Consider the following 55,718-nt stretch of genomic DNA (forward strand, 5'->3'; position numbering starts at 1 on the left):
GGTATGGAAGAGGCCTACCGCGAGAAGGACGATCTCACGCTATACAATGACGAGGCTGTCTTCGTGGACGAGCGAACCGTCACGGTCGACGGCGAGCGCGTCAGCGGTGACAAGGTCGTCGTCGCCGCCGGGAGTCGTCCACTCGTGCCGCCGATCGACGGCCTCGATTCGGTCGAGTATCTCACCAGTCGTGAAGCGCTGTATCTCGACGAACAACCCGAGAGCCTCGTCATCATCGGTGGCGGATATATCGCTGTCGAGTTGGGCTACTTCTTCGAAACGCTGGGGACAGACGTGCGCATCATCGAATCCGGTGAGACCCTTCTTGGCCGGGAAGATCCCGACGTGAGCGAGACGTTCACCGATATCGCACGCGATCGTCACGGGGTTCACACCGGGTATCGCGCGACTGCCGTCGAATCGGTAAACGGTTCCGTCCGGGTCACCGCTGAGAGCGAAGACGACGACGCGATCACCGTCGAGGGCGAAGAGGTGCTGGTCGCGGCGGGCCGACGACCGAACACGGACACACTCGACGTTGCGGCAGCCGGGATTGAGACGGACGACCGCGGGTTCATTCTGACGGATGAACGATTGCAGACCAGTGCGGAGAACGTCTGGGCCCAGGGCGACATCGCGGGTAACGCGATGTTCAAACACTCAGGCGATTACGAGACGCGCGTCGCGATCGACAATGTCGTCCACGATGCTAACCGGCCGATTGACCTTTCTGCGATGCCCCACGCTGTCTTCACAGAACCACAGGTCGCCGGCGTCGGCAAGACGGAGGCCGAGCTCGCTGCCGCGGGCCAGGAATACGTCGTCGGCCGGCAGTCACTCCCCGACACGCCGATGGGGCGGGCAAAGAAGCTGGAACACGGCTTCGTGAAGGTTCTTGCCACGCCGGACGGCGAGATCCTGGGCTGTCACATGCTTGGTGAAGAGGCCTCGACGATGATCCACGAGGTGCTGGTCGCAATGCGGGCGGGATCTGGACAGGTCAGCGATATTACGGATACTATCCACGCCCACCCGACGCTGAACAAGGCCGTCGAGTACGCGTTCCGAGACGCGCTGAGCGAGTAGTGGCGGCGCGGCGAGATCGTTTTCAGCACTCCACCAGCGAACAGTCGAAGACGAACGACTCCTGAACGTCTTCGACGGTCCCAATCAGGTCCTCGGCGGCCGGTCGATCGTCGATCGAGTCCCCACGATGGGTGAACATCACTTCGGCAGCATCGCCGCGCGTATCGAGGACGACGCTTTGGGGAAGTCGCCCCAGTAAGTCGTGCAGTTGGCCGACCGGCCCATACCGCGTCGGCTGGTCGTACTGGTCGGCGACGCGTTTCTCGCCGTCGGCCAGGAGCGGAAACGGGAACTCCTCGACGACGTTGTCCCGCCAGTCGGCCGCGCGCTCGCGCGGTTCAGGTAATATCGGCAGCACGGCCGTCTTCAGTTCGTTGAACGTGCGAGCGTGCTCGCTGATCTCGCTGACCTGTGCCTTGCACTTCGGGCAGTGGTAATCCCGCAGGAAGAGCAATACGGCGAAGTCGGAGGCGTCGATCACCTCCGCGAGCGAGAGGGGGTCAGGACCGATCCCAACGTTCGGTAATTCGAAGTCCAGGGCGTCAGTGGTGAAGGTTTGTTCTGACATGTTCGTTCTGTCTCCCTCAAGGGCCATGAACGACCGGTAGCGTTTGCGTGAGCGGGTGAGGTACGCGTAACTGGGGTTCCGTCAGGCGTAGCTATTTGTGCCTCATGACCGTTCCCCACAGATATGCCCGAAACGAACGATCAAAACGAGTACGACGTTATCGTGGTCGGTGGCGGTCCTGCTGGCCAATCTGCTGCACTGTACACGACCCGGCTCGGCCATCGAACCGCCATTGTCGATGTCGGCGGCGGCCGGGCAGCTATGATCCAGGAGGTCCACAACCTGATCGGCGTTCCCGAGGACGAAAGTGGGATGGACCTGCTCGGGGTCGGTCGCGAACAACTAGAAGAATATGGGTGTGACTTCTATCGCGACCGCGTCACCTCATGTTCGCGCGACGGTGACGCCATCACTCTCGTGGGAAATGACAACGAGTACACCGCTCAGGCGGTCGTTCTCGCAACGGGATTCAACGACGTCCGCCCCGACCCGCCGCTGCCCCGCACAGGCCGGGGACTGCACTACTGTCTGCACTGCGACGCCCACATGTTCGTCGACGAGCCGGTGTACGTCATGGGCCATGGCGAGAGCGCAGTCCACGTTGCAGGGATCATGCTCAACTTCACCGACGAGGTGGATCTGCTGACCCGGGGGAACGAACCCGAGTGGAGTGACGAAACGGCCGAGACGCTTGAGGCCCATCCGATCAACGTGATTCACGACGACATCGCCGGCGTCCAGAACGGCGAGGACGGCTGGCTGAAGGCGTTAGAATTCGAGGGCGGTGATGTCAGGGAGTACAAGGGCGGGTTTGCCATGTACGGCGCGGAGTACAACAATGGCCTTGCGCGGGAACTCGGTTGTGAAATCAACGCTGACGGGACTGTCGAGGTTGACGATCACGGCCGGACGAGTGTCGAGAAGGTCTACGCGGTCGGCGACCTGACCCCGGGCCACAACCAGCTCCCGATCGCGCTCGGTGCAGGCGCGAAAGCTGGCATCGACATTCACTTCTCGTTGCGTGATTTCCCCCGCGACCCCGACGTGTTGGATTCACAGGGACCAGTTCGCGACGAGGAAGTCCCGGGAATTCCCGACCAACTGCTCGAACAGGCCGTTGATTTCCACACCTACGGGGAGTGACCGCTTGACACTGGACTGAAAATCTCACGTGCGGGTGATCTAACGGCGTTTCCATTGTCCGCGACGTTTTCAAACGACTTGTTTGCTCTGGCCAGCAACCCCACTTCGCAAGCGTTCAGTCAGTCACCGGTTGGGCTTGCGCGTCTGTTTGGGATGTTCAGCGATGAACACGCTCGTGTTCTCGGGCACGTCTTCAGTCACCCACGAGTTCGCACCGATACTCACGTGATCGCCGATTTCGACCGTCCCGAGTACGTTACTTCCGGCGCCGATAACGACGTTGTCGCCGATGTCGGGATGACGCTTGTAGTCTTTGGCGAGCATATGCCCCTCGCCTTCCTCCTCTTCCTCGAAGTGGAGCGTGCCCAGCGTGACGTTCTGATAAATACGGACCCAGTTACCGACGGTCGCGGTCTCGCCGATGACGACGCCAGACCCGTGATCGACGAAAAAGTACTCACCGATCTCGGCCCCGGGGTGGATATCGATACCTGTCTCGGTTCTGGCGTACTCGGCGAGTTCCCGGGCGTAGGCGAAGATATCCGCCTCATAGAGCACATGCGCGACACGATGGGTCAGGGTCGCGTGAAACCCGGGATACGACCGGATGATCTCACAATAGCTTTTCGCTGCCGGGTCACCCTTGTACGCCGCCTCGACGTCCTTTTTGAGGGCACGTCGGATCGCCGGTAACTGGTCGAGCGTCCCGTCGATCACCTCCGTCACGGTCTCTTCGTCCTGATCGGAATAGGCGGTGATGCCTGTCTCCATGCAGCGACCGAGCTCAGTCAGCCGACGGTGCGTTTCATCGGGATCGTCCAACAACTCCGTCGCATTCCAGCATCTGGGAAACAAGAGTTGTTTGAGAAGCGGCGGTTCCTCGCGCAGGAACTCGCGACGAGGATACGTCCGTGAGGAATCCGTTGGAAACGGCGACTCGTCTGTTCGATACGACTCGACAAGTTCTCTATGAGTGTCGCCTGCGTACTCGTAGTTCATTCGTCTTGTCTCGACGTTGTCCCCCACGATTCGTTGCTCTGTCGGATCGTGGACTGCGGTCTCATCGCCGTTCGTCGAGGAACGTTTCACACCGCTGGTTCCCGAGGTCCATCAGTTCGGTGATGAAGGTCGGATCGCGATCGATTTTCGTCGAACAGTGGAATCGCTCACCCATGTCGATACGGTGGATGTCGGTCTTCGAGAACTCCTCGGCAGGAAGTTTTCCGTCTTCGACCCACTCATTGATCTGCTCGATGAACCCCAGTTCCTGGTTCAGCGAGATGTTCCCCGACAGCTCGTTTCGTCGGTCGGCGATCTCCTCCAGACTCGTGGGTTCACCCTCGAACTCCTGGGGATTGATCTGGATAATCCAGAGTTCGTCCGGCTTGCGCTCGGGCGGCTGATGCATCATGTCACCGACGGGCGGATTCTGTGAGAAGAGGCCGTCCCAGTGATAGTGACCGTTGATCTCGACGGCCTCGAAGACGTTGGGGACGGCCGCCGATGCGAGGACGGCATCGACGGTCACATCCTCGTCGACGAACGTTTCGAAGACTCCAGCGTTGACGTTGACCGTCCCGACGACGAGTTCTGGGTTACTCATTCGGCAGTAATCCGGAATCGCTTCGAAGTCAATGTGGGCCTCTAGGACGTCTCGGATGCGTTCCTTGCCGATCTCTTTTCCCGGTACCTGGTACGGAGTTATTTGCGGGAGTGGCATTCCGCTCGACTGTAGTTTATTGACTCCCTTCAGCCAGGAGTTGAGCATCCGATCATCGAAACCGTTGGCCGCGAGGTCGTCCCAGATCGCGTTCACGAGATCGGCCGCCCTGTCCGGCCCCTCGGTTACGAGGCCGTACCACGCGGCGAGGGCGTTGAACGCACCGCCGGAGGTACCGCTGATCCCGACAAGTTCGAACTCGTCATCCCAGTCGCACTCGCGTAGCATTTCTTCGAGGACACCTGCGGTAAATGCCGTGTGGCTCCCGCCGCCTTGACACGCGATAGCCACGTTCGTCGTCTCACTCATAGGTAGTGGTATATCCGCCGTCGAATAAGAGATCGCCGCCGTTGAGGTGGCTGGCATGCGACGAGAAGCCAAAGACGAAGAGATTCGCGACTTCTGCTGGCGTCATCATTTCCTTCGTGCGGGCCTGGCCGAGCATGACGTCCTCGACGACTTCCTGCTCGGAGATACCGCGCTTCTCGGCGGTGTCCCGGATCTGGTTGACCATCAGCGGCGTCAGGACGTACCCGACCGAGACCGAAAAGCCCCGGAGTGAGCCCTCGCCCTCGGCGGCGATGGCCCTGGTCAGCCCGGTGATGCCGTGTTTGGCCGTGATGTAGGCCGGCTTGGCCTGTGTGGCGTAGTGACCGTGTACGGAGGACATGTTCGCGATCGCGCCCACGCCGTCGTCGGTCTCACGGATGTGTGGCATCGCCCGCTTGGCGGTGTAAAACGGTGCTCGCAGCATGATGTCCGTCAGGAGGTCGTACTTGTCCATCGGGAACTCCGCGATCGGGTCGATGTGCTGCATCCCGGCGATGTTGGCAACGTACCGAAGGTCGCCCTGCTCGGCGGCGGCTTCGACCACGGCGTCCACCTCATCGTCGTCGGTCAGATCAGTCTCGACGGGGTGATACGGACCGGGCAGGTCGAATTCGGCGATTAGATCACCCGTTTCGGCGAGGCCATCCTCGTCGACGTCAGCCCCGACGACCGTCAGACCGTTGGCGGCCAGCGCGACAGCCGTCGCCTGTCCGATCCCGCTCGCCGCGCCCGTCACGAGCGCGACGCTTTCAGCGGTAAAGCGGGGATCATCGATGACGAGCAAGTCATCGGCTGTCAGTTCCGGTTCGGTCAATTCGAAATCGTCACTCATACGCACTATCTTCACAGCCCCTACAGATAATGCTAGCTCACGGCGAAGTAAGTGGGATCTCGTGCAGAGCGAGGGATCACGCTAGCAACTCCACGCCGAGCACCAGCGCGCCCACGAGCCCGAAGACGATGCCGAGGCCAACTTCCATCAGGTCGCTGGGGACGTACTTGCCGACGCGGGTGCCGATGGTCCCGCCGACGAGCACACCGGGGATCGACCAGGCGACGACGTACCAGACCGGCGACGCCGAGAGGGCGTGGACGATCGCGCCAGCGCCGGCGGCGATCCCGAGCGTGAAAACACTAGTGGCGACCGCGACGCGCGGCGGGAGGCGACACCGGACGATCAACTGCGTCGTGACGATCTCCGGCAGTCCAGCACTGATCAGTCCCGTAATAAACCCGCCGAGCATCGAGAGACTCAATCCGGGCGGTCGCCAGCACGTCTCGTAGGTGAACGTCTCGCCGTCGGCGGCCTTGATCGTCGTCGTGCCGCGGCCGGTGTTCTTTGCTTCGAGGAACTCGTTTTCGCACTCGCCAGGCTCGCAGTCCTCCGGTGGATCGTAGTAGACGAGAAAGGCACCGAGAAGAACCAGCCCGGCCCCGAACAGAAGTTTGAGCAGCGTCGGATCGACAGCGTGGGCGAGCAGCGCCCCGACGACGGTCGCCGGGACTGCACCAACCAACAGCCACTTTGCGGTGTCATAGTCCACGACGCCCTGCTTGACGTACGATCGGAGGCCGTTGCCCATCCCGAAAACCTCCGTCAGGAGGCCGGCACCGATCGCCTGTGCCGGTGTCAACCCAACGCCAAGCATGAAGAAGGGACTGAAGAACAGCGCGCCTGAGACGCCGGCAGCAAGCGCGATCGTCGAGAAGACGATCGAGGCAGGGAACACCCACCAGTGCGCGAGGAACTGGCCGGTCGGGAACGCCGCGATCGAGGGCAGCTGACCCGAGACGGCGACCATGCTCAGCGAAGCCACAACGCCGAAGGCGACGAACCGGTTGGCCCGCACTGGCACGTCCATCCTTACGCGAAGAACTCGGCGATCCGTTCGTCGCTCGGCGTCCAACCGACGAACTCACTGCCCTCGAAGGGGAGATCGACCGATGCGACGTAGTTACACAGCCCCACGTAGAAATCGACGATCAACCCGATCGCGACGATCTCGCCGGGCTCGTAGACGGTCGCGAGCGCATCGTGAATCTGGTCGGTCACCTCGCCCTCGGCGACTGCACGGGCGTACTGGAGCAGGACGAACTCCTCGTCAGAGAACACCGAGAAATCGTCACCGCCGATGGCCCGCATTTCACTGGTCTCGACGCCTTTCGGCCGGGCGATATCGACGTGCTGATGCCACTCATAGCGTGCGCGATGCGTTCGGGCGACCGTGAGGATGACCAGTTCTTTCGTCCGCGGAGTGAGCTGGTCGTACAACGTGTTCAGGTACTCCAGGGTGGCTTCGAGGACTTCGGGATTGTGGGCCCACACGCGAAAGATGTGGCGATCGCCCAGGTAGTCGTCGGTGAACAGGTGATGGTACTCCTCCGGGATGTCGTCGATGTCGAGTAGGTCTAGTCGGGTCACAGCTGAAACTCACGTAGAGGGGTTAAATCTCCACCTCACGTTACGGTAACCTTCTTCCGTTGACACCAGTCAAGTTCAGGTCGGTTCGACCACAAGATGCCGTATGATCGGACACCGTGGTGACTGCGCGTGAATCGTGCCGCATTCCAGACGGGCAACGGCCATCCAGTAACTGCCGTCACGGCCGCAGAGATGCGCGGCGTCGATCGCATCGCCGTCGAAGATGTCGGTCTCCCACTCTTCTCGATGATGGAGAACGCCGGCCGGAACCTGGCTCGGGTCGTGCGGGAGCGAACCGACGAAGACGAGCCCGTGACGATCCTCGCCGGTGACGGTGGCAACGGCGGCGGTGGACTCGCGTGTGCTCGTCACCTCGCCAACCACGGTCGCGACGTCGCGGTTACCCTTGATCGACCCGCTCAAGAACTTAGTGGCGTGACAGCGACCCAGTACGGCGTTTTGGATGCGATGGACGTCCCTGTCACCATCGCCCCGGACGAACTCCAATCGGACGGGATTATCGTCGATGCGCTGGTGGGGTACGGACTCGACGGCCCGCTTGGCGGCACCGCGGGGGATCTCGTCGGACGGATTTCCGCCGAAAGCACCGTCATCTCGCTCGACGTGCCGACGGGAAGGAACGCGACGACTGGCGAGCAACCAGGAGTCGCCGTTGATACTGACCTCGTGGTCACGCTCGCACTGCCGAAGACGGGGCTGCAGGGACTTGATTGCTCCCTGCTGTTGGCAGACATCGGTATTCCTGCCGTGGTGTACGATCGGCTCGACCTCATATACGACGGCCCGTTTGACAGTGAATACGTCCGAGAGCTGATCGATACGGAATGACTGGTCAACGATATTCCTGAACAGATGGCGGCGTGAGTCCTCTCTTTTTTCTCATTCCGAATCGCAAAGGCGGACATGAACAAATTGCGTATCGACGATGTCGAGAACGCTGTTCAGCCGGCGGCAGTGATGCGTCAGCTTACCGACCCCCTCGGGACGACGGATCTTGCAATCAACTACTACGAACTCGAACCGGGGGACAGCTTCGCGTTCGCGTATCACAATCACGAAGTCCAAGAAGAAGTGTTCTATATTCAGGAAGGGACAGCCACGTTCGAGACTGAAGACGGTCCAATAGTGGTTGAGGAAGGCGAACTCATCCGTTTTGACCGCGGGGAATTCCAGCGCGGCTGGAACCGAGGAGACGATCGCGTCCGTGCGCTCGCGCTTGGTGCGCCATTGGCGTACGGGGAGCAACGCAAACTCCGATACTGTTCGAACTGCGACGAACAGACACACAATCGTCTAGCGAGCGAAAATGGCGATACGACTATCGTCGCCTACTGTACCAATTGTGGTGGTCAGACCGGGGAGTGGTACGAGGGGTCAATGCAAGGAGAGGTTCCATAACCCCGTCAGGAAAGTACATCGCCCATACCGGTCGGATGGCCGGCACTTGCTGTGAGTGTCTCTTTTGAAGTCGTGGATTGTGCTGGATTCGTGCGATGGATACCCTATCTTCATTCAGCGAGCGAATCCCGGCCTTCAGGCCGGGCGTGAATCGCGTACGCCCGGTACCACACTCCCCGGGTCTGCCTGACTGAATACCCACTAGCACAAGAGTTATCCAACTTGGGTGTACCATATTTGGTAAGGCCAAATGGAGTACAACCTGCAATCCGGGTCGCACACGGTCTACGCGCTCCAATATCATTTTGTGACCGTCACGAAGTACCGCGCTGACATTCTCACCGATGAGCGACTGGAGCGCGTGGCTGAAGTCGCCCACGAGATTGCAGAGGACTTCGAGGCCGACATTCAGAGCGTGGACGGTGGTACCGACCACGTTCACATCCTGTTTCGGACCAAACCAACCACCACCCTCACGAAGTTCATCAACTCCCTGAAAGGCGTCACTTCGCGCCGGATTCGGACGGAATACCCCGAGGTGAAAGACCGCCTCGAAGATGCTTTCTGGCAACCGGGGTATTTCCTCGCCACGACCGGGCAGGTCAGCATTGACGTGTTGATGGATTACGTGGAAAAGCAGTAGCATGACCACAACAACTACGAAAACGCTGGAGGCCACGCTCGCCCCACCGACAGCCCACAAAGAGCGCAAACTGTGTGACTTGCTCGACACCTACCGGGCAGGACTCCACGAAGCGTTCGAGGCTGGGTGCGAGACCATGACCGCCACCAGCGAGGTGGTGACGCCCTACGACTTGCCGTATCAGGCGAAAGCGGCGCTGTGCAACTACGTTCCCCAACTACACGGCACCTACGACGCACAGGAGTTGGACGACGACCATCCGGTTCGACTTACCAACCAAGCCGCCGAGTTCGACCACTCGCCCGAACGCGACTATGAGTTTACGTGGTGGGTGCCACAGCCCGGTCGGGGAACGAACTTCTGGGTACCACTCCGTATCAACCCTGCCCAAGAGGAGTTGTGGCACGCCCTCGTTGGCGAGGAGAGTGAGGCGTCGGCGGGACAACTCCGCCTGCAACGCCACCGCACGTCGTGGAGACTCCACGTCACCGTCGAGTATCCGGTCGAAGAACCAGACTACGAATCCGCCGACGACGATGTAACACCAGTCGGCTTCGACATTGGCGAAGCACACCTGTTGGCGGGCTGTGCCTGCGAGCAGGGTACTCCGACCGACCCGCTGCTCATCACCGGTGGGCGCGCTCGTCACCTTCGCAAGGAAATGTTCATGACGCTCAAGCGACTCCAAGAGCGTGATGCCGCCGAGTGGCGGATTGACGAGCGATTCGACCACTACCAGAACGCACTCACTGACATCATCGAGAAGGCGTCTCGGCGGGCCGTCGAGTACGCCTGCCGGTTCGAGAAGCCAGTCCTCGTGCTGGAAGACCTCTCGGACATCCGCGACGAGATCGATTACGGCGAGTGGATGAACCGACGCCTCCACGCATGGGCGTTCGCTCGGCTTCAACAACGCATCGAGGACAAAGCGCGAGAGGCTGGACTTCCGGTCAGATACGTCGAACCATCCTACACGAGCCAGACGTGTCACGAGTGCGGCCACGTCGGATATCGGAACGGCGACGAGTTCCGGTGTACGAACGAGGAGTGCTGGGTATCGGAGTATCACGCAGACATCAACGCCGCGGTCAACATCGCTGACCGCCAGGACCCGTGGGGTGAGAGCCTGCCGCTGAAACCGGCGGGCGATGACATCTCACGGGATGGGAGTGCCTGTGACAGCACCGCGACCCCCACCGAGCAGAGCCACCCACGGCAGATGACGCTCGGAGAGGCCGGGTCGGAACCCTCTGCCGGTAGTTAGCCGGTATTCCCATGCAGGGAAGCCGCGCCCTTTAGGGCGCGGAGGATGTCACGCTGGACCGGTACGAAGGTCGTGGCGAACAGCTGGATACGCGGCGACTCCCACAATGGCGAGTGCAGTCCCGAGATTCAAGAAGACGGTCGGTCGAGTGAACCCGATACCCACCTCAAGTCCGATCCAGATGAACAGCGCAAGAGCCACGAGGAGTGCCCCGCTCCAGGCCCACCCTCTGTTCGCATAGATGCCATAGCAGACGATCGCGGGCACCACTCCGAACGCCAGCAGGAGCGCCAAGCCTGGCAGGAAAAAGTCACCAAGCGGGGTGTTCTGAAGCGGAGCAGTCGAGAGTCCAACGAGTGATCCGGACGGGGCCGCCAGTAACGCGATGCCGCCGATACAGGCGCGAACTGAAAGTTGACCGAGCAGTAGTCCCAGAAGCCAGATCGAACGAGGTCGGTCACGAATCGGCATCGGTCGCGATTACTGGTCATCACACTCGAAAGTTCGGGAGATCGGTTGTGGTGAGTTCGGTATGCATCTGTCCAGTCGCTATATTACAGCGCTCGGCGGGTTACTCGACGGTGATCGTGTTTCTCATCCCTCAGCAAGACGTTATGGGGAGGATCCCGTTGGTATTGCTAACGTGACCTGGGAGACCGGGCACACAGGAGATACACAAATGGTCGAAATCACGCTGCTCGGCGGGCTCGTCGGTGGATTGATCGCGACGGTCGTCATGACCGTCTTCATGATGACGCTTGGGGACGACTCCCCGCCGCCCACGGCGCTATTCTGGTCGAAATACGTGGGCAACGAGGGTCCTGAATCGTACATGATGCAGGGGATGGTCCTGCACATGCTGTACGGCGTCGGGGCCGGTGTCGTCCTGGCTGCGCTGTTGCCGGTCGCTGGGTTCGGGGACGTGGCGCTCGTGACCGCCCTCGGTGCCGGCCTCGGCTATGGCGTCGTGCTGTTCATTGGGGCCGCGGGCTTCTGGATGAACGTCGTCCTCGCGCTGGATCCCGAACCGAAAGATGTCGGCCTTTTCCTCTTTTTCCACCTGGTCTACGGGGCCGTCCTGGGTGGCGTCCTCGGCGCGGGTGTGGTCTGATCAGTTGACTGTCGCGCGTGTACCGCCCAATCCAATCGACAACAACCGACTTCTCACATGGAACACGAAAACTGCCCGGTGCTCGCTGCGGCCGTCGAACACTACGACACCACCGGCGGGCCCGTCACTCCGGCGGCGATAAGGGGCCTCCTCGAACGTGACGAGGCGGCGATCGAGACGAGATTTCGCCAGCTGGTCGACTGCGAGTTGCTTGCACCCGTCGAGAACGGGTATCGACCGACGGTGACTGGGCGGGAGTTCCTCGACTTAGATGTCGAGTGTGGACCGATCATCGTCGATACCGAGGATTCCTGCTGACTGGACGCGCGAAAACCCTTTAGCCAACCCCGCCGACAGTCCACTCACGCAACAACAATCAATGAGCGACGAGCAATCCGCGGACGGTCCCGCATTCCGGTCCGAGAACGGCGGGGGTGGTGACATCTCCGATCGGCCGTATGCAATATATCGCTGCACCGACTGTCGGAACATCGTCCTCTCGATGCAGGACTGTGAGGGCGGCATGACCTGTCACAACGAACCGATGGAGCGCGTCACCGAGGCAACGATGGACATCGAACCGCCGGACATCAGGGAGGTGCTTCTTGACGCCTTCGGCCTCCCGAAGGCGGGTCTGGATATCTGCCTGTGCGTGATTGGTGAGGGACCCCTCTCACCGGCCGAGGTGGCTGCCGAACTCGACTACGACGAGAGCACGATCCGGTCGTATTTGAACGAACTCGTCGATCTTGGACTGCTTGAGAAGTCACAACTCAATCGCGAGGGCGGCGGGTTCGTCTCCGTGTTCCACTCGGTCGATTTAGAGGAAATGCGCAAGGAAACGTTGACAGGATTTTACGCCTGGGCAGGTGAAGCCGCTGCGCTGATCGAGGAAGCGAACCTGACGAAGGCGGAGTATCTGGATGAGGATCACGAGGAGTCACTTGATACGATCTTCTGGGAGGAGTTCGACGGCGCTCGGGCCAACGATCCGTAATCACTTATATAGTTACCGGAGACCTGGCGGTGAGTTACCCGTCGGAGCCATCTTTACGGAGTCCCCCGCCTTCATTCCGGTAATTCATGCGTTGTAACCGTCACAAAACGAGGTGGCTGTGATGCGAACCGGTCGATGGCTGGGGCGGGCGGAATTCCCCGGAGTTGGCTGTTCGGAACCTACTCGAACTTCTCCTCGTAGAGATCAGGATGGTTCTCCTCGGCATGTGCCTTCAATTCATCGAGGGTATCGAACGTCTCACCGCACTTGCAGGCGTGTTCGTCGTCGGACATTGCTGTTAGACGTTCTCACACGAGGTGCAAAAGTGGGACTGAGGTTCGGGTTACCCGATCCGAGTTTCATATCACTCGGCAAGATCAGGGAGCGTGATCGTCAATGAGTGATCCGAAGACCTCTCCCGGATCAACCGACAACGAACCTCACGCGGGCAGCGTCGACGGTCGTCTCCCGGAACTGGCGGTCGAGCACTCTCGACTCCTGTCGGTCATCGGTTCGGAACTCAGTGAGTCCAGCGATGCCATCGAATCCCTGTCACGTGACGCCGCGGCGGCCAACGAGTCCAGCTCCGAAACGGCCGACCTGGCCGAACATGCCCAATCGTCGGCCCACGAGGCACACGCCGAGGTACGCGAGGCCCAACAAGCGGCTGCGACGGCCTGTGCGGAACTCGAGGAACTCCGGGAGACGATGACCGAGATCGACGAGATCGTCGCGCTCATCGACGAGATCGCCGATCAGACGAACATGCTGGCGCTGAACGCCTCGATCGAGGCTGCCCGGGTGGGAGAAGCCGGCGAGGGATTCGCCGTCGTCGCCGACGAGGTCAAGAACCTTGCCGAGGAGGCACAGGAGCACGCGGCGAGCATCGACGACATCGTCACGGACGTCCGTGCGGAGACTGCCGACACCATCGAACACATCGACACCGTCGACGAGAAGACGACGAGCGCAACCGACTCGATCTCCGAGACCGTCGGCGATCTGGACGCGATCGCCAACAGTGCGGTCGAGACCTCCGAGAGCGTCGATTCGATGGCCGAAACCACCCAGACCTACGCCGACGACATCGAGGCTCTCGCGAGCAAGGTCATCGACGCCATCAGCCAGGCGAACGAACTCGCGGACGGACTCGACACTTCCACGGAGTGAGGTTGCAGTCCGCGTGGTGTCTTCACGCGACGCCGAGCCCACCGAGGACGAGCCGCGTGCCGATTACAGTTAGGAGTGTCAGGACCACGACTCGTCGCCCGCGTTCGTTAACGACCGTCCGCAGTCGCTTCCCGACGGCGACGCCAGCGACAGCCGGGAGGACGGCAACGAACGAGGCCACTGCGAGCCCGAGGCTGGGGTAGAGGCCGAGCGCGCCGGCCGCGCCGATCCGAATGCCATTGAGTCCCAGAAAGACCATCGCGACGACGCCGACGAACAGGCCATGGGAGAGATTACAGCTCCGGAGATACGCCACCAACTGGACGCCGACGTTCGTCCCACCGAAGAGCAGCCCCGAAACGGCACCGACACCGAGCATGCCGGCTGTCGATTCGACGAAGCAACCCTCTTTTGCGCGGTCGAGGCCCGGGATCGGGATGATTTCCTGGGTGCTGATAACGAAGCCCAGTGAGACCATGCCGAGGCCGATCTTTAGTGGGCCTTGTGGCACGCGATCGAGGACGACGAGGCCGGCGAGCGTCCCGACCAGTGCTGCGAGCATGAGCGGCCAGAATCGGCGACCGCAGGTTCGGAGATCTTCGACCGAGAGGTCCCCGAGGAGCGAGAGATTCACGCCCAGTATCGGCGCGATCATGAACACAACGGCCGTCGTCGGATCGATGGCCGTCGCCAGCGCCATCGTCCCGACGAGGGCGAACCCGAAGCCGGCCAGGCCGTTGACGGCGCCGGCGACGACGATCACGACCGCCATGACCGCGATCAGTTCGGGCGTGAACGCCGAAAGCACACGCTCGCTACGGGGAGCTTTATCTAAACAGTGTGGTTACTCCCGTGTAATCCGGGCGTGGAGGGCGACCGTCTGCTTATCGAGAGTATCATTCGTTCATTTGTGACAGCGCCTCGCCCGGAATCTCGTCGATCGTCTCGAACCCGACGGAACGAGCAAGGCGACTTCCGTCTAACCGCGTCGTAACCCGATTTCCTGTGCCTCAAGAGGGTTGAAATAGCGGGTCACCCCACGTTGGACGTATGTCCGAGACCGAGCGAGGCGACAGATGGACAGCGGAGTTCGACGATGGCGTCATCGTCTTCGAGTTCCTGCCAGGGATGGAACTGGAGACGTTCGGCGAGGAAGCCTACGAGACATACGAACGGCTACTCACAGAACACGACGCCGACGGGTTAGTGACTGTCGTCGAACTCGACGATCCGTTTACCCCTGAAACGTTCGAAGTCTGGGAGCGGACGGCCCAACGGGCAGTCACTGGAGGGATCAGTCGCTGGGCAACTGTCGCAGACGGGATCAAAGCGCTGTCACTCCGGGGTAAGATGGACACGAGTGGCCTGGAGATCACCGTCACTGATGACCGGGCAGAAGCTATCGAATGGGCACACGAGGGTTAATAGAACGCGTCAGGACCGTGGTCGTCTTGCCAGGCGAACGCGAACAGTCGTCTCGTCGGGAGTCGTTGTAGTCGCCGCCCGTCAGCCGATCGGCCGGTTGCGGGATCCCACGTCGTGCCGTCGCCGGCGAGGTGATCGTCCTCCCATTCGAAGGCATGGCCCGGATCGAGGAACCCGTGGATTCCAGTCGTTTCGTCCGCGAAGACGACGATGTCCCGCCCACCGACAGTCGTCCGGACGACGCCGTCGGCCTCCTGGACGCGCGGGAGAGGAAACCCGCGTGCGTCGCTCCCAATTTCGACACCGAGGACGATCGTTTTCGGCGCGATGTCGTTGGTCCGATCCCACTTGCGAGACCCGTCGCCACGGTGTGCGTCCAGGCCGAACCCGTCCATCTCGAAGTACGACTCGTAGGGAGACTGATCGTACTCGATCGACGCGGGCGAATCGTCCTCACTTGCGGCTTCGCTTCGCCCACCAGGTTTCTGGAGAACGATGCCGTCTGGATAGGACACCTGGAATTGTTCCCCCGTCACCATCGGGCCCGGGCGTACCGAGAGTGACTCCCCCTCAAATCGACCGGCAATACACTCGCCGGTGGACTGTTTCCACTCGCTGCCGGTTTCGCGGTCGTACATGACGAGATCGTCGTCGGCGAGCTTTCCGGACACGCCGAACTCCAGCGTCCGTCCCGCGTGTTCTCGGTCAAAGACGACGGCGCTCCCACAGAGCGGACACCAGGTCACGGCGATCGGCTCACCGTCAACGACGTCGTTGACAATCTCGTGGTAGTTGAGGTACCGAATGGGGTAGGCCCGGGGTGGATCGACGTCAACAACGAGGATTCGATCGTCACTCGCGCCCACGTAGTGATCGCCGAACGTCGGCTCATCGACGCTCGGAATCGCGTCTCTCGGGACGACCTGTCGAACGTTCATAACTGTCGTTACTCGCTACGAGAGGAAATTCCCGTCGCTGGATGACGAGTGACTCCTGTAGACCGAGGTTTTCGACAGACGCTTGTGGTATAGCTGAGGCGTTATTTTCTCGAATAGACAGCCGTGACCGATCCAGACGGAAGAAGCGCGGAACTACCGGCCGGCGAACGTAACACCAGAGATCTCGAACTGTGCGCCCCCCTCGGTCCCCTCTGTCAACCAAATGTCCCAGTGATGAGATTCGACGATCTGCTCGACGATCCGCAATCCGAAGCCCGTCCCTTCCTCGTTCGTCGAGTACCCGGTGTCGAAGACGTCCTCACGCGCCTCGACCGGAATCCCCGGGCCGTCGTCTTCGACGTAGAAGCCGTCGTCCAGGCCGCCGACCGTCACGGTCACGTCCTCGCCGCCGTGCTCGATCGCGTTTCGGTAGAGATTCTCGAAGAGGTGTTGTAACCGCTCCGGGTCGGCGTCGATCACCGGGGCGTTGTCCGTTCGCATCGTCGCCTCGGCCGTGTCGACATTTCGCCAGCACTGTTCGGAGAGAGTGGAGAGATCTACCGACTCGGTCTCGCCGACGACCTGTCCACTCCGTGCCAGCGTCAGCGTCTGGTCGATCAGTTCGTCCATCCGATCGAGCGCCCGGTCGACGACGTCAAGGTGTTCGGAATCGCAGTCCTTCTGGGCTATGTCGACGCGCCCAACGGCCACGTTCAGGGGGTTTCGCAAGTCGTGGGCAACGACCCCGGCGAACTCCTCTAAGCGCTCGTTCTGCCGTTCGAGTTCCTGCTCGTGGACACGGAGCGCTTCTCGTCGATGCACTGCCTCCAGCGCGGCTTCCATCTGGGTGATCAGGATCGAAGCGAGTTCCCGATCGAACGGATCGAATTCAGCCGGCTCCGGGGACGCACTCCCGAAGACGCCGACGTCGCCCACCGGCGCGATGATTGCCCCCCTGATCGGCAGGTTGCTCGCCAGGTCGTCCTCCGCCTGCACGTCATCGTACCGTTGGATCGTGCCCGCCTCGAGTGCCTTCCAGAGTAACCCGTCACCCCGGTCGAACGCCGGGAGGTCGCCAAACCGGTCGTCCATCTCTTCGGTCGCTGCGATCGGCGTCAGTCGCCGCCCGTCATCGGTCAATCTGTAGAAGTGCGTGTAGGGCTGTTTGAGGATGTCACGCCCCGCTTCGACGGCCAGAGCGGCGACCTCCTCGGCCGAGGACGCCCGGATGAACTTCCGGGTCACGTCGTGGAGTTCTCCGAGCACCCGTTCGCGCTCCTTTCGCTCGGTGATGTCGGTGTACCAGGCGTACGCGCCATTGGAAACGTCGCCGATGTCGATGGGGATGACCCGAAGGTGGAATTCCCGAACCCCACGGGTCGTTTCTCGGCGGACGTCCGTCTCCACAGAATCTCGTTCGAATACCTGCCGTTTCAGCCGCTCGTGTTCGCCACGTTCCTCGTCCGGAACGACGACGTCGTGGACTGGCTGGCCGACGGTATCGCTTGCCTCGAATCCGAACGTTTCCTCGAATGGGGTGTTGACAGCCGTGATGATCGGCGTCTCGCCGTCGAATTCGATCTCCATGATCGGATCCGGCGAGTTGTCGAACAGTGCCGCCCGGTGGTCTCGCTCGTGTGCGCGTTGCGAGCGGCTTACGGTCCGGCCTCCCCGCTCGATGGCATCCGTGATCCGGGTGGTGAGCGACCCAGACGTGTCGATGAGCGCTTCTTTCCGGAGGTAATCCGTCGCGCCCGCGAGGAACGCATCCCGGACAATCGTCTCGGATTCTTGCCCGCTAACGAGAATACACGGAAGCTCGGGGTACTCACCTCGAATCGTTTTGAGGAACTCGATCCCATCCATTTCGGATAGCTCGTATGCTGAGACGACACAGTCGATAGCTTCCGTCTCGATGTATTCGATCCCATCGTGCGGGTTCGCTGTCTCCAATACTTCGAATCGGTCGTCTATCTCCTGTAAACCATCCACGACTAAATCCGCAAAATCCGGATCATCACCAACCGAGAGAATCCGGAAGGAAATGTCCATACCGATAGTTGAATCTCGACTATTATATGTATATCTATGGTCGTGTCTGGAATTCTGGGCACTAACCGATCCGTAACCAGGGATTTAGTTGGTTTGCCGGCACACATCGTGCTATATGTCCGCAAACGACATTGGCGACGATCCCACGGAAATCCACTGGCACAAGGCGCTCGATCCAGGCGAGCTCCCGGAAGGGCGGGTCGAACCGGTAACCTGTGACGGAACGACGGTCGCGATCACCCACTACGACGGTACGTATCACGCACTCGACAACGAGTGTCCTCACCAGGGCGGGCCGCTCGGCGAGGGATCGATCGAGAACGGGCTCTTACGGTGCCCCTGGCACGGCTGGGATTTCTACCCCGACTCTGGCGAGACGCCGGGGGAGTTCGACGACTGTGTGACGACCTACCCCGTCGAGGAACGTGAGGACGGCGTCTACGTTGGCTTTCCGGTCGAGTCACCCCGGGAACGAACGGTCTCGGACGTCATCGTCGAGACACTCAACAACTGGGGTGTCCGGCAGGTCTGGGGGATCGTCGGCCACTCGAACCTCAGGCTCGCCGAGGCGCTTCGAACCGCCGCCGAGCGTGGTGATCTCACGTACTACGGCGTCCGCCACGAGGGTGCCGGAGCCTTCGCAGCATCGGCCTACGGCAAACTGACCGGCCGGCCCGCCGCCTGCTTCTCGATCGCGGGACCCGGCGCGACGAACATGCTCACGGGGTTGTGGGACGCCACTGTCGACCGCTCGCCGACGATCGCCCTGACTGGCCAGGTCGAGTCTCAGGTCCTCGGGACCGGCAACTTCCAGGAGGTCGATCTAGAGGCAGCCTACGGCGACGTCGCCGAGTTCGAAGCGACGATCCTCCCGGACAGCCAGCACGCCGAACTCGCAACGCGGGCGGCCAAGACCGCGATCCTCGACCGCGGCGTCTCACACCTGATCTTCCCCGACGAGATACAGACGATGGATGCCCAAGGAGTCGAACCCGGGACTCCCGAGGGGCGTCTCACCGACCGCGACATCACGCCACCGGACGACGACATCGCGAGCGCGGTCGAACTGCTCGAAGCCGCCGAGCGGCCGGTGATCGTCGTGGGCCACGGGGCTCGCTTCGAGATGGACGGGATCGTCGCTCTCGCCGAACGGCTGGACTGTCCCGTCCTGACGACGTTCAAGGCCAAGGGCCAGATATCCGACTCGCATCCGCTCGCCGGCGGCGTCCTCGGTCGTAGCGGGACGCCGATCGCGAGTCACTTTATGAACGAGTCCGACCTGCTCGCGGTGTTCGGTGCCAGCTTCTCGAATCACACGGGGATCGCCGAGTACAAGGACATTATCCAGGTCGACTTCGATCAGATGGCACTTGGGAAATTCCACAGTGTCGACGTTCCCGTCTGGGGTGAGATCGGCGTGACTGTCGGCGAGATCCGCGATCGGCTCCCTGAGAACGACGGGGATCTCGCCGCGGAGAGCCAGCGCGAGGAACTCGCCGATCGGTGGGCACTGTGGCGTGAAGAGAAGGCCACGCGACGCGAGCAGCCGGCCGAACGTGGGGTCAATTACGCGACGATCTTCGATGTGATGACCCGAGTCGTTCCCGACGATGCGATCATCCCGGTCGATGTCGGGAACAACACCTACGCGTTCGGTCGCTACTTCGAGCCCGAACGCCAGACAGTCCTCATGTCCGGGTATCTCGGATCGATCGGCTTTGCATTCCCGGCGGCGATGGGTGCCTGGGCCGCGACGCAGGAAGCCGACACTCCGTTCACCGGACGGCCCGTGGTTTCGGTGTCGAGCGACGGCGGGTTCGGGCAGTACCTGAGCGAGTTTACAACCGCCGTTAAGTACGACATGGATCTTACGCACGTCCTGCTCAACGACGACGAACTCGGCAAGATCAGCAAGGAGCAACGCACTGGTGGCTGGGACGTCTGGCAGACCGATCTGGTCAATCCCGACTTTGCGGCCTACGCCGATAACTGCGGGGGATACGGAGTGTCCGTCGATGCCGGAAGAGACCTTGATGACGCGCTTGAGGAGGCGATCGCCTACGACGGCCCCGCACTCGTCGAGATCCCGACGGATTCTGACCCAGTCTAAGAAGAGAGAGGCTACTTGTCCGTGTTCCCATTACGCACGGGTAAGCTACGTTCAAGCCAATCTATCACGATTCCTCAGACGATGGGCACCGAGACAGTTCCCGCACCGCGATGGACCGAGACGCCGCGAGATCACGATGAATGTCCGGAAACGAACGTCCACGTCTGGGGCTCACCGCCGGAGGCACTTCGATGAGTTCCGACACCAGCGGACCCGATATCACGCCGGACCGAGAGGACGTCATGCCGGAAACGTACGCCGTGTACGTGACCGACGAACACGTCCATGTCTGGCAGTATCGCATCACGCTCTCTGAGCGCACTGAGGAGTGGCACTTCGTCGAGACACTCGACCGGAAGGACGGCCCCAGGCTGTCTCTGACATATACGACACCGATGGAACCGGCTGCCGAGGGGTACTGGCTCTACAGCAAAAGCTACGACTGCTCACTGACCTGTGCGTGAGAACTGACTACAGACGAAGACATGTCGGGCGGAACGCCCTCCCTGTTCGGATCGACGACGGAGAAGCAGCCCGGCTGAGGCTCCCGACTGACCCCCTATCGTTCACTCGACACAGCAACTCATCGTCGAGGCGTCCCGACGGAACGCCTGGCAAGCCGGCTTGAACGCCTCGGAAAACGTCGGGAGCGGGTAGACTGTATCGATGATGTGATTCCCGGTTGTCGACTTCATCCCTCGGCGAAACCACAGGGGAGCGTGCAAGAACGGAACACACGCAACGGAGAATCACGTCCCCTCGACGAGTCGCTCCAGTTGTTCAGGCGGAACTGCGCCCCGAGCGCCTGCCCCATCGTATACGAAGGTCGGGACGCCTGTCACACCGTCTTGCCGTGCTTCAGTAAATTGCTCTCGGAGGCAGTCACGAAGTTGCTCGTCCGCGACCGCAGTTCGAATCTCGTTACCGTCCAGTCCAGTCTCGTCCGCGATGTCCGATAAGACATCGACATCGCCGATGTCTCGCCCATCAATCCACAGCGCCTCGAAGATCGCTTCGTCGAAGGCAAGCCATTGCTCGGGATACTCTTCGTCCACATAGAACGAAGCAACCTGTGCACCGAACGAATCCAGGTTCTCCGGAAGGTCATCGAGCTCGAGCATCTCGTCGGCGTCGTACTTCTCTTTCAATCGGGAGACATTCTGTTGTACCTGCTCGAAGTACGCGTCGTCTTTGCCATCGTCAATCGAGTGGTCAATCTCCCCATCCGGTCCGCGTTTTTGACTCCGAAGATCGAACGGTTGCCAGTCGATCTCGAGGTCACGGGCGCGTGTCTCCTGATACTCCTCCAGTGACCGCCGACCAAGGTAACAAAACGGACACACGTAATCGGAATACACCGTAATACGACCGGCGTTTTCAACCATCGTGTGACAGTATGGTCGGCGGCCGGATAAGCATTCCAGTGAGCAAGAGGTTATCCCACGTTGGATTTCGATAAGTTACTGGCTCTCGATACCGATGAGTTGGTGATCATCGATTCGAAATGCGGATTCGCAGCGGATTGCGCAACTAGTATTTATCGGCTCGGGGCCTAACAGACGAGATATAAATGGAGGATTCGACGAGCGATGTCTGATCAAAGTACAGTCCAATCCGATGAACAACGTGACGAGGTCCAATACGATCCGAATTCCGGCCGGTACGACATCTATGAATGTACCGTCTCCGAGTGTGATAACGTCGTTCTCGTCGTCGGAAGCGACGATCCGCCGATGTCCTGTCACGAACAACCGATGGAACAGGTGACGGATCTAGAGATGAGTGTCAAACCACCGGATGTGAAACAGGTACTTCTCCAAGCGTTTGGGCTCCCGAAAGCCGGACTGGATATCTGCCTGTGCGTTATTGGTGAAGGTCCACTTTCGGCAAACGAGATCGCCGAGGAACTCGGCTACGACCGGAGCACTGTCACGCGGTATCTCAACAAACTCGTCGAGTTGGGATTGCTCCGACGGTCTGAACTCAATCGAGAGGGTGGCGGCGTCGTCAACGTGTATCACCCGGTCGACCTGGAACGGATGCGTCGGGAGACACTCATCGGGTTCTACGTCTGGGCCGGCGAGGCCGCCTCACTCATCGAAGAGGCAAATCTGACAAAAAAGGAGTACCTCGAAGCGAATCCTGGCCGCGAACTTCCCGACATATTTTGGGAGTCTTTCTCGGATGAATAGCTGTTGGAGCCAACATCGTGACCCGTATACGTCGAACTACAGAGAACACAACGAACAGCGTCATCGGAGACCACATGCTGACGTCTGTGGCCAGCGACTCGAAGAATCAGTTCGAGTTTCGAGTCGCATGTATTTCCCGATTCTCAACACGCTTGACGAGCACTCAAGCGTCAGGCACCCGTCACCTGAAACTGACTGCAAAGTGAATACCCTCCCCCTAATGCTGAAAACTTCGGACCAATGATCCGACGTCGAACGGTGCTGAAAGCCGGTACTGGGGCTCTGTTGTTGCTCGGAGGCTGTGGAGCTCGCGAATTTGAGCCGACCCCCACGTCCACGTCGAACCCAGCGCCAGCTACTGACATCCCCTCTGGCCCATACTGGTACACTCATCCTCTGCCGACTGGTAATCGACTCCTCTCCGGGGCCGCGGATCTCCGGAACACCGAACCCGTCCGGTTCGCTGTCGATGGTCGGCCAGTGTGGTTGGTCGCCCATCCTGCACCGCGAGGGAGTTACTGGACCGTCGTCACAGCTGCGGGTACCGCTACCCGATGGCAGGTCTACGACGGGACGATATCCGACGAGACGCGCCTGCAACCACAAGCGTCCGGACGTCCGCCGGTAGTCGCAAGTGGTGGATCCGAGCCGGAGCTTCTCGATCACCCGTCGAGTATGGGGCAGAAAGCAGGTCAGATGGGAGCGTCTGTGGAAGGGATTTCTCGTCGGCTATTCGTGGCAGCGAACGGTGATTTCGTCGTCGACGGTGACAACCGCTCTCGACTCTCTATCGACGCACCGCCCGATGTCCGACCGGTGTCACTCGGCGACGGTACGTATGTCGTCTACGGTGACGTGACGGACCGTTACCGTCACGGCGCACTCGGTGACACATTGGAACCGTCGTCCCTCGTCGTGGTCGATCCGATCGGTCCGGAGGTGGTCACTCGAACGGTACTCGATGCCCCCCTCGTTTTTGAGGGGGTGCAACCGCTGGTCGCGGATCTCGACAGCGATGGCGACCCGGAGATCGTTACCACGATTGCCGACGCCGAAAACGGGGCACGCATCGCTATCTACTCGCCGACTGGTGAACGCATCGCGACCGGCCCCGTATACGGCCCCGGCTGGCGCCACCAGCTTGCGGTCGCACCGTTCGCTCCCGATAGCTCCACGGAACTCGCCGCCATTCTGAAACCACACGTCACCCATACGCTGGAGTATTACCGGCTCGAAGACGGTGATTTGAGCGTTTCTGCCACCGTTGACGGAGTTTCGTCCCACACGTATGGGTCACGCAATCTGGACGGAGCCGTCGCAGCTGATCTCGATGACGACGGGGCTGTTGAACTCTTCGTCCCGACGACCGACCGTCGCCGACTCGTGGCTGTCACCCGCAGATCTAGCGAAGCCCAGATTCAGTGGGAATGGGAGTTAGGTGGCCAGTTGACGAGTAATCTCACTGGCGTGGGTCTCGATGATGGGGGTGTTGCAGTGGGCGCCGCCACTGCCAACGATGTCTTCGTCTGGACCGGGTAATTCACAAGGGATCCTTCACTGCGAGCATCGCCGCTGTGATTGTGCCGGTATACGAGAAGTCCTGAATGGATGCCGACAATCCCTTTGGGTTTGGTTTCCTCGGGGAGTCACTCGTTCTCGTCTTCGAAATACGAGAGCACGTTCGCTTTGATCTCGGTGAACGCGTCACCGGTCCGGTCCCGGGGGCGGGACAACTGTACCGGGATGGTGTCAAGAACGGTACCGGGAGCGTTCGAGAACACGACGATTCGGTCGGAGAGATAGACTGCTTCTTCGATGTCGTGTGTCACGAAGCAGATCGTCTTTTTCGTCTCTGCCCAGATGTCCAGAAGCTCCTGGTGGAGCGACGCTTTCGTTCGGGCATCGACACTCCCGAACGGTTCGTCCATGAGGAGTATCGGCGGGTCGACGGCAAGTGCGCGTGCGATGCCGACCCGCTGGCGCTGACCGCCTGACAGTTCTTTTGGGTATGCGTCGGCCTTGTCGGCTAATCCGACAAGGTCGAGGCAGTAATCGATCCGTTCGTCGGTCGTGAAGCCATCGGGTGGACCGACCTCTTCGAGGCCGTAGGAAATGTTCCCCGCGACGGTCCGCCACGGGAAGAGCGCGTCGTCCTGGAAAACCATACCGCGATCGGGACCAGGTTCCTTGACTGGGGCCCCATCAACGAGGACGGCTCCGTCTGTCGGGGCCTCGAGTCCGGCGATAATCCGAAAAATCGTCGACTTGCCCGATCCTGACGGGCCGACTATCGAGACGAACTCGCCGTGGTCGACATCGAAGTTGACGTCGCTGAGTGCTTCAACAGGCCCACTCTTGCTCCCGTAGGTTTTCGAAACACCATCGGTGCGGATCTGTGGGTGGTCACCGGTTCGTGGTTCCTCTTTCGACTTAGAGCGGGTGGTTGCGGTTCGTGAGTCCATGTGAATCACCGCCAGGCTAGTGTCCGGGCTTCGACGAGTTTGATCAGGCGATCCGAGAGTAGAAACAGGATTCCGATGACGAGCATATATGCGACGACAACCTGCATCTGGAGGAAGTTCGCGGCGTCCCAGAGGTGTTTCCCGATGCCGGGAACGCCCAGCAGTTCGGCCGCGACCATCACCATCCACGCCTGGCCGGCGGCCGTCCGGAACCCGGTGAACAGCTCCGGCATCGCCGATGGCAAGACGATACGTTTGATGAGTCCGAAGTCCGACTTCGTCCCCAGAGACTGACCGACTTCAAGTAATTGGTCATCGACCCCTCTAACTCCACTTTCCGCGTTGTAGTAGTTGATCCAGAAGGCGACGATCGCGATAATGAACGCAGCGCCACTGTCGGTCAAACCGAACCAGATGATCGCAAATGGGATCCACGCCAGCGGTGGGACCGGGCGAAGGATTCCGGCGACCGTTCCGATCGAGAGTTCCGCGGTTCGCGACCAGCCGACCAGCATACCGACGGCCATCCCGAACGCCGACCCAACGAGCAAGCCGGGGACGTAGTGACGGAGACTCTGCCAGATCAGCTCGAACATCTGGCCGGACGCCGCGTCGGCGACGAGCACTTCGAGAACAACTGGAGGCTGTGGAAGGAGGTTCTGTGGCGTCACGAGTGCGCCCGCCCACCAGACAAGGACGAACAGGGCGAGCGCACCGACCTGAATGCCGAGTGTGCGGCCCTGTGCCCGGCGGAGGCTTCCAGTCGGGTAGCCCGCCGTGTCTGGTTCGGTACTACCCGCCACTGCTCGCCTCCTCGTAGAAACTGTGGTCGAACACATCGGACTCCGATAGATCGGTATCAACCGACCCGATTTCTTGGTGGAAGTCGTTGTAGACGAGCGACTTATCCACGATTCGTCGCGGATTGGAGATGAAGTTCGACGCCGGTGAGTTGATCGCTCGCGTTGCAACCGCTGGCGTGAGAATGTCGGATCCGATTACCTCGCTGGCCATTTCCGCGGCCCGGGTCCGGTTCTCGTGGATGAAGCCCGTCGCACGGATGTGAATGTCGACCAGTTCCTGGACAAGGTCCGGGTTGTCGTCGACTAGCGACTGGGAGGGTTGGAGGACTGCACCCGGCTGTCCTGGCATAATCTCGCCAGCGTATTTGAACGGCTCCATGTCAGTGTCCGGATTCTCCTCCAGTATCGTCGGGACCGGTTCGATAGCGCTCCCGGCATCAGCATTACCGGTCGATAGGGTCGACTGGAGCGCGCTCGGACTCTGTCCGACTATATTGATGACGTCCAAGTCGAGCCCGAGTACCTCCGTGATCCAGTATCGCAGGAACACGTCCGGCGTGGACCCGGCCGGGAGCGTTGCGAATCGGGGTTTCCGTCCTTTGTCAGACCGGAACTGCTCGAAAGCGTCTGCGCCGTACTCAACCCAGTACGAGCGGAATTCGGAACTCCCGACCATCACGTTCGGTTCGAGCACGTTTGCCGCCACGACCTTCGACGAAACACCGTTGGCGATAGCGACGAGACCAGGACTGATACCGACATACGCGAGGTCGATGTTTCCGGAGGCGTACGCTTGCACGAGTGGAGGGCCGCCACCGAAGGTTTGTACTTCGATATTTGGACCGAGCTCGTCGTACCATCCCTGCTGGTCGATAACGAAGTACTGCATCATTGGAAAGACGTTGAGCGTCCCGAGCGTCAGTGAGTCGGGGTTCGATCCTCCGAATCCGAGACAGCCAGCCAGTCCGGTTGTTGCGCCAGCCGCGAGGCCGCCTGCGGCACGCAACGCGTCCCGACGAGAAATCCCACGCTGTGTCATGTAATCTCTACGTTACCAATCGGTGTTAAGGGTTGCAGCGGTCAACAGATTTACCGGTGACTATGACGCTCGGAGTGTGGTGGGTAGACTGGTCGTTGGACTTTCAAACCTATTGGGGAGTTCTCCCCCGTCGTTCGATCCGATCCGGTTCCGGGATGTATCGGTGTCGAACCTCCGGTCTCGCGGCGTAGAACTCCCTGTACTCGAATCCGGCAGTTGGCGCCAGGACTCTGAGAGAGCGGTGCCTACTCGACGCAACAGCTCATCGTCGACGTGTCCCGCCGGAACGCCTGACAGGCCTGCTTGAACGCCTCGGAGAACGTCGGGAACGGATGAACTGTATCGATGATGTCGTCGACGGTGAGGCCGAACTTCACGGCCAGCGTCGCTTCCATGATCATGTCGGCGGCGCGGGGGCCGACCATGTGGACACCAACGATCTCGTCGGTCTCGTGGTGTTTGACCACCTGGACGAGGCCGTCCGTGTTCTTGACGGCTTTCGCCCGTGGCACGTCTTCCATCTGGACGGTCCGGCACAAACAGGTGCCGTGCTCGTCCATATACTCCAGTTCGGTCGTCCCGACCGCAGCGACTTCCGGGCTGGTGAACACAACTGCTGGGACCGCGTCATAGTCGATACTGGCTTCCTCTTCACCGAACGCATTCTTCACAGCGTGATTGCCCTCCTTGGCAGCTACCGTTTCGAGTTCCGGATCGCCAATCACGTCGCCGGCCGCGTAGATGTCTGGATTGGTCGTCTGGAAGTGCTCGTCGACCTGGATAGTGCCGTCGTCGTTCGTTTCGACTCCCACGCTTTCCAGCCCGATTTCCTCGCTGTTCGGCTGGACGCCGGTCGCGACGAAGAGTGCGTCCCCGGTGACGGTCTGCTCGCCACCGTCGACGGCTGTGTCGACCGCGACGCCTGTCTGTATTGCCTCGGTTTTGCCCTCGGTTGCTGGTGTGCGAATTCGTTGGAAGTCGTTCCCGGTAATAACCTCGATGCCCTCCTCCTGGAAGGCACGCTGGATCTCGCGGCTGAGTTGCCCTTCCATCCCCGAGAGTACGCGGTCTGAACGCTGAAGGATGGTTACGGTGACGCCGACACGGTGGAGGATCTGTCCCCATTCGAGTGCGATGTAACCACCGCCGATAATCACGATGCTCTCGGGGAGGTCGCTCTCTTGGAGGATACTCTCGCTCGTGTAGTAGTCGATGTCGTCGAGACCGTCGATAGGCGGCGCCCACGGTGAACTTCCAGTTGCGACGAGTGCCTTCTCCCCGGTGATGCGTACTCCTTCGTCAGCGCCGTCGACGACCTCGATGGTCGTGTCGTCACCGGACTGTGTCCGGTTGTCGTCGGCCTCCTGCCGACTGCCCAAGGAGCGCTGCTCCTCGCTGTCTACCAGTTCGCCGTAGCCCTCGTAGATGTCGGTCTCGAAGTGTTCGGCGACGTCGACGTAGTTCTCCTGCCGGAATCCCTCGACCAGTTCGTCGGTGCCGTCCAGTGCGGCTGCCCAGTCGACGGTCGGTTCGCCATCACTGTACTGGACCGCCTCGAACGGATTCTCCTGCGGTGTGGCTGCCTGGTCCCCCAACGCGAGCAGATGCTTGCTGGGCACACAGCCCACGTTCACGCAGGTCCCGCCAATCGGTAGGCCCGTGTTCACCATCGCCGTCGAGAGATCTCGACGGCTTGCTTCTGTGATTGCGGCGAACGCAGCAGCCCCGCCGCCGAGAATCACGAGATCATAGTCAAACGTGCTGGTCATTCGTATCAATACTTTATGACGGGAAGTTCTTATACTTCGGAGTCCAAAGCTATTGAGTAAGTTCGAGGTCGTAAAGTTATGGCAGATACCACCTCAGACGCGCCCGTCTGCAATGTCGACGGAACCTGTTACTGTCCGCTTACAGGCGTTATTGATTTGCTGAGTCGGAAATACGCGATGCAACTTGTCAGCATTATCGGAGCGCACGACTCGCTTCGATTCGCGGAAATTGAGGCGCACCTTCCGACCGCGAGCACCTCGACCATCTCGAAACGGCTCGATGAATTCGAGGAAGCAAGTCTGATCTCTCGAACCCAGTATAACGAGATCCCGCCCCGAGTCGAGTACTCGCTGACCGATGATGGAGGTGAGGTGCGAACCCGGCTCGAACCATTGTTGGAGTGGGCTTCAGCGGCCGAGTGACTCTTGAAGAGTGGCCGGTTGTGTAACGTATCCGCACGTTCGATAGACAATTAAATTGATTCCGCTCCCAACTGATATTCATGCCTGAACAGCCATCTCTGTCGACTCAGGAAACGTCTGCTGACCTTGAGAATCTCTCGCCGAGCGCCAAACTCGTCGCGAAAACACTCGAGTACGAGGGAGACAGTACCCAGTCGAAACTCGCTGAGTCGACGCTGCTCCCGCAACGTACCGTCCGCTATGCTCTCTCCCAGCTCGAGGAGAACGATATCGTCACCTCCCGTATCTCGTTCGTGGACGCTAGACAACAGGTCTATTCACTGGAACTGGGTGACGGCGAACGTATTGGTACCGAGGCCTAAATTTGTCCAAATCCACTACTGATCAGAGGCAATCCGACGACAGTCAAGAGACCGAAGACGACGAGTCTGTGAGAGTGTTCGTTGGCGGTTTTTCGGAGAAGCTACCCGAGAGCGAACTGAAGCCAGTGAGCCCGTTTGTCGTCCCGGCGACCAGTATACCGAGCGTCAACAGCACGACTACCGGCCCCCTATAGATGCAATCATTCATCAGCAGTCGCGTGTTGCTCGTAGAGGACTGGGAGCGTGCCGTAGCTGATGGCGTTTCGAACCAAGGCCTCGGTCGTCGTGTACTCGTCAGTTCCGTGTGCTGACTGGGTGCCAAAGCCAAACTCGACTGTTGGAATCCCTTCGTGTCGAAGCACCTTGGCGTCGCCACCCCCAGTTGCGCTCCGTCGATAAACCTGCTCGTCGACGACGTGTTCGGCTGCCCGGGCACTCGCTTCGACGATCGGACTTCCGAGGGGCTCGTAGGACCCACGAGTCCACGAGATATCGGTAATCTCGATGCCGTCCATCCCGGCCAGGCAGTTCCGTATTCCACTGAGCGCCTCCCTCGTGTCAACGCCAGCAGTGAGACGGATGTCAACTCTCGCGCATGCAGAAGCTGGTACCGTGTTGATCGCTGTTCCCCCCTCGATGATCCCGAGATTGATCGTCGGGTACCGATAGAGGCTGCGAGTGGCCTCAGCTCCGGCCTCCGGTTTGTAGAAGTCGACGGACTCTTCGATGATCTCGTCCATCGATGAATCGACCGAGAATTCCTGTTGTCCGAAGTCGTGTCGCAGTTGTTCAATCGCCTCAGTCAGTCGGTCGATCGCATTCTCCCCGATCATCGGCCGCGATCCGTGGGCAGCAGTTCCCGACGCTTCGAGTGTGAGCCAGATGTTCCCGCGATCGGCGACGGAGACAGAGTATCGACCGTTTCGGGCGGTGGTCTCGCCTACAACGCAGGCGTCGGGGTCGAACTCTGTCGTCTCTAATACGGTCGTCAGGCCGGCATCACCCCCTGTCTCCTCGTCGCTGACGAACGCGAACTGGAGTGTTACTGGTGGCTTTGTTTCGGTGCGAGCGTAGGCGATCGCGACCTGCAACATCGCGGCGACAGCGCCTTTCATATCCGTCGTTCCGCGTCCGTAGATGCGTTCGCCGTCTCGCTCCCCTAGTGGGTTGTATGACCAATCGCTCTCATCGAACGGAACGGTATCGACATGGCCATTAAAACACAGCGTACGATCGCCCCGACCGGGTAGCGTCGCGACGAGGTTCGGCTTTTCAGGATCCACATCGAAGCGCTCGACGGACAATGCCGGCTCCTCAAGCGTGGTTTCAAGCCACTCGACGATATTGACTGTTCGGCCCGGTGGGTTCTGTGTGTTGAAGCCGATGAGTGTCTTCGTGAATTCGAACAGCTCACTACGATTGTCTGTGAGGTACTCGGCAACGGCTGCGGGCAAATTGGACGTATCCATAGTTGCTGAGAGATGTTCACTAGTTCTGTTCTCGCACCCACTCCTCGAGGGTGAAGTCGTCATATGGCGTGCGGTCGACGACGGTCCACTCGTTCGCATTCCACTCCGGGAAGTAGGTGTCACCGTCGTATTCACCGGGAATCCGGCTGAGTACCATTCGGTCGACGACGGGCTGGAACAGATCGTAGATACCTGCCCCGCCGATAACGTACGCCCGGTCGTACCCGAGCGATTCGATAGTTGCGACCGCATCATCGATTCCCGCCGCGTAGTGTGCTGATTCGACATCGTACTCGGACGCTGACCGACTCAAGACGACCTGTGCCGTTCCGGGAAGATCCTCCCGCATCGAATCGAACGTCCGCCGGCCGAGTATCACGGGCCAGTCTGCGATCCGATTTCGGTACTGTCGTTTGTCGGCCGGAATGCTCGGCCACGGGAGCTCGCCGTCCCGGCCAATGACGCCGTTCGCAGCCACCGCAGCCACTGTAATGAGTTCCATATTGCTGTTTGTGCTTACCGCTGACGGCCGACGCCGGCGTATTCGACACCAGCCAAGTCGGCGATTTCTTTCTTCCAGGTCGTCAGGTCGCGACGCTCGAACCCGGAGAGGCTATCGTGTCCACAGGCGCGTGCCATTACTTTCATCAGTTCGACTGTCGCCTCGAAGAAGTTCTGCAAGCCGTCGGCGGCCGAGTCGATCACGAGCCGGGTCCTCGGTCATGTTTCCAGTGCGAGTGCAGATGTCCGCAGCATATATAGTATGCACTCCAGTTTGCAATACTCCCGAACATCCACGTGAGTCTTTATTGACTGTCGTTTGAAAACCAGCGTGATGGATACGGAGTCACTAACAACCCCGCAGAACACAGTGCCAGAGCCGGAGCAGGAAGGGAACACGCTGAGTCGCTATCGTGTCCTCCTCGTTCTTGCTGTGGCCGAACTGTTGGCGATGACGCTGTGGTTCAGTGCCTCGGCGGTCGGGCCAGAACTCGCGACAGCATGGAATCTTTCGAGCGCCGAGACAGCATGGTTGACGAACGCCGTACAACTGGGATTCGTCGTCGGCGCCGTCCTGTCCGCCACACTTACCCTCGCAGATACGATTCCGCCTCGGTACCTCTTTGCTGTCTCGGCTGGCATCGGTGCAGGAGCAACGACACTGATTGCTCTCACCGTGTCCTCGTTCCTGCCGGCCGTTCTGTTGCGCTTTCTCACCGGTGTCGCACTGGCCGGTGTGTACCCAACCGGGATGAAGATCATGGCTGGCTGGTTTCGGGAGGGACGCGGTTTCGCTATCGGCGCGCTTGTCGGTGCACTCACGATCGGCTCGGCCATGCCGCATCTGCTTCGGGCGATCGGTGGCGTCGGCCGTCCTCGTCTCGTCTTACTGGGTGCGGCTGGCCTTGCGGCTGTCAGTGGTGTGACCGTTCTCTTTGTGCGTCCAGGGCCCTATCAATCTCCGGCAGCACCGTTCGACCCTGGTGCCGTTCGCCGGATGCTTGGTGACCGCGGGACGATGCTCGCAAACCTCGGATACTTCGGTCACATGTGGGAATTATACGCTGTCTGGGCGTGGATTCCGGTGTATCTGACGGGGAGTTTCGCGGCCCGTGGCGACCCGGCACCGACACTCGCTGCCCTGCTCGCGTTCGCAACCATCGCGGTGGGAGGTATCGGCGCGCTCGTCGCCGGTGTGTTCGCCGACCGGATCGGACGGACCACTGTCACGAGCGGTAGTATGATCATCAGCGGTGCTGCCTGCCTCGGTGCCGGCTTCGTGTTTGGTGGGTCCCTCCTCATTCTCGTCCCGTTCCTGTTGATCTGGGGTTTCGCCATCGTCGCCGACTCCGCACAGTTCTCGGCGGCCGTTTCCGAACTTGCCGAGGACAGTTACGTCGGTTCAGCCCTGACACTGCAGACTGCCATCGGTTTTCTCCTCACTGTTGGGTCGATCCAAGTCACCCCGATCATTGCCAGTGCCGTCGGCTGGCAGTGGGCGTTCGCGCCACTGGTCATCGGCCCGTTTGTTGGGACTGTCGCAATGTTGTGGCTTCGACGGCTTCCCGAGGCAAATGCACTGGCTGGCGGTAAGAGATAACCCCATCCGCTATCACGCTGAGGGGGTGATAGAGCAACCAGCGCATACCCCTGTCTTCCCGTGAGTGAGAAGTGTTCCGACAGCCGCCGGGGAAAGAACGAAGCTGCGAGCGTAGACGATTCGCCGGTAGCGAAAGAATACGACTCCTCACCGTCCGATGCGTATTTTCCTAGGACGGGTTCAGCCTCTTGTCGGTATCCCTGGGCTTGAGGATCCTGGAATATCGTTCGCTTTCACCGACAATGGCATTGTCGCCGATGGAACGATCTGGGATCGCGCAACCGGTCACGCGGCGGATGGTCGCCATCTCGAGCTACTGCCGAGCCGGCGGCTGTTCGCGTTCGCCTGGCAAATGTTTCCGCCCCGAGTCGTTCTACAGGCGGAGCAGGCCGAGGCAGTTCACCGACTCGATTGATGCCCACGCCCCTACTGGCTGATAGCGTGCTCACAGAAGGGTCGGATCGACCCGCCGACCGACTAACAGGAGGGCCCCGAGAAGCATCGCCACCGCCACGGGAATCAGGAATTGGAATCCCGTGATAATCGTTGCGCTGGCCTGAACGCCGATCACGAGCAGAATTGTCGGTCCGCAACAGGCTGCGCCGGACAATAGCGCCGGGATACCGGCGACGATCCCGACCGACGACTCCAGCCCACAGGCGCGTGGTTGCACTAGACCGAGATACGTGAGTGCGGCGTTCGCGCCGACGAGGCTCGACAGTACGAGCGCGACCAGCAGATTGAGCGGTGAAAACAGGTATGTCAGTGGCCCGAGTGAGATGACAGCGATCGAACCGTACCGAAAGAACCCGAGGCTGGCGAACGCACGTGAGAGGTCGTCAACCGTTCGAATCGCGAACGGGCCCGTTCCGCTGCCAACGAACGAGAGGTCGCCTACTGTGAAGAGATACAGAACGAGATAACCCACCACGGCCACAAGAAACACGCCTCGCGAATCCCAGCGCTCTGTAACAACTCTGAGGGCGGCGCCTGTCCGACCGAGTGTCCCTGCGTCGTTACTGGTCGTGTCGGAATGGGTGGTTTCAGACATATAAGGTGGTATCGGGATAGAATCCACTCCAGGCGAACCACATCGCGTCAAAGGCGTGGATCCGTTCCAGGGGGAGTGTCGCCGGTTCGTGGGTCTCTCCAGTCTCGTCTACAACCCGCCCATTCTGATACTGGAACTGTTTGCGATCGGGATTCCGGTAGACGTAGCCCGTGTCGAGATCCGTGTCGTAGGTCCCAATCACTGGTGAGCTGCCTATTTTACCCTCGACGAGTTTCATCTCCCTGAGCGTTTGTTTCTCGAACGCAACAGCGCCACTCGTCGTTCGGGCTCCGATGACGACAGCCTTGGGCTGGAGGCGGTCGTCCTCAGAGAGTGGGGAAAACATCGGGGCTGCGTCTGGTGAATAGTACCCACCTCGCGGATTGTACGATCCGTAGGGGTCTCGCTGGTAGTTTTTCGCGTACCCCGTGTTGCGTGAGAGGACCCGTGTCTCCGGGTGTTTGTCCACCCACTGTTCCCACGTCGTCCAAATGACGCGAAACTCTTGGAGAGATCGAGTTTGCGGATCATCGTTCCACGGTCCCGGAATCGAGGTTGCGAGCATTTGTGGCCACCACGTCTCTGTCGCTCGATCGTACATGATGAGGTTGTTGTTCACGAGGCGTCCGGAGACGCCGAATGTCGTCTCACCACGTTCGAATCCCAGTACGGTCCCAGTTAATGGACAGTATGTGACACTCACGGGCGTGCCATCGACGATATCGTTACAGATCTCGTGTAAGACAAGGATCGATTGCGGGTACGCTTTCACCGTACTCCCTGTCGCGAGGCCGAAGACAGGATCGCCAGGGTTGATCTGTCCCGAAGCCTCTTCTACGGAGACAAATTGTGGGTCGTCGATCGAGGGGATCCCGTCTTTTGGTGGGCCACCGGAAACTGCCCGTTCCCGGAGCGTTGACGGCTCCATCGGAAGCGGAAGGTGTTCTTCTTTCGTTGAAGACATGTTTCCGTCAGTACGTGGTTGCCTGCCCTCTTCCGGCGATCCACTCATCGACGTGTCCACAGGACTTCTGGATGGTCTCCTCCCGATACACCCGGAGAGGGAAGCGACTCCGATACCAGCAAGAACGGCTCTCCGGGTCATGCGTCGCTGCATGAATACTCATTTTATTCTGGACAACCAAAACTCCGCCCTAACCACGACGTAACCCCTTTTTCACGGTGATACGGCCCATCAGAATTTTCCGCAGACGGTCTGCTAGACGAATTCGGTACTAGATCGCAGGTGGAACCGATTCACAAGGAGTTCACGTACTGGGAAGAATCAGGGAACGTACCGCTCATCACGGGACAACTCTCGATGAGTGGTTCACAGGCCATCTTTCCCAGAAGATGCACTGAACTCACCGATCGATGGATGGTTACTGGCCGTTCGTGTCGAGTCAGAACGCGATCTGGCGTTCCCTCGTGAGTACTGCTGTCACGGTGCCTACCATTTCGTAACCCCGTTACTCCGTCTTCAGGGTATGGTTAAGAGTTACCAGACAATATGTGGTAACCGACGGTAATTCGTATCATGTTCGAACCATATCTGGCCGAAGGATGTCCGTCTTGTAAATTCGTTAGAGAGAAGATGACCGAGATTGGACAATCGCCCGTCCTTCACACCCCCTGTACTGCCAGCGGTGCGGTACGGAACGAGCAAACATACGCGGAGTTGACAGTCGTCGGTGGAGCGGATCAGATCCCATTCCTCGTCGCCATGTGAGTGTGTTCAAGCGATGAGTGCCAACTACGACCTCGCGGAACTTTCGCATGAGTTTCTCGCTGCGGTGAAACGTGATGCCAAGACAGATAATTACCGATCGACGCTGGCAGCGTTGAACGAATCTGACCTCGCCGACTTTGAGGAGGACGTTGCCACGGCATTCTGGGTTAACCTCTACAACGCGTTTGTCCAGATAGATCTCGAGCAGGACCCATCACTGTACGAACGAAAGCGCCAATTCTTTGGGGAGACTCGCATCGATATCGCCGGCACAGAACTCAGTCTCGACGATATCGAGCACGGCATTCTCCGGTCGTCGAAGTGGAAGTATGGGCTCGGATACATCCCTCGCTTGTTTCCGAGCGACTTCGAGCGCAGACACCGGCTCTCCCGAGTCGATCCTCGAATACATTTTGCACTGAACTGTGGTGCAGAGAGTTGTCCACCGATTGTCGCATACACGGCAACTGACATTGGCAGTGAATTGGAGACAAGTACCCGGTCGTTTCTCCAGCAGTCGTCGACGTACGATACCGAAGACGACGAACTGAGGGTGACCCGACTGTTTCTATATTATCGCGGTGACTTTGGCGGCCGATCCGGTATCTACGAGCTTCTCGAACGATACGATGTCATTGAAGAGGGTGCCCGTCCCCGCATCCGATACGAACCCTATGACTGGACGGTCCACAAAGGAATGTATCGTGAGTGAACCGCCTCGGGGTCAAGTGGTTCGAGACGCCGTAGGCGTCTCGTCATCACGGAAATCGGAGATTTCCGGACGACCCCGAGGCACTCGGCCTGCTCCGCCTGTAGACCGGCTAGGGCCGGTCAGCGACCGCCACTTGCTCGGCTCGGCTGTCGATCTTGTCGACTACGGAATGTGACACTCCCCGCTCTCTGTCGTCGGCTTCGTTGTGCTGGTTAACCGTTCCAGGCAGCGTGAAGTTCGCTGCAGTGGTTCCAGCTGAGAGCATTCGGAAGCGCTTCGGTCTTCGATCAGACAATTGACGCGCTCTTGTCTGCCGGTTCCGTGATGTGTTCGAGGCCCCAGTCACGCATGGCGTAAATCACGGGTTCCAGCGATTCGCCGTGCTCGGTGAGGGAGTACTGGACGCGAACGGGTTTTTCGCTGATAATCTCGCGATCGACCAGTTGTTTCCCCTCGAGATCATCCAAACTATCGGAGAGGACCTTACTCGAGATGCCATCGACATTGTCTTTGAGTTCGTTGAATCCGCTTGGCCCGTGTTCGAGGAGTCGATGTACGATCACCGGATGCCATTTTTTGCCAATAAGTGTCGCAGTCGTTGTGACAGGACACCACTCCTCGCCAGCACACCAGACCTCTAATGTATCGCCGGTCTCCCAATCGGTGGTTCTGTCACCCATACCGTCTGTTACGAACTCGCGTTTTAATAAGAGTTACCTATAGAAACCAAATAACTATACGTAACTATTATCGGTTCATCCCCCGAACACAGGACTATGAGCGACCAGCGAACAAGCCTCGCTGTCAGTAGTTGCGCTTCGTGTGGCGCGGTCACGTTCGGTCGTACTGATGCGACCTGCTGTGGAGAGCAAATGGATCCAATCGATGTCGATCACGACGGAGTCGAACGCCCGGAACTTGAGGAACTCCTCCGATTGGTCTTCGGGATGTCCCCCTCAGAACTTGACGTTTGTCTCTGCGTGATGGAAGTTGGTGAAACCACCACTGAGGAGGTCGCAGAACAACTCGGAGTAGATCGAAGTTTGGTTTCTCGGCATCTCAATCATCTCGTAGCTATCGGCGTCTTGGAAAAGCGTCGACGGATCCGAAAAACCGGTGGCCAGGTCTACGTGTTCACACCAAATTCAGTCGAAGAGGTCCGACAGGGGTTCAAACTCGGCCTCTATGCATGGGTGGACGAAGCTCTCCAGCAGATCGATGCATTGAGCCGAGAAAAAGTCGAATCCATTGTTGAACGGGCAGACGACGAAACCTGGCGGATTTACGCTGATGAGTAAAAACCAAGCAGGAGATTGAGCCCCCTATATATGTGTTTCCCGGGTGAGAGCAAACTTATCATACTCGCCAGCGGGTCTTAATGATAGCCTGCGTCGGTATTCGTATGGAGCCAAATCGACGACGATTTCTGAAACTGAGTGGGATAGCAGCGTTGAGTTCGATCGCAGGATGTAGTACCCCACAACAGTCAAATTCACCGACATCGACCGAAACGTCGACGAGAACTGCCACCTCGACCCCGGAAAGTGGAAGCGTCCAGGGTCCACCTGGAGGGGATGTCCTCGGCGGTCCGAACGCCCTCCAATCGTCAGCCACAGTCGAGGCGACGATCTTGAGCGAGGACGAGGGAGCGGGGAAGTACGTTAATACCCCGGCAGTCGTCTGGCTCGAGACCGGTGGAACCATCACCTGGGAGATTGACGGCGGATCACACTCGGTGACGGCGTACCATCCCGACAATGATCGACCACGTCGCATTCCTGAGAATGCAACCACCTGGGATTCCGGTGTGCTGTCGGACGGGAAGACGTTCGAGCACACCTTCGAAACTGCAGGCGTCTACAATTACTACTGTCTCCCACACGAGTCACTCGGGATGGTTGGACTGGTAATCGTCGGCCAGCCCGGCGGTGGTCCGGGAACGACCACGCCGTCTAGCGAAAAGATTGCAGGCACGGCCCAGCAGAAACTCTCACAGCTGCTGGATGCTGCCGGCATCTCGGGACAGAACGACGATGCGGCAACGTACGGGTGGCAGGATTCAACGTGGGATTCGTACTGGTACTCGCTGTACAACATGAGCACGAACATCGCGATGAGCGGAAACGGCGTCTTGTTCCCCCATAACGAGGAACAGAAGAAAGCGTTCCAAGAACGTTTCCCAGCGATGTTAGAGGCAGCCGATCAGAAGCAACCGCCGGTGAAAAACCCCAATCTCAACATGGCCCCGTTCACCAAGGGGGATCCACACTTCACCCAAAAGCCAGTCTTCGACGCCGGCAACGGGCGACCTGACGCCTCGACGCTCGAGTGGGATCTCTCGAAATCGTCGAAGGTCGTCAGTCCGAAGTCGCTCGCCTGGACCCATCTCAAAGGCGTCACGTGGGCGAAGAACTTCCAGAGCCACTTCGATGTACTCCCCGAATCGATCGCCCCACGCTTCCGTTCAGAGGTGCTGTCAACCCTCGCCCAGCTCGGTATCAAGTTCAGTCTTGCAGACGGCAACCTCAGGGCGAACGACGAGAACATGCTGCTCGTCGGTGGCTGGAATCCCGAGAAAGGTGTCGTCAACGAGGGACCCCGTCCGCTCGATCACTCGGCGATGTTGTGGTTCATGGGCGACATGGTCAGCCTCGCGAAGGGTGGCTGGTTCGGCTACGAGAACCCGAAGCCGTTGATCCCGCCCAAGAAGATCCAGCAGATGGCCGACGGCGTCGGGAAAACGGTCATGAACGCCTTCCCCCCAGGGAAAATCGTCGAAGCCGGGTCGACGCGCGACCTGGGTGAGTTTCTGGCAGCGATCGGCTGGTACGGCACCCACGCCGGAAACGACGACCTTCGCAGCAAGGCCGCTGACTATGCGAACGGCCTGGCGAACGCGATCACAGATGCCACGGATGGAAACGGCAAAGTCGGCAATGGGGCGGCCAATCAGGCGGCTACGCAGGGCATCGTCGGCCAGGGCCTCGTCTGGGCTTCGCAGATCGACGGTGTGGATCACACCGACCAGGCCGAGACCGTCCTCGGCTACCTCGTTGACTCACTCTGGGACGCCGACGCGGGGACGTTCGCCTCCAGTGACGGTGCCTCAACATACACGATCACGGCGCGCGACGCTGGTGATATCACGGGCGGGCTCAACGCTGCCGATGCCGAACTCGGCATGGGCGTGAAGGACATCTACGCCCAGTATTTCAACGAGACGTTCAATCACGGCCGACTCCAGCGTGCCGAGCGACCGCCGTCTCGCGACCCCGAAGCCGAACATCCGTTGCCACTCCCGCCCAAAGCGGGAGGCCAGCACGGCCAAGCTGCCGTGTACAACGCGGAAGTACAGTACGATACTGGCAGCGGTGAATGGAGCGTCACCGACTCGACGTTCGATACCGAACAGGCGCTGTACCTGGCCAACCAGGACATCTGGGTCGGTCAGTGGGGTGGCGAGTTCTTCCACGGGCGCGGAGTCCCGGGGAAGAGTGACTCGCCCGAGTGACCGGTCTTCGGTGGACTGCCCACCAATCACGGACTCCTCGGGTATCACTACGGGATATTAGACTCAGCCCCGAGTTGTGTGAGATATGGTTCTGGACTCGTTTCGCACGTCGACGGGGCAGTCCGTTACTGCGGTGACCGCCGACGAGATCGAAACGTCGACCGCGTTGCCGTCGAGGATGTTGGACTACAGGTGCTTCAGATGATGGAGAACACGGGTCGCATACTCGCCTAACACGTACGCGAGATTCGAAATGGAGACGTGGTGGTCGTCGCTGGAAACGGTAGGAACGGCGGTGGCGGCCTACCTGTGCACGACACTTCGCTGTCGAGCGCAAACCCCCCGACGAAGTTCACACGATATCGACCGACGGCCGTGCGGAAATAGTGGAGTGGGGTCGGAGTAGCGTTGGGCGTGATCGACTCTCACGTCCGGTCCGGTTCTCGCGCGGCCGGCAGCGAAATAGTCACGAGGTTGCCGTCATCGGACCGATCGAACGAGAGGTCGCCACCGGAGCGGTCGACGATCCAGTTGACCAGCCAGAGGCCGAGCCCCTGGCCATGATTGAGCGCGTCGATTTCCGACCGTTTGAACGCATCGACCTCCTCGTCGGGGATCGGCGGTCCCTCATCGGCGACGCGGATCCTGACAGTCGATTCAGACCGGGTGACAGTAACGGCGACGGTCGCGGCGTCCGCGTCGGCGTAAACAAGCGCATTGTCGACGAGTTCGGAGATTGCGCGGTCTATCGACGGAAGCGCTCGGACCCAGGCCTGCGCCAAGAGGTCACAGGAGACTCGATCGCCACTGTCGGTCACGTCGGTGAGAGCGTTCTCCACAGCAGTGACGAGATCGATCGTCTCGCGCTCCGGCGGTTCGGAAAGCACCTCGACGATCTCGCGCTCTTTCTCGACGGTGTCGAGCAGTCCGGTGACCGTCTCACGGATCTGCGCGGCGGCCTCGGCAACTTCAGCATCACCCTGTGACTCGGCGTGGTCGGCCATCCCCAGGACGACGGTCATGTCGTTGCGCATATTGTGCCTGAGGAGACGGTCCATCACCCGGAGGTGTTTGCCGCGGTCGGCGCGTTCGGTGATGTCGCGGGCGTTGATGATGATTCCCTCGACTGCGGGATTGTCCAGTTGGCTGTTCACGACTGATTCGAAGACGCGCCAGGAGCCGTCAGCGTGACGAAAGCGTGCGCGACCCCGGGCCACTTCCTCGGGATTCTCGGCGACACGCCTGAGTCGGTTCGCCAGCGCCTCCCGATCTTCAGGGTGAACGATCTCGGTGACGTCTTGGCCTTCTAATTCGGACGGCGCATAGCCCAGATACTGCTCGATCGACGGGCTGACGTACGTGACTGTCCCGTCGGGCTGAAAGACAGCAATGATTGCCATCGCGTGTTCTAGCATTGCGCGGATCCGATCGGCCTGGCGTTCGCGCTCGGTAACGTCAGTCTGGATCGCAACGTACCCCTGGACATCGCCGGCATCATCCTCGATGGGGGCGATGGTCTGTTCGGCGTGATACTGCTGGCCCGACGCCCGTTCGTTTATGATCTCTTCCTCCCAGACCTCGCCCGCCCGGAGCGTGCTCCACAGCGCCTCGAAGTATTGGCCGTCATGGACACCAGAGTCGAGGATCTCAGGCGTCTCGCCGATCGCCGTCGCCCGGTCGTATCCCGTGACAGTTTCGAAGGCCGGATTGACATACGTGATCGTACCGTCGGTGTCGGTGATGTAGACGGCGTGACCGGTCGCCTCAATCGCCCGGCGGAACTGCTGGAGTTGGGTCTCGGACTCTCGTAGTTCGGTGATGTCCCGGACGGTCGCGAGGACGCGTTCTTCGCCGTCGATCTCGATAAGACTGATGTGGACACGCGCTGGAAATGTGGTGCCATCGGCAGTGAGCAACTTCCACTCGTCAAACTGCGTTCCTTCAGCACGAAGGCGATCGAGGATGTCCTCGGCGACACCCATTGCGAATGGTGGCTTCTCGGCCATGAGCAGATCGACGCTCTCGCCGATGATGGCATCGCGCTCGAACCCTGTCATCGCGCAGAACCTCTCGTTGACGTCGACGATCTCACCCGAGTCGGGGCAGTGGATCAACAAGCCGTCGGCCACACTGTCGAAAATGTCCCGATTACCGGGCAATGCCATGGGGATCAATATGGAATCGGCCGCAATAAACACGGGCGGTGAGCCGGAAGTACGCGATGCAACTGGTCAGGGTCGTGGGTTCCCATGAGTCGCCTCGCTTCGGTGGGATCGAGGCCCACCTGCCGACGGCGAGCAACTCGACGGTCTCGAAGCGACTTGCGGAGTTCGAGGAGAGGGCTTGTCACGCGCACCTAGTACAACGAGGTCCCGCTGCGGGTCGAGTACGTACTCACTGACGAGGGTGAAGAGCATCATGAGCGACTCGAACCCCTGCTCGCGTGGGTATCAGCCCGATCGGATGGATCCTGACGACACTGCTACCTCAGTTTGATCGTTCCAAGGCCCAGGTTACCCTTGAGTTACCGTGTTGGCGCTTCACGTACCTCTTTACGTGCTCCGACGTTGCTCTCGAGCATGATCTCGAATACGAGACTGTACGGCGCGTCGATCGCCTTCGCCTCCGGCCTGTACTCGCTGTGGAGTGCCAGCTCGGCCACCGAGATGGTGACCAGTGGTTGGCTCATGCTCGGTCTCGGCGCCGTCGTGCTGGTTCATGGGACAGTCTTGCTCACGGAGTACGCGGACCAGCTCGGGAGGGCCAGCGGGCCGCTGATGATCGGCTATGCGGCGCTCATGCTCCTCAACCAGGCGCTGTTAGCGAACGGGATGCTCGACGACGGCAGCGGGATGGGAATGGACAGCGGCATGGGTGGGAGCGCGATGATCGCCGGGATGGGCTGGGACGCGGGCATGGTGGCTCTCGCCGGACTCATGCTCGTCAGCGGCCTCATCATGACCCGAAATAGCTCCGAAATGGCAGGGACTGGCCGGATGTGACGACAGCCGATCTCAACGAGCACCTCACTCGTCGTAAATGTCGCTACGGATGTCCGCGACGAATTCGGTAAGGTTACGAGCAGCGGTGGTATCTAGAATGAGAATTGTGCCAGTCTCTCCATCGCGCGGGAGGTGCAAAATCACCCGTTCGTCGAAGACATGGGCACTCGCGCGGTGTTCACCCTCGTGCTTGCTGGCCTCCGCGCTTTCACGTTGCCTACGATCCGCACGCACGTCTTCGAGCACCTCCTTTTCTAAGTCCGAATCGTGGAGTGCGTCGATATCCTCACGTCGGTAGATATCACGATGACGCGTCTCGTCGTAAACGACAATGGCTTCCAACGCCTCTCCGGCATGGGCCTTCACGTGTTCGACAACATCCTCGAATTCTTCGGGCATATCGTAAGGTTCGCTAGTCTAAGTCATTTGTATTGGGGTCTATAGAAACAATCAATTCCAATCAGTCACCTTTTCCAACCAGTAATCGCAGCAGCAATGAGTTCTAATGGTGCCACACTTCCGTCTGCTTCACCTTTCTCGAAGTCACTCTCGTACAGCGTGGTACCGCGGTCTGTATCGACGAGGTACGGGATCTGGTCTTACCCAGCCGCTGTGAGTTCCTCGTAGGTGACCTCGTTTGTCACGTCGCCACCTTCGTCACCCGGGAGATGCGGATTGTGGGCGACGTAGGAGACGCCGAGTTCCGACAGTTTTTCCCGAACCTTCGCGCAGCACGGGCAGCCTTCGGACTGATGAGAGGGTTACAGCATTCGTGCTTACTATCGCTGCGGTTCGTCTGGTGAGTACTGATAGGTCGGACGGACGTCGTCAAGGAGTCCTTCGACGATCTCCCAGAGAATCAACGATGGAGTCTCATGGTCGAACGTGATACCCCATCGGTCTTCCTCATCCCCGACAGAGTACTGGAAATGTACTCGTCCGAGATCGGGGTGGTCCTCATCTTGGTGCCAACCGGCGTGAAAGCCCGTGTTTGGATCGGTGTAGTTGATACGGAACCAATCGTGTGGATCTTGTCGATACCACTTGACCGTTAGTTTCGGCGAATCGGGGCCTGTTGGAGGATCCAGGCGCGTCGGCTCGAAAATCGCTCGCAGCTGCTTGGCCTCGATATCATCCGGAACGAACTCGACCGCAGCAATCTGTGGGACACGGTCAAGGACATCCCGCTTCAGCTGAGCATAGAGGTTCGCGTTCGGATCACCACCTGGATGCGGCACAGACATCGGTTAGGCCTCGGTGGGCTCTGTCGTTGGAGCGAGAAAGTCCCATTCGCGGATAGCGAAGCCAACAATCTGAATACGACGCTGCAGGTGCTCCCACTCACGGGCAATCTTACGGCGGCGATCTTCCTCGTCAGCGTCCAGAGACTCGTCAGCGAGCGTCCCGCGAAGTCGATTCGGCGACTCAACGTCAAATTCGTCTTCCCAGTCTCGGATTTGCGTCTTTATATCAGCAAGACGGTCCGTGAGTTCTTCGACTGTGTGTCCACTATCTCGAAGACGCATCGCCTCTTGCATCGCCTGGCGGCGATAATCAGGGTAGTACGTCGTGTGAGTACCGCTTTCGTCACGGTGGAGAATGCCATCGTCGACGAGCCGTTCGAGGACCCGTTTGGTCGGTTCGTGTGACCAGCCCGCTTCGGAGGCGATCCAGTTTGCCGTCTGTGGTTCCGACAACTGCCTGGCGACCATCCGCACACGGTCTTCTCCCGTGGTCTGGCGGTTCATCAAGCGCTCGGAGCCCGATTCGTCTTCTGTCATGCGTGACTCTTCACGCCCAATCTACATATAGATTGGGGCGATTCGATCTATATCGAAACTATGTGTCCCACCAGTTCCTCGATCGTGTCCGGATGAGACCAGCGCAACCTCGAACACTGGTCTCGGCGGCTCAACCCCGGGAAAGCACCGTTCTGAGCCGTTTCCAGTTTTCGTGCTTCACCAAGGGCGGGAAGGTACTTCAAAGTGGTCGTGATTATTGGAGTAATCAGGACCAATTGGTATATTCAGCCTATCGGGAGAATTCGGGAAGCTGGAGTCTCCTAGAACCGGAATCCTGCACTAAAAGAGTTTGTATATCATATGTCGCTATACAATATCTCGTCTCTTGCAACCAGCAGACCTTCGCGGTACAGATTTCTACAAATCAGACGCTGAAGGACAGGTTGTCCGGAGTACCGGTTAGTCAATACCGGCAACGCAAAATGTCACACCAAGCGAGCCAACACATCAGGTAGTTATAAACCTCAGTTGGAGGCTTTTGTTTGGAGTCAGGGCCACCTCGGACTGGAGTATTGTGAGTCATACATGGTGGTGATAGAAGGTGATCGTCCCACGCCTGTTCGCGGAGGAGGACTTTGGCATCTACAACTGCACTCATTCATCGACTGGCCACGAGGGATCGGCGAACTCGTCTTTGATGTAGACGACTTGGATTCCTAACTCAGCACTGATCCGTTCGTGGTGCCCGTACATGTCTGATTTGTCTGCGGTTACCACCGTATTGACGAGATTTCGGTCGCTCTGATGCGCAGCGTCGGATAGGATTACCTTGTCCATGTACCCGTCCACGAATCCAAGACGCTGCCTGCGCTCCGACTTACTGAGGGATCCGGACGGTCCCTGTGTAACCCGGTTCTGAAGTTCTTGCCTCGTCTCATGGGCTTTGTTTATCACCGTGTCACACAGGCTGTCCAAAGCACGTCTGCCCGACGCGGGAGTGACCTCTTCGTCAGCGAGTGTATCCTCCAACTCGTTTCGGATGTTGGGTTCGATGTGTTCTTCGATCAACCTTTCTGGCTTGATGCTACCCATCACATCCGTCTCCTCGAGGAATGCCTCAACAAGCGTTTCAATATCCAGCTCGTCCTCATCGTAGCCATCCATCCGGAAGTTGAGATTCATCTGGGCGGCGCGAACCTTCGCTAGGGTCGCGCCGAAGAGACCGGCATCCGTGTCCCAGTCCACGACCGTGTCCTCAAGTCTGCTTGAGTTGCTGTTGTTGCAGTACTCGTAAACGACTGCTCGGCTCGTGTAGAGGCCGTTATCGGTATCGTAGAGTCGTTCGGCGTCGTCGTGCCACAGGTCGTGTAGGAACGTCAGGCCAACGAGAACGCCGGTGTCAAGAAAGTACCGAGCCATTAGTGCTGGAGTAGGTCGTTGTCGATGAATGGCGCGACGAAGGCGTCGGCTGCCTCCTTGGCGACCCGAGTATCCTTCGAGTTCCGTCTCGCCTTCTCGCGCTCCTTCCGGCGGAGTCGCTCTCGAATTTCTTCCTTCGCGCTCTCGACACTGTCGACACCTCGTTCTTCGGCGATCTCCGACCGCGAGAGGTTGTCCTCTCTACACGCGAGTTCAAGACAGTACAGTCGCCAAAATGACTTCGCAAGCGTCTCTGCGGTCTGAGGGTCATAGTCCTTCGAGTCCAACTCAGCACTCATCAACCGGTACCAGATGTGAAGATCGTCTTCGTACTGCGGAAAGTCGTCAATCGGGAAGCTCTGGATAAATTTGTGGAGCGTTTCCCGGGTACGCTTTTCGTTTCGGTCGAGGGTGAGCGTCATCTGTTTGGAGTCGCCAGCCGCGTCGAGCTGCTTGTCCAGTACCCGGAAGTGGCGTTGAACATCGTACGGCGCCTCGTCGTACATCTCGTCGGTTAATCCCTCGATGCCGCAGTCATAGTAGCGATCTAGTGTGTTGGAGATCGCTCGTCGGGCGCGCTGAATAGTGGTACGAGAGGCATCAATGTCGGAAACCTCCGTCTCACAGACCACCCGTTGCCCGCCAGTCCCCTCTGTGATTTCGAGAGACGAATCAGACGTCGCAACCACCGCACCCCACATATACCAGTACGTGTTGATGGTTTCATCAACACGTTCTCTTTCTAACTCTTGCTTTGCAAAGTAGAGGATCTTGTGAAAGGCCTTAGGCCGGATGTCGCTGTTGTAACGCCGCTCGTCGAACAACAGTGCGGCCACATCGTCCAGATTGAGAGAGTCGGGCATCGCGGGACTTCTGATTGCTCGTTAACACGCCTCCGTCTTATCCGCTACGGGAGCGATTGTTCGCTGCACCCGACATTTTTTGCACTGGGCCGCGGTAAGCAGCGTTAGTGACGTTCGAGAACCTTGAGGGGGAACAAGAGTCCAGTCACCACAAAGCGGAGATGTATCGGCGCCGGGTTCGGGACTACCTCGAAGCTGGCGAATATTTGGAGGTTGGTGACAGCTATGCGGGCACATCTGATATTGTCTTGTCCCGACCGGCTCACGCAGAGGACAAGAAGTTCCGCGTCGAGACCAAGAACACCAAACTCTCTCTGTTCGACGACGGTTTCATCGACGAACTAGCCCGTCAGTTCATTGACTTTGCGCGCTCTGAGAGGCCAGAGTTCGAATTCATGGTATTCGCCGACGACTACGCCAGTCAGTCGCGGTGGAAAGACATCTTCCACGACCGAATCAGGAAAGAAGAAGAGGTGCGGACATACTACGAGGAGTTGGATGATAGACACGATCTAAACGAAGCGGAAGCAGACCAATTCGAGTCACTCGAATTTCGAGACTTCTGGCGGTTTCTGGAGCAGGTAAGCATCAAAAAAGCGGGATATGAGCGACTCGGCGAACTCATTGAAGATCGCGAGTCACAGAATCGTGGAGACAAGAAGTGGGACTTCTACACTCGTGAGAACGAACCTGTAAAGGAGCGCGGGAATCCCACTCCGAACTTCGTCCGAATCGTCGGTCTACCCAACGAGATCTGGACACTGCGGAGTCTGGCCCCCGAGTACCATGACGTGTATGATCAAAACCCGCGTTATCTTCCAATCTGGTTCCAGAGTGGTCAAATGTACAGCCTGATACCACCTGGAGAAATGCCCGATTCACTCGTGAAGTTCGTGAACACGGACACGGCGGAGCGTCACGACTTTACGGAGTGGATGAGTCAGACCGGCGACCAACACAACCGCCGAGTTATCGCCCTGTTGAATCGGCAAGTGCTGTGGCGCGGTGTTCGCCGCCACGACCGCTGCGTCGGCATTCGCCACCGTGGCCAACACAAGCTCATCATTCAGAGGGATAGAGAAATCGACCAAAATTCCGATGAGACCAGGCAACAGGAGTTGTCAGGAACTCTAATACCCTCAGAGGAGGACGAATCGGGGGCTAATCAGGAGTTCAAGGGATACGTCGCCCTGAAGGACTGGGGTACTGCCTACGCACACCGGTACGGGACGCCCGTGGTGAAGCAGTATGGCGACCAATACTATGTCTTCGTTGAGACAGGGTGGTTGTTCACCGAGCGTGGGCGTGGCGACTCGTTCATCAGTGGCGACCGTGCCGACGAGCTTCACAATCAACTGAACAAGAACTCACTGTCTCGGAACCCCAATCAAAAAAGCCAGTTCAGACAGTGGCGAGACTATCTCGGTCTCGACGAAGGACGGGGTGGTCACGCGAGCATCCCAGGAACGGAAGGGCAGCGGATGACCTTCGAGGACGCAGTTGACATTCACCTCCGAGAGCGGCCACCGAAGAACACCGAGGAACGGGACGCACTGATGGCTGGAGAAGCCGTGGTGGAACGATGAGCGACTTTGACCTCCGCCGGATAAGGGAAACCGAATTGCTGTTCGCCGATGGTGAAACGGCGAAGGATCCCCGCGGAGGGCTTCTGAAGTACGGCCCCCGCCCTCGGGCGAATACAGAGGAGGAGGTCGTGAACGTCGGGATTGTCGGGGACAGTCGGTCGATCTCGATGATGGAGGAACTGCTCCGGAAGATGCGAACCGGCATTCCGAACAATTCTAATCGGAAGCGATGGCGACAACCATTCCCGGGACTCGGAGTCGACTCGCGCCTCCAGTTCGACTACCAGACGCACGAAAAGTGGAAGGGGCGGATCCGTCAGAAGGATATGGACACGATTGCCGAGATACCCGACCGAGAAGAACGCGTCCAACCCGCCATAAGACACCTGAAACACCAAATCGCCGGGCTTGGGTCACAAACGCCCCCTCCCGACATCACGTTCGTTGCCATACCCGAGCGTTTCGTGGAACTCTGTGCCGACCCGAATACGGATACCGACCGGATTCAAACCAAGAACAGCGATTTCCGGAGTCAGATCAAGCTCGCGGGGATGGAAGTTGGTACACCCACGCAGTTGATGTCGCCGAAGGCGCTGCGCGGGGGTTCTGACGTACAGCACCGCTCTGAGTTCGCGTGGAACATCGCCGTCGGGATGCTCTACAAAGCCCGCGAGGGCAGGCCTTGGAAGACGGCGAGTTTCGACAGCCAGCAGTGTTACGCCGGCATCTCGTTCTACAGAGAGCGGGGCACCGACCCAGACGTCAGGGCATCGATCGCACAGGTCTTCATAGAGGGCGGAGAGAACTTCGTCATTCGCGGCGACCCCGTGCAAGACATCGCTAGCGACGAAGCGCAGACTCACCTCTCGTACGCAGACGCCAAGCGGTTGGTTGAAAGCATCCTTGAGAAGTACGGCGACTATCGCGACTCACAACCGAATCGGCTCGTCCTTCACAAGTCGTCCAACTTCTGGCCGGAGGAGAGTGAGGGGTTCAATGACGGTGCCGCCGATGTGAACGTGAAGGAATTCGTCACCATCAGAAACCATCACCCACTCCGTCTCTTTCCGGAAGGTGACAATCCGCCGTTGCGGGGGACGCTCGCCCTCCCTCCTGACCGGAGCGAGGGGTACCTCTACACCACCGGATACGTACCAGAGCAGTCCGTGTACAACGGGCCGGGCGTGCCCACCCCCATCGTCGTCAGACCTCACGAGGAGTACTTCAGCGGCGATTACCGGCGAATCTGCCGTGAGATACTTACGTTCACCAAACTGGACTGGAACAGTTCGGATTTCTGCAAGCGACTCCCCGTCACTATCGGAATCGCGAATTCCGTGAGCGAGATTCTCGCCGAACCGAACGCGGACGACATCAACCTAGAGACCCACTATTACTATTATATGTGACCTGAACGGCGACTTGCGATTTTAGGTACTGTCTTGATTAGTATGTGGAGTTAGAGTTTCTTCTCGATGACGTCTTTCGAGGTGACGAATTGGCGGACGAGTTCGCCCAGCTCCCACGTCCGGTGGACGTCCGCGAGGTTGCGCTCCAAGACGGGGAAGAGATCGCCCTCGCAGTAGCGGGCCGCCGCACTGCCGGAGTCCTCGAAGGGGTCGTACGGCCGGTCGCGATACCAAGCAATCCCTCCACATCCATTAAGAGCCCCGACAGTCCGTCTTGCGGTTGAACAGGAGGGCGTACGCGCCCGTCAGCGAGTTGGCGTCGTCCGAGGCGCCGTACGCGGTGTGCGTTGTGTTGAGCCGCTTCTTCACGGACTCTCACAGGTCGGCGAACAGCACGCCGTCGAACACCCAGTCGACGCCTCGCCTGATGCACCGCGTGCGGACGAAGGCAGGTCGAACCCGCCCTTCCACGACTCCGCGTGGTACGCGACGAGCCGATCGTAGTCTCGGTTGAGTCGCTCGAACACCACCTGTCGCAACTCTTCGAGAAGTTCTCGCTCGTCGCCGGCGAACCCGATCGAGACGGGGGCGCTACAGGTGTCGGACAGCCGTTCCTCGAAGACGTCGCCGGTAGCCGCGTCGGCGAGCCACCAGAGATAGTCTTCGGCGACGGCGTCCTCGTAGACGCCTCATTCTGCGCGGCATCACTCCCCGCCGAGTTCCGAAAGCCGAGCCTGAATTTCCTCAGCATCCGCCTCAGAGAGGGCCTCGATACCGAACTGCACGAGTAGGGGGTAGAAGTGGCGGTTCTTCTTAAATTCGTCCTGACCCGCCTTGCGGAGCTTCAGCTGGGACTCGAGATAGATATCCTCCATCTCGTCGAGGACATCGTCGGGAATGTAGATCGTCCGCCCGTTCCACTCGTCCTTGATATTCGTCTTCGTTTTGCTCGTTTCGTTCGTTTCACTCGTTGAAGTCGATTCGGTCGTTTCGGTCGATGAACTAGTTTCCACCGTTTCACTCACCTCACTCGTTTCGCCGGAATCGACCTCATCGTCCTCCTCTTCGTAGTTGCCCTCGATGCCGGAAGCATCACCCCAGCCGTCGCTCATGCTTCCACCTCCTCAGGTGCGGTCTTTTCGAACGTCTCGTCGAACAGGTCGGCGATCTCGTTGAAGAGCTCACGAGCGTCCTCGACGCGCTTGTTCTCCTTCCCGAAGCCAAAGACGGACACACCTTCGCCAATCGACTGAGAGAGATCAGTTCGCTTCGGGATCTCGAAGAGGGGGAGCGAGTATGCCGATTTGATCTCCTTGATGGTGTCATTGTGCTCTGCATTCTGCTCCACACGGTTGCAGACAATCGCGAGACGGTTGATGCCACCATATGCCGGCTCCAGAGAGCTTAGCTGCTTCGCGAAAATCTGGAGGCTGTTGGCGTTGAGCTTCTCGGGAATGACGGGGATGACAACGTTGCCGGTCGCGACCAGGGCGTTGTCGGTTAGGACGTTCAGGGATGGCGGTGTGTCGATGATAATGTAGTCGTAGTCCCTATCGAGTTCGTCGAGAGTCATCCCCAGTCGTTCTCGACTCTTCGGCGCCTCAAGCAACGTCTGGATGTTCTTGTTGTTCGCGAGCTTTTCGCTCGCAGGGAGGATGTCAAATTCCTCGTGCTCGACGATGATATCGTTAACCGATTCCATCTGGTCGAAGTCGAGGACGTCGAACAGCGTTGTGCGGTCGGTATCGTAGTACAGATCGTTGTAGCCAAGCGAGCAGGTGAGCCCACCGTGATAGTCGATATCGACCAGGAGGACATCGTGGTCTCGGGCAGAGAGTGCGCCGCCAGTATGAATGACATCGGTTGTTTTCCCCGCGCCTCCCTTCTGATTCGCCACCGTGATTCGTGCGGTGTTGGTGTCGGTCATATTCTTCGTTTCTCTCGTTGTATTCGTTTCGTTCGTTTTTGTCGTTTAGTTCAGTGCGTTCGATGAGGCCGTTTCGCTCGGTGAGAGGATTACTACGATGTTAAAACCAACTGTTCGTTTTGTTCATTGAGGCAAACACACTCGTTGCTATCAACCTATTCGTTCTATTCGTTACGTTCGTTTCTTTCGTTCTCTTCATCAAGTATGAGCCGTCCAGCCTATCCTCAACCAGTTCGTTCCTCAGAATTCGTTCAATCCATTCATTTTTCTCGTTCTGTTCGTTTTGCTCGTTGAATTCATTAAACTCGTTCCGCGTATTTTCAGCGGGATCAGGGCTACCTTCGAGATAAGTGGAAAGATCGTGCTTTACGGCCAGTCTAGTAAGACTTTTAACTATTACCAGATTATTGGTAACCAACAGATGTATGAGGTACTCGACGATACGGCAGCACAGACTATCCTCGCCATCGATAGTGGTGACTCCATCCGCCGTGTCGCCCAACACCTCCACACGCCGTACGAGACGGTACGACAGGCCGTCAATCGGCTGGAAGACGTAGGCTACGTCCGCTATGATGACGGCCTCTCAGTCGCCGATGACCGCGTGAGAGACGCAGCACGAGAGCTCGTCGCTGCCAGCGCCGGCGTCAGTCCACCCACCATCGAAGAAGCCTACGTCATTCCACAATTCGGCGACTGGCCGTTCGCATTCACGCGGATCGACGCCGTCTACGTGTGGACCCAAGGGGGCTACCAAGTTGGACGGAATCCGGATGACTATCCATTGTTCCTCGCTGTTCGTGAGCAGGACGTCGACGCCTGGGAGACATTTTTCGAATCGTTCAACCTCCCCATCGCATTCGAGCGAGAGCCCCGAGACGAGTTGGACGGACCGCTGCAGATCGTTCTCGAACCACGCGCGTCACTCGAAATCGAGCACGTCGAGGGGTACCCGGTGGTCCCGAGAGCAGAGACGATCGAGTATATGCGCGAGAACTACGCCCAGTTCCAATCGGCGCTGGCGATGATCAACCGGATGTACGAGGACCTCGACCTCGGCGTCACATATCGAGAGACTAAACGGGCACAGCCATGAGCTTCAATAACCGAAGTGACGCACTCATCGAACTACTCGAAAAGCTCACCCAAGAGGGCCACGAGTACGTTCTCGTCGGTGGCTACGCAGTCTCAGCATTCAATGCTCGCTTCTCAACGGACCTCGATATTGTCGTCGCGCCGAACTCCAAGGCTAACTTCGTCGAGTTCCTCGAACAGCGGGGCTTCAAGGAAACGGACAGCCACGCAAAGGAGTGGTTCTACGACACCGAAGTGATCGAGCACGAGAAGCGGCTCACGCCGCAACAGCCGATCGGCTTCGATCTCTTGGTAAACGGACTCGGGTGCCGCCAGACCGAGGCGCAGTGGTCGTTCGACTACTTGTACAATCACAGCCACCAACAGGAGGTGAGCGGAGGCACAGTAACGACGACGGCTAGAGTCATCGATGGGGCTGTTCTCGTGGCGGCAAAGCTCCACAGCGGCCGCGAAACAGACCTTCGGGACGTCCTAGCAGTGGCAGAAGAAATCGACCTCAACGCTGTCACGCCTCACCTGCTGCGAGGGGACGACGATGCACTACGGGAGCAACTTGAGCGGGGACTGAAGATCCTGGAAAGCGACGAACTCAAGCACGGATATCGAAGTGACTTCGGGGCCTCAGCGGTCTCAGAAGAAACAGTCAGCGATCTCCAAGAGTATCTGACAGAGAAGATAAACAGGTTGAATTGAGAATCAGCCGTGGCTACAAACCATTCTGCGGACAGCTGATTGTCGAATAGCCGTATAACTACTTGACAAAGTCCATCATCAGTCGAAGTTCAGATTCTATTTCCGCCATCTGATCCGGCTCCCAATGGAACCGTTCCTCTATCCCCTCGTCAGTAAACCGGAGTGAAGCTCGTACGTCACGATTCCGGTCATGTTGAAGTAGTGCGAGAGCGTATGCGAGCATCTGCGGTCGATAGTGTGCCGCGAGCTCATCCGATGTCGTAGCTGAGAGGTCGTTGGTCTTGTAGTCAATAATGTGGAAGGCATCCGGTGTAACGAGCAGCCGGTCGATATCACCGACAATCCGCGACTCCTCAATTCGAGCTACAACTGAGTACTCGTCGTAGACCGCTTGGAGCTGGGCATCGGCCTCTACGTGATCCACGAATTTGACTGCATCAGCAGCGTGGTTGACAGCATCACGGAGGTCTGCTTCTGTCGGCTCCTCACCGGTCATCTGACTCAAACGGCGGATCAGAGTGGTCCACTCATCTCTCGGCGGTCGGAGTTCGTTGATCCGGTGGACGACCGTCCCGAACGTCGTAGGGCTCAGGCCCGCCGACTCCTCACGTTGAGAGTAGCTGTGACCGTCTGTAGACGCGTCTGCCGCCGCATTCACGAGCGTCGTGGCCGCGATCCGTTTCGCCGGCGCTAGCGACGGCGGTGACGGAATCGATATTTCCGGTGCTGGATCAACAGCCTCGTCGTCGGTATGCCAATCTACTGGACGTGGCGGCATGCGAACGGTATAACTGGCCCCATCCATCTCGCCACGGGCCTGTCCATCTCGAATCGCCTCGACGACGAGTGCTCTATCGAGGATGGCTGGCTGTAACCAGTCGCGCCACCGGTCCGCATCGTCAAAGGCAGCAGACTCGCCGAGTTCGATTGCACCGGATTCATCGACATCGATGTCGTGTGTGCCGCAAAGAAGGAGGTGATCCCGTGTTCGTGTACACGCAACGTAGAGGAGCCGTTTCGACTCCGCCCTCTCCTGTGGACGGGACTGTCGGTCGGCGTACTCGTGGACAGCCGTCTTCTCGATCGAGAACGCATCGCCCGGATTCGGTCCACCGACCGCCGGCACCGGCGGTGCGTCATCAGTTCCGTCCACGAGTCGAACGTACCCGTGGTCATCCACGGAGCGACCGAAGTTGAGACTACTCCCGAGATCAGGGATGGTAACGATCGGGAACTCGAGTCCCTTCGCAGAATGAATCGTCATAATTCGGACCCCTTCAGCGTCACCCGGAATATCTGCCTCCCCCTCACGAGGGTCGATCTCGGCTTGGCGGTCGATCCGATGGAGCAGTCCAGCAGCTGTGTGGACCCCACTCTCGCTCCACGTGCGGACCTGGTCGCGAAACTTCTCAACGTTCGCGACGGCCTGTCGACCGCGTTCGTCAGCACTCACACTCGCCAGATACCCGGTGTCGTCGATCACCCGAGACAACAGGCGGTTCCACGGGAGCACACCATTTTCGGACGGCGTCGCACAGCCGCTGAGGATCCGCCACGTAGTGAGGAGGTCAAAAGCGTCCGCGAGCTGTGGATCGTCTGTCTCGGCGAGCGCGTCCCATACTGAATCGGCCTCTGCGACCGCCGGCGCGAGGCGATCATCCGCGAATCCGAACAGCGGCGACCGAAGCACCCCATAGAGGGAGACATCGTCCTGTGGATCACCGAGTACTCGAAGCAGGTTCGTGAGCGCCTGGACCTCAGGCGTATCGTAGAACCCGATGCCACCGACGACAGTATAGGGGATGTCGCACTCCTCAAGCGCGCGCTGATACCGGTCCAGATGTGTTCGCCGGCGAAGGAGGATTGCCGTGTCGTCCGGCGTAGCGGACCGATGAACGCCCGTGTCGGGGTCTTGGACTTGCGGCGGATCGTCGAACAGGTGGGTCAGTCGAGCAGCGAGC

General features: G+C 59.3%; 60 protein-coding genes and 1 pseudogene (1 of these 61 running past the window's edge). 29 read left to right on the top strand and 32 right to left on the bottom strand.

The window, feature by feature from the left end; genetic code table 11:
- Positions 1-1,086, top strand: a 1,086-nt coding sequence (locus BN2694_RS11425; protein WP_135665596.1) for a dihydrolipoyl dehydrogenase, incomplete at its 5' end; no start/stop codon positions are given.
- Positions 1,087-1,108: 22 nt separating this feature from the next.
- On the opposite strand, the gene BN2694_RS11430 is transcribed toward BN2694_RS11425, so the two are convergent.
- Positions 1,109-1,654 (bottom strand): peroxiredoxin family protein, encoded by a 546-nt coding sequence (locus BN2694_RS11430; protein ID WP_135665598.1) that lies wholly within the window; start codon positions 1,652-1,654, stop codon positions 1,109-1,111.
- 123 nt (positions 1,655-1,777) lie between these two features.
- Between BN2694_RS11430 and BN2694_RS11435 the strand changes: the two genes are divergently transcribed.
- Positions 1,778-2,797: an NAD(P)/FAD-dependent oxidoreductase gene (locus BN2694_RS11435; RefSeq protein WP_135665600.1), complete on the top strand. Its 1,020-nt coding sequence runs from the start codon at positions 1,778-1,780 to the stop codon at positions 2,795-2,797.
- Positions 2,798-2,920: 123 nt separating this feature from the next.
- Here the strand turns inward: BN2694_RS11435 and epsC are convergent, their stop codons facing one another.
- The 5 genes from epsC to BN2694_RS11460 all read right to left on the bottom strand — a co-directional run bounded on the left by epsC (position 2,921) and on the right by BN2694_RS11460 (position 7,269).
- The gene (gene epsC, locus BN2694_RS11440; protein ID WP_135665602.1) at positions 2,921-3,796 is read right to left on the bottom strand and encodes a serine O-acetyltransferase EpsC; all 876 of its coding nucleotides are present in this window, start codon (positions 3,794-3,796) and stop codon (positions 2,921-2,923) included.
- 61 nt (positions 3,797-3,857) lie between these two features.
- On the bottom strand, positions 3,858-4,826 hold the full coding sequence (locus BN2694_RS11445) for a patatin-like phospholipase family protein (protein ID WP_135665604.1): 969 nt from the start codon (positions 4,824-4,826) through the stop codon (positions 3,858-3,860).
- Positions 4,819-5,679: an SDR family oxidoreductase gene (locus tag BN2694_RS11450; protein WP_135665606.1), complete on the bottom strand. Its 861-nt coding sequence runs from the start codon at positions 5,677-5,679 to the stop codon at positions 4,819-4,821. The genes BN2694_RS11445 and BN2694_RS11450 overlap by 8 nt, the downstream gene beginning before the upstream one ends.
- A gap of 76 nt (positions 5,680-5,755) precedes the next feature.
- Entirely contained in the window at positions 5,756-6,709 is a 954-nt protein-coding gene (locus BN2694_RS11455; RefSeq protein WP_135665608.1) for a sulfite exporter TauE/SafE family protein, read from the bottom strand.
- A 2-nt stretch (positions 6,710-6,711) separates the two neighbouring features.
- On the bottom strand, positions 6,712-7,269 hold the full coding sequence (locus tag BN2694_RS11460; RefSeq protein ID WP_135665610.1) for a carboxymuconolactone decarboxylase family protein: 558 nt from the start codon (positions 7,267-7,269) through the stop codon (positions 6,712-6,714).
- 129 nt (positions 7,270-7,398) lie between these two features.
- On the opposite strand from BN2694_RS11460, the gene BN2694_RS11465 reads away from it, so the two are divergent.
- The 4 genes from BN2694_RS11465 (at position 7,399) to BN2694_RS11480 (ending at position 10,595) form a co-directional block, all read left to right on the top strand.
- Positions 7,399-8,118: an NAD(P)H-hydrate epimerase gene (locus BN2694_RS11465; RefSeq protein ID WP_244605434.1), complete on the top strand. Its 720-nt coding sequence runs from the start codon at positions 7,399-7,401 to the stop codon at positions 8,116-8,118.
- Between the two features lie 75 nt (positions 8,119-8,193).
- On the top strand, positions 8,194-8,688 hold the full coding sequence (locus BN2694_RS11470; protein ID WP_135665612.1) for a cupin domain-containing protein: 495 nt from the start codon (positions 8,194-8,196) through the stop codon (positions 8,686-8,688).
- A 250-nt stretch (positions 8,689-8,938) separates the two neighbouring features.
- The gene (gene tnpA / locus BN2694_RS11475) at positions 8,939-9,331 is read left to right on the top strand and encodes an IS200/IS605 family transposase (RefSeq protein ID WP_135665614.1); all 393 of its coding nucleotides are present in this window, start codon (positions 8,939-8,941) and stop codon (positions 9,329-9,331) included.
- A gap of 1 nt (position 9,332) precedes the next feature.
- Positions 9,333-10,595: an RNA-guided endonuclease TnpB family protein gene (locus BN2694_RS11480; RefSeq protein ID WP_135665616.1), complete on the top strand. Its 1,263-nt coding sequence runs from the start codon at positions 9,333-9,335 to the stop codon at positions 10,593-10,595.
- A gap of 48 nt (positions 10,596-10,643) precedes the next feature.
- Here the strand turns inward: BN2694_RS11480 and BN2694_RS11485 are convergent, their stop codons facing one another.
- Positions 10,644-11,066 (bottom strand): hypothetical protein, encoded by a 423-nt coding sequence (locus tag BN2694_RS11485; RefSeq protein WP_135665618.1) that lies wholly within the window; start codon positions 11,064-11,066, stop codon positions 10,644-10,646.
- A gap of 208 nt (positions 11,067-11,274) precedes the next feature.
- Here BN2694_RS11485 and BN2694_RS11490 point away from each other — a divergent pair, with 208 nt between their 5' ends.
- From BN2694_RS11490 to BN2694_RS11505, 4 genes are all read left to right on the top strand, one after another.
- The gene (locus BN2694_RS11490; RefSeq protein ID WP_135665620.1) at positions 11,275-11,706 is read left to right on the top strand and encodes a hypothetical protein; all 432 of its coding nucleotides are present in this window, start codon (positions 11,275-11,277) and stop codon (positions 11,704-11,706) included.
- A 57-nt stretch (positions 11,707-11,763) separates the two neighbouring features.
- Positions 11,764-12,024, top strand: coding sequence for a hypothetical protein (locus tag BN2694_RS11495; protein ID WP_135665622.1), 261 nt, complete (start codon positions 11,764-11,766; stop codon positions 12,022-12,024).
- A gap of 61 nt (positions 12,025-12,085) precedes the next feature.
- Positions 12,086-12,703 (top strand): helix-turn-helix domain-containing protein, encoded by a 618-nt coding sequence (locus BN2694_RS11500; protein ID WP_135665624.1) that lies wholly within the window; start codon positions 12,086-12,088, stop codon positions 12,701-12,703.
- A 396-nt stretch (positions 12,704-13,099) separates the two neighbouring features.
- Positions 13,100-13,873: a methyl-accepting chemotaxis protein gene (locus BN2694_RS11505; protein WP_135665626.1), complete on the top strand. Its 774-nt coding sequence runs from the start codon at positions 13,100-13,102 to the stop codon at positions 13,871-13,873.
- Between the two features lie 22 nt (positions 13,874-13,895).
- Here the strand turns inward: BN2694_RS11505 and BN2694_RS11510 are convergent, their stop codons facing one another.
- Positions 13,896-14,681, bottom strand: a complete 786-nt coding sequence (locus tag BN2694_RS11510; RefSeq protein ID WP_135665628.1) for a sulfite exporter TauE/SafE family protein — start codon at positions 14,679-14,681, stop codon at positions 13,896-13,898.
- Positions 14,682-14,923: 242 nt separating this feature from the next.
- On the opposite strand from BN2694_RS11510, the gene BN2694_RS11515 reads away from it, so the two are divergent.
- Positions 14,924-15,298: a hypothetical protein gene (locus tag BN2694_RS11515; RefSeq protein WP_135665630.1), complete on the top strand. Its 375-nt coding sequence runs from the start codon at positions 14,924-14,926 to the stop codon at positions 15,296-15,298.
- Here BN2694_RS11515 and BN2694_RS11520 read toward each other — a convergent pair.
- Both BN2694_RS11520 and BN2694_RS11525 read right to left on the bottom strand, forming a co-directional pair.
- Positions 15,295-16,236, bottom strand: coding sequence for a DUF3179 domain-containing protein (locus BN2694_RS11520; protein ID WP_135665632.1), 942 nt, complete (start codon positions 16,234-16,236; stop codon positions 15,295-15,297). The two genes, BN2694_RS11515 and BN2694_RS11520, sit on opposite strands and share 4 nt — an antisense overlap.
- 153 nt (positions 16,237-16,389) lie before the next feature.
- Positions 16,390-18,288: a hybrid sensor histidine kinase/response regulator gene (locus tag BN2694_RS11525; protein ID WP_135665634.1), complete on the bottom strand. Its 1,899-nt coding sequence runs from the start codon at positions 18,286-18,288 to the stop codon at positions 16,390-16,392.
- 115 nt (positions 18,289-18,403) lie between these two features.
- Here BN2694_RS11525 and BN2694_RS11530 point away from each other — a divergent pair, with 115 nt between their 5' ends.
- Positions 18,404-20,398 (top strand): thiamine pyrophosphate-binding protein, encoded by a 1,995-nt coding sequence (locus tag BN2694_RS11530; RefSeq protein ID WP_135665637.1) that lies wholly within the window; start codon positions 18,404-18,406, stop codon positions 20,396-20,398.
- 191 nt (positions 20,399-20,589) lie between these two features.
- Complete coding sequence (locus tag BN2694_RS11535) at positions 20,590-20,862, top strand: hypothetical protein (RefSeq protein WP_135665639.1); 273 nt, start codon at positions 20,590-20,592, stop codon at positions 20,860-20,862.
- Positions 20,863-20,964: 102 nt separating this feature from the next.
- Here BN2694_RS11535 and BN2694_RS17945 read toward each other — a convergent pair whose 3' ends face one another.
- Together BN2694_RS17945 and BN2694_RS11540 are read right to left on the bottom strand one after the other, a co-directional pair.
- The gene (locus tag BN2694_RS17945) at positions 20,965-21,093 is read right to left on the bottom strand and encodes a hypothetical protein (protein WP_280176680.1); all 129 of its coding nucleotides are present in this window, start codon (positions 21,091-21,093) and stop codon (positions 20,965-20,967) included.
- Positions 21,094-21,147: 54 nt separating this feature from the next.
- The gene (locus BN2694_RS11540; protein WP_135665641.1) at positions 21,148-21,783 is read right to left on the bottom strand and encodes a DsbA family oxidoreductase; all 636 of its coding nucleotides are present in this window, start codon (positions 21,781-21,783) and stop codon (positions 21,148-21,150) included.
- A 204-nt stretch (positions 21,784-21,987) separates the two neighbouring features.
- Here BN2694_RS11540 and BN2694_RS11545 point away from each other — a divergent pair, with 204 nt between their 5' ends.
- Together BN2694_RS11545 and BN2694_RS17430 are read left to right on the top strand one after the other, a co-directional pair.
- Positions 21,988-22,590: a helix-turn-helix domain-containing protein gene (locus BN2694_RS11545; RefSeq protein WP_135665643.1), complete on the top strand. Its 603-nt coding sequence runs from the start codon at positions 21,988-21,990 to the stop codon at positions 22,588-22,590.
- Between the two features lie 735 nt (positions 22,591-23,325).
- Entirely contained in the window at positions 23,326-24,129 is an 804-nt protein-coding gene (locus tag BN2694_RS17430) for a hypothetical protein (protein ID WP_210408966.1), read from the top strand.
- A 107-nt stretch (positions 24,130-24,236) separates the two neighbouring features.
- On the opposite strand, the gene BN2694_RS11555 is transcribed toward BN2694_RS17430, so the two are convergent.
- The 4 genes from BN2694_RS11555 to BN2694_RS11570 form a co-directional block, all read right to left on the bottom strand.
- A complete protein-coding gene (locus BN2694_RS11555) occupies positions 24,237-25,052 on the bottom strand; it encodes an ATP-binding cassette domain-containing protein (protein WP_135665647.1) in 816 nt (271 codons plus the stop codon).
- A gap of 5 nt (positions 25,053-25,057) precedes the next feature.
- Positions 25,058-25,855 (bottom strand): ABC transporter permease, encoded by a 798-nt coding sequence (locus tag BN2694_RS11560; protein WP_135665649.1) that lies wholly within the window; start codon positions 25,853-25,855, stop codon positions 25,058-25,060.
- On the bottom strand, positions 25,845-26,894 hold the full coding sequence (locus BN2694_RS11565) for an ABC transporter substrate-binding protein (RefSeq protein ID WP_135665651.1): 1,050 nt from the start codon (positions 26,892-26,894) through the stop codon (positions 25,845-25,847). Before BN2694_RS11565 ends, BN2694_RS11560 begins: the two co-directional genes overlap by 11 nt.
- A 245-nt stretch (positions 26,895-27,139) precedes the next feature.
- On the bottom strand, positions 27,140-28,663 hold the full coding sequence (locus BN2694_RS11570; protein ID WP_135665654.1) for an FAD-dependent oxidoreductase: 1,524 nt from the start codon (positions 28,661-28,663) through the stop codon (positions 27,140-27,142).
- A gap of 78 nt (positions 28,664-28,741) precedes the next feature.
- On the opposite strand from BN2694_RS11570, the gene BN2694_RS11575 reads away from it, so the two are divergent.
- Complete coding sequence (locus BN2694_RS11575) at positions 28,742-29,086, top strand: winged helix-turn-helix transcriptional regulator (protein WP_135665656.1); 345 nt, start codon at positions 28,742-28,744, stop codon at positions 29,084-29,086.
- Between the two features lie 80 nt (positions 29,087-29,166).
- Positions 29,167-29,448, top strand: coding sequence for a helix-turn-helix domain-containing protein (locus BN2694_RS11580; RefSeq protein WP_210408967.1), 282 nt, complete (start codon positions 29,167-29,169; stop codon positions 29,446-29,448).
- A 200-nt stretch (positions 29,449-29,648) separates the two neighbouring features.
- On the opposite strand, the gene BN2694_RS11585 is transcribed toward BN2694_RS11580, so the two are convergent.
- The 3 genes from BN2694_RS11585 to BN2694_RS11595 are packed head-to-tail and all read right to left on the bottom strand — an operon-like array spanning position 29,649 to position 31,622.
- Positions 29,649-30,917 carry a M20 family metallopeptidase gene (locus BN2694_RS11585; RefSeq protein ID WP_135665658.1) on the bottom strand — a complete coding sequence of 423 codons (1,269 nt, stop codon included), beginning with the start codon at positions 30,915-30,917 and terminating at the stop codon, positions 29,649-29,651.
- Positions 30,918-30,936: 19 nt separating this feature from the next.
- Positions 30,937-31,419: a dihydrofolate reductase gene (locus BN2694_RS11590; protein ID WP_135665660.1), complete on the bottom strand. Its 483-nt coding sequence runs from the start codon at positions 31,417-31,419 to the stop codon at positions 30,937-30,939.
- A gap of 14 nt (positions 31,420-31,433) precedes the next feature.
- The gene (locus BN2694_RS11595; RefSeq protein ID WP_244605436.1) at positions 31,434-31,622 is read right to left on the bottom strand and encodes a hypothetical protein; all 189 of its coding nucleotides are present in this window, start codon (positions 31,620-31,622) and stop codon (positions 31,434-31,436) included.
- Between the two features lie 130 nt (positions 31,623-31,752).
- Between BN2694_RS11595 and BN2694_RS11600 the strand changes: the two genes are divergently transcribed.
- Entirely contained in the window at positions 31,753-33,018 is a 1,266-nt protein-coding gene (locus BN2694_RS11600; protein WP_135665662.1) for an MFS transporter, read from the top strand.
- Positions 33,019-33,463: 445 nt separating this feature from the next.
- On the opposite strand, the gene BN2694_RS11610 is transcribed toward BN2694_RS11600, so the two are convergent.
- Both BN2694_RS11610 and BN2694_RS11615 read right to left on the bottom strand, forming a co-directional pair.
- Positions 33,464-34,069 (bottom strand): hypothetical protein, encoded by a 606-nt coding sequence (locus tag BN2694_RS11610; protein ID WP_135665666.1) that lies wholly within the window; start codon positions 34,067-34,069, stop codon positions 33,464-33,466.
- A complete protein-coding gene (locus BN2694_RS11615; RefSeq protein WP_244605437.1) occupies positions 34,062-35,033 on the bottom strand; it encodes a DUF3179 domain-containing protein in 972 nt (323 codons plus the stop codon). The genes BN2694_RS11610 and BN2694_RS11615 overlap by 8 nt, the downstream gene beginning before the upstream one ends.
- Before the next feature lie 630 nt (positions 35,034-35,663).
- Between BN2694_RS11615 and BN2694_RS17950 the strand changes: the two genes are divergently transcribed.
- Positions 35,664-35,798: a hypothetical protein gene (locus BN2694_RS17950; RefSeq protein ID WP_280176681.1), complete on the top strand. Its 135-nt coding sequence runs from the start codon at positions 35,664-35,666 to the stop codon at positions 35,796-35,798.
- Positions 35,799-35,811: 13 nt separating this feature from the next.
- Positions 35,812-36,510 carry a DUF547 domain-containing protein gene (locus BN2694_RS11620; RefSeq protein WP_135665670.1) on the top strand — a complete coding sequence of 233 codons (699 nt, stop codon included), beginning with the start codon at positions 35,812-35,814 and terminating at the stop codon, positions 36,508-36,510.
- 287 nt (positions 36,511-36,797) lie between these two features.
- Here BN2694_RS11620 and BN2694_RS11625 read toward each other — a convergent pair whose 3' ends face one another.
- A complete protein-coding gene (locus tag BN2694_RS11625; protein WP_135665672.1) occupies positions 36,798-37,190 on the bottom strand; it encodes a winged helix-turn-helix transcriptional regulator in 393 nt (130 codons plus the stop codon).
- A 96-nt stretch (positions 37,191-37,286) separates the two neighbouring features.
- Here BN2694_RS11625 and BN2694_RS11630 point away from each other — a divergent pair, with 96 nt between their 5' ends.
- Complete coding sequence (locus tag BN2694_RS11630; RefSeq protein WP_135665675.1) at positions 37,287-37,808, top strand: helix-turn-helix domain-containing protein; 522 nt, start codon at positions 37,287-37,289, stop codon at positions 37,806-37,808.
- A gap of 332 nt (positions 37,809-38,140) precedes the next feature.
- A complete protein-coding gene (locus BN2694_RS11635; protein WP_244605438.1) occupies positions 38,141-40,021 on the top strand; it encodes a plastocyanin/azurin family copper-binding protein in 1,881 nt (626 codons plus the stop codon).
- 425 nt (positions 40,022-40,446) lie between these two features.
- On the opposite strand, the gene BN2694_RS11640 is transcribed toward BN2694_RS11635, so the two are convergent.
- Positions 40,447-42,186 (bottom strand): PAS domain S-box protein, encoded by a 1,740-nt coding sequence (locus tag BN2694_RS11640; RefSeq protein WP_135665679.1) that lies wholly within the window; start codon positions 42,184-42,186, stop codon positions 40,447-40,449.
- 210 nt (positions 42,187-42,396) lie between these two features.
- On the opposite strand from BN2694_RS11640, the gene BN2694_RS17765 reads away from it, so the two are divergent.
- Entirely contained in the window at positions 42,397-42,495 is a 99-nt protein-coding gene (locus tag BN2694_RS17765) for a hypothetical protein (protein ID WP_244605446.1), read from the top strand.
- A 105-nt stretch (positions 42,496-42,600) separates the two neighbouring features.
- Entirely contained in the window at positions 42,601-43,023 is a 423-nt protein-coding gene (locus tag BN2694_RS11650; protein WP_135665681.1) for a hypothetical protein, read from the top strand.
- A 24-nt stretch (positions 43,024-43,047) separates the two neighbouring features.
- On the opposite strand, the gene BN2694_RS11655 is transcribed toward BN2694_RS11650, so the two are convergent.
- The 6 genes and pseudogenes from BN2694_RS11655 to BN2694_RS11685 form a co-directional block, all read right to left on the bottom strand.
- Positions 43,048-43,422, bottom strand: coding sequence for a hypothetical protein (locus tag BN2694_RS11655; RefSeq protein WP_135665683.1), 375 nt, complete (start codon positions 43,420-43,422; stop codon positions 43,048-43,050).
- A gap of 203 nt (positions 43,423-43,625) precedes the next feature.
- A pseudogene (locus BN2694_RS18150) lies at positions 43,626-43,733 on the bottom strand (glutathione S-transferase N-terminal domain-containing protein); the annotation flags it as partial.
- A 69-nt stretch (positions 43,734-43,802) separates the two neighbouring features.
- Complete coding sequence (locus BN2694_RS11665; RefSeq protein WP_135665685.1) at positions 43,803-44,267, bottom strand: hypothetical protein; 465 nt, start codon at positions 44,265-44,267, stop codon at positions 43,803-43,805.
- Between the two features lie 3 nt (positions 44,268-44,270).
- Positions 44,271-44,804, bottom strand: a complete 534-nt coding sequence (locus tag BN2694_RS11670) for a DUF7342 family protein (protein ID WP_135665687.1) — start codon at positions 44,802-44,804, stop codon at positions 44,271-44,273.
- 615 nt (positions 44,805-45,419) lie between these two features.
- Positions 45,420-46,184: a hypothetical protein gene (locus tag BN2694_RS11680; RefSeq protein ID WP_135665691.1), complete on the bottom strand. Its 765-nt coding sequence runs from the start codon at positions 46,182-46,184 to the stop codon at positions 45,420-45,422.
- Positions 46,184-47,047, bottom strand: coding sequence for a hypothetical protein (locus BN2694_RS11685; protein ID WP_135665693.1), 864 nt, complete (start codon positions 47,045-47,047; stop codon positions 46,184-46,186). Before BN2694_RS11685 ends, BN2694_RS11680 begins: the two co-directional genes overlap by 1 nt.
- A gap of 107 nt (positions 47,048-47,154) precedes the next feature.
- Between BN2694_RS11685 and BN2694_RS11690 the strand changes: the two genes are divergently transcribed.
- The 3 genes from BN2694_RS11690 (at position 47,155) to BN2694_RS11700 (ending at position 50,833) form a co-directional block, all read left to right on the top strand.
- On the top strand, positions 47,155-48,633 hold the full coding sequence (locus tag BN2694_RS11690) for a hypothetical protein (protein WP_135665695.1): 1,479 nt from the start codon (positions 47,155-47,157) through the stop codon (positions 48,631-48,633).
- Complete coding sequence (locus tag BN2694_RS11695) at positions 48,630-50,042, top strand: argonaute/piwi family protein (protein WP_135665698.1); 1,413 nt, start codon at positions 48,630-48,632, stop codon at positions 50,040-50,042. Before BN2694_RS11690 ends, BN2694_RS11695 begins: the two co-directional genes overlap by 4 nt.
- A 479-nt stretch (positions 50,043-50,521) precedes the next feature.
- Positions 50,522-50,833, top strand: a complete 312-nt coding sequence (locus tag BN2694_RS11700) for a hypothetical protein (protein ID WP_135665700.1) — start codon at positions 50,522-50,524, stop codon at positions 50,831-50,833.
- Here BN2694_RS11700 and BN2694_RS11705 read toward each other — a convergent pair.
- Both BN2694_RS11705 and BN2694_RS11710 read right to left on the bottom strand, forming a co-directional pair.
- Positions 50,747-51,154, bottom strand: coding sequence for a hypothetical protein (locus BN2694_RS11705; RefSeq protein ID WP_135665702.1), 408 nt, complete (start codon positions 51,152-51,154; stop codon positions 50,747-50,749). The two genes, BN2694_RS11700 and BN2694_RS11705, sit on opposite strands and share 87 nt — an antisense overlap.
- On the bottom strand, positions 51,151-51,969 hold the full coding sequence (locus BN2694_RS11710; RefSeq protein WP_135665704.1) for a ParA family protein: 819 nt from the start codon (positions 51,967-51,969) through the stop codon (positions 51,151-51,153). Before BN2694_RS11710 ends, BN2694_RS11705 begins: the two co-directional genes overlap by 4 nt.
- Before the next feature lie 421 nt (positions 51,970-52,390).
- Between BN2694_RS11710 and BN2694_RS11715 the strand changes: the two genes are divergently transcribed.
- Positions 52,391-53,065, top strand: coding sequence for an RNA polymerase subunit sigma-70 (locus BN2694_RS11715; protein WP_135665707.1), 675 nt, complete (start codon positions 52,391-52,393; stop codon positions 53,063-53,065).
- On the top strand, positions 53,062-53,757 hold the full coding sequence (locus tag BN2694_RS11720; RefSeq protein ID WP_135665709.1) for a hypothetical protein: 696 nt from the start codon (positions 53,062-53,064) through the stop codon (positions 53,755-53,757). The genes BN2694_RS11715 and BN2694_RS11720 overlap by 4 nt, the downstream gene beginning before the upstream one ends.
- Before the next feature lie 58 nt (positions 53,758-53,815).
- Here the strand turns inward: BN2694_RS11720 and BN2694_RS11725 are convergent, their stop codons facing one another.
- Positions 53,816-55,718, bottom strand: partial view of a UvrD-helicase domain-containing protein gene (locus BN2694_RS11725; RefSeq protein WP_135665710.1) — the 3' portion only. Its footprint extends 1,733 nt past the window's final position; only the last 1,903 of its 3,636 coding nucleotides appear in the window; the start codon falls outside the window, past its right edge; the stop codon is at positions 53,816-53,818.

The organism is Halorhabdus rudnickae (assembly GCF_900880625.1).
Lineage (GTDB): Archaea > Halobacteriota > Halobacteria > Halobacteriales > Haloarculaceae > Halorhabdus > Halorhabdus rudnickae.

Excerpts from the sequence above, each read along its gene's own strand:
- BN2694_RS11430 (WP_135665598.1), bottom strand. The coding sequence starts at position 1,654 with ATGTCAGAACAAACCTTCACCACTGACGCCCTGGACTTCGAATTACCG.
- BN2694_RS11435 (WP_135665600.1), top strand. The coding sequence starts at position 1,778 with ATGCCCGAAACGAACGATCAAAACGAGTACGACGTTATCGTGGTCGGT.
- epsC (WP_135665602.1), bottom strand. The coding sequence starts at position 3,796 with ATGAACTACGAGTACGCAGGCGACACTCATAGAGAACTTGTCGAGTCG.
- BN2694_RS11445 (WP_135665604.1), bottom strand. The coding sequence starts at position 4,826 with ATGAGTGAGACGACGAACGTGGCTATCGCGTGTCAAGGCGGCGGGAGC.
- BN2694_RS11450 (WP_135665606.1), bottom strand. The coding sequence starts at position 5,679 with ATGAGTGACGATTTCGAATTGACCGAACCGGAACTGACAGCCGATGAC.
- BN2694_RS11455 (WP_135665608.1), bottom strand. The coding sequence starts at position 6,709 with ATGGACGTGCCAGTGCGGGCCAACCGGTTCGTCGCCTTCGGCGTTGTG.
- BN2694_RS11470 (WP_135665612.1), top strand. The coding sequence starts at position 8,194 with ATGAACAAATTGCGTATCGACGATGTCGAGAACGCTGTTCAGCCGGCG.
- tnpA (WP_135665614.1), top strand. The coding sequence starts at position 8,939 with ATGGAGTACAACCTGCAATCCGGGTCGCACACGGTCTACGCGCTCCAA.
- BN2694_RS11480 (WP_135665616.1), top strand. The coding sequence starts at position 9,333 with ATGACCACAACAACTACGAAAACGCTGGAGGCCACGCTCGCCCCACCG.
- BN2694_RS11485 (WP_135665618.1), bottom strand. The coding sequence starts at position 11,066 with ATGCCGATTCGTGACCGACCTCGTTCGATCTGGCTTCTGGGACTACTG.
- BN2694_RS11490 (WP_135665620.1), top strand. The coding sequence starts at position 11,275 with ATGGTCGAAATCACGCTGCTCGGCGGGCTCGTCGGTGGATTGATCGCG.
- BN2694_RS11495 (WP_135665622.1), top strand. The coding sequence starts at position 11,764 with ATGGAACACGAAAACTGCCCGGTGCTCGCTGCGGCCGTCGAACACTAC.
- BN2694_RS11500 (WP_135665624.1), top strand. The coding sequence starts at position 12,086 with ATGAGCGACGAGCAATCCGCGGACGGTCCCGCATTCCGGTCCGAGAAC.
- BN2694_RS11505 (WP_135665626.1), top strand. The coding sequence starts at position 13,100 with ATGAGTGATCCGAAGACCTCTCCCGGATCAACCGACAACGAACCTCAC.
- BN2694_RS11515 (WP_135665630.1), top strand. The coding sequence starts at position 14,924 with ATGTCCGAGACCGAGCGAGGCGACAGATGGACAGCGGAGTTCGACGAT.
- BN2694_RS11520 (WP_135665632.1), bottom strand. The coding sequence starts at position 16,236 with ATGAACGTTCGACAGGTCGTCCCGAGAGACGCGATTCCGAGCGTCGAT.
- BN2694_RS11525 (WP_135665634.1), bottom strand. The coding sequence starts at position 18,288 with ATGGACATTTCCTTCCGGATTCTCTCGGTTGGTGATGATCCGGATTTT.
- BN2694_RS11530 (WP_135665637.1), top strand. The coding sequence starts at position 18,404 with ATGTCCGCAAACGACATTGGCGACGATCCCACGGAAATCCACTGGCAC.
- BN2694_RS11535 (WP_135665639.1), top strand. The coding sequence starts at position 20,590 with ATGAGTTCCGACACCAGCGGACCCGATATCACGCCGGACCGAGAGGAC.
- BN2694_RS17945 (WP_280176680.1), bottom strand. The coding sequence starts at position 21,093 with ATGAAGTCGACAACCGGGAATCACATCATCGATACAGTCTACCCGCTC.
- BN2694_RS11540 (WP_135665641.1), bottom strand. The coding sequence starts at position 21,783 with ATGGTTGAAAACGCCGGTCGTATTACGGTGTATTCCGATTACGTGTGT.
- BN2694_RS11545 (WP_135665643.1), top strand. The coding sequence starts at position 21,988 with ATGTCTGATCAAAGTACAGTCCAATCCGATGAACAACGTGACGAGGTC.
- BN2694_RS11555 (WP_135665647.1), bottom strand. The coding sequence starts at position 25,052 with ATGGACTCACGAACCGCAACCACCCGCTCTAAGTCGAAAGAGGAACCA.
- BN2694_RS11565 (WP_135665651.1), bottom strand. The coding sequence starts at position 26,894 with ATGACACAGCGTGGGATTTCTCGTCGGGACGCGTTGCGTGCCGCAGGC.
- BN2694_RS11570 (WP_135665654.1), bottom strand. The coding sequence starts at position 28,663 with ATGACCAGCACGTTTGACTATGATCTCGTGATTCTCGGCGGCGGGGCT.
- BN2694_RS11575 (WP_135665656.1), top strand. The coding sequence starts at position 28,742 with ATGGCAGATACCACCTCAGACGCGCCCGTCTGCAATGTCGACGGAACC.
- BN2694_RS11580 (WP_210408967.1), top strand. The coding sequence starts at position 29,167 with ATGCCTGAACAGCCATCTCTGTCGACTCAGGAAACGTCTGCTGACCTT.
- BN2694_RS11585 (WP_135665658.1), bottom strand. The coding sequence starts at position 30,917 with ATGGATACGTCCAATTTGCCCGCAGCCGTTGCCGAGTACCTCACAGAC.
- BN2694_RS11590 (WP_135665660.1), bottom strand. The coding sequence starts at position 31,419 with ATGGAACTCATTACAGTGGCTGCGGTGGCTGCGAACGGCGTCATTGGC.
- BN2694_RS11600 (WP_135665662.1), top strand. The coding sequence starts at position 31,753 with ATGGATACGGAGTCACTAACAACCCCGCAGAACACAGTGCCAGAGCCG.
- BN2694_RS11610 (WP_135665666.1), bottom strand. The coding sequence starts at position 34,069 with ATGTCTGAAACCACCCATTCCGACACGACCAGTAACGACGCAGGGACA.
- BN2694_RS11615 (WP_244605437.1), bottom strand. The coding sequence starts at position 35,033 with ATGTCTTCAACGAAAGAAGAACACCTTCCGCTTCCGATGGAGCCGTCA.
- BN2694_RS17950 (WP_280176681.1), top strand. The coding sequence starts at position 35,664 with ATGACCGAGATTGGACAATCGCCCGTCCTTCACACCCCCTGTACTGCC.
- BN2694_RS11620 (WP_135665670.1), top strand. The coding sequence starts at position 35,812 with ATGAGTGCCAACTACGACCTCGCGGAACTTTCGCATGAGTTTCTCGCT.
- BN2694_RS11625 (WP_135665672.1), bottom strand. The coding sequence starts at position 37,190 with ATGGGTGACAGAACCACCGATTGGGAGACCGGCGATACATTAGAGGTC.
- BN2694_RS11630 (WP_135665675.1), top strand. The coding sequence starts at position 37,287 with ATGAGCGACCAGCGAACAAGCCTCGCTGTCAGTAGTTGCGCTTCGTGT.
- BN2694_RS11640 (WP_135665679.1), bottom strand. The coding sequence starts at position 42,186 with ATGGCATTGCCCGGTAATCGGGACATTTTCGACAGTGTGGCCGACGGC.
- BN2694_RS11650 (WP_135665681.1), top strand. The coding sequence starts at position 42,601 with ATGATCTCGAATACGAGACTGTACGGCGCGTCGATCGCCTTCGCCTCC.
- BN2694_RS11655 (WP_135665683.1), bottom strand. The coding sequence starts at position 43,422 with ATGCCCGAAGAATTCGAGGATGTTGTCGAACACGTGAAGGCCCATGCC.
- BN2694_RS11665 (WP_135665685.1), bottom strand. The coding sequence starts at position 44,267 with ATGTCTGTGCCGCATCCAGGTGGTGATCCGAACGCGAACCTCTATGCT.
- BN2694_RS11670 (WP_135665687.1), bottom strand. The coding sequence starts at position 44,804 with ATGACAGAAGACGAATCGGGCTCCGAGCGCTTGATGAACCGCCAGACC.
- BN2694_RS11680 (WP_135665691.1), bottom strand. The coding sequence starts at position 46,184 with ATGGCTCGGTACTTTCTTGACACCGGCGTTCTCGTTGGCCTGACGTTC.
- BN2694_RS11685 (WP_135665693.1), bottom strand. The coding sequence starts at position 47,047 with ATGCCCGACTCTCTCAATCTGGACGATGTGGCCGCACTGTTGTTCGAC.
- BN2694_RS11695 (WP_135665698.1), top strand. The coding sequence starts at position 48,630 with ATGAGCGACTTTGACCTCCGCCGGATAAGGGAAACCGAATTGCTGTTC.
- BN2694_RS11705 (WP_135665702.1), bottom strand. The coding sequence starts at position 51,154 with ATGAGCGACGGCTGGGGTGATGCTTCCGGCATCGAGGGCAACTACGAA.
- BN2694_RS11710 (WP_135665704.1), bottom strand. The coding sequence starts at position 51,969 with ATGACCGACACCAACACCGCACGAATCACGGTGGCGAATCAGAAGGGA.
- BN2694_RS11715 (WP_135665707.1), top strand. The coding sequence starts at position 52,391 with ATGTATGAGGTACTCGACGATACGGCAGCACAGACTATCCTCGCCATC.
- BN2694_RS11720 (WP_135665709.1), top strand. The coding sequence starts at position 53,062 with ATGAGCTTCAATAACCGAAGTGACGCACTCATCGAACTACTCGAAAAG.